This window comes from uncultured Thiohalocapsa sp. (genome assembly GCF_913062725.1).
GTDB lineage: Bacteria > Pseudomonadota > Gammaproteobacteria > Chromatiales > Chromatiaceae > Thiohalocapsa.
Genome location: NZ_CAJXWY010000007.1, coordinates 1 through 56,126, shown reverse-complemented (window position 1 = coordinate 56,126; position 56,126 = coordinate 1). Strand labels below are relative to the sequence as shown.

The following is a 56,126-nucleotide window of genomic DNA, read 5'->3' as shown; positions in this document are numbered from 1 at the left end:
CGCCGAGGTCATCGACCTGCGCAGCCTGCGCCCGCTGGACGACGCGACCCTCATGGCCTCCGTCGCCAAGACCCACCGCGCCGTCATCATCGACGAGGGCTGGCGCAGCGGCAGCCTGGCGGCGGAGGTGAGCGCACGCATCATGGAACAGGCCTTCTGGGAACTGGACGCGCCCGTCGGCCGGGTGTGCAGCGCCGAGGTGCCCATTCCCTATCCCAAGCACCTGGAGGATGCCGCCGTGCCCCAGGTGCCAGCCATCGTCGCCGCCGCCAAGGCCACGCTCGGGCAATGACCGAGCGCTTCCACATGCCCTCCCTCGGCGCCGATATGGAGGCCGGGACCCTCATCGAGTGGACCCGGCAGCCCGGCGAGCGACTCGCCAAGGGCGACACCATCGCCGTCATCGAGACGCAAAAGGGCGCCATCGAGGTGGAGGTCTTCCACGACGCGATCATGGGCCGGCCGCTCATTGCGATCGGCGACCGGGTGCCGGTGGGCGCGCCCATGGCCGAGCTGGAGCCGCTCGAGGGCGCTGCGTCGCCATCACCATCGGCGCCGCCGGCGGCCACGGGCGCGCAGTCCGCCGGCGGACGGGCCGCGCCCCGGGGCAGCGCGCATCGCCCCGAGCCGGCCGCCGCCGCGCCGCCGCGATCAGCAACGCCCGCGGCCGCGTCCGCGGCGGCACGCCCCCGTCACCGCGCCTCGCCGGCCGCCCGACGGCTGGCCCAACGGCGGGGCCTGGACCTGGCCGCGCTCACCGGCAGCGGGCCGGAGGGTGCCATCACCCTCGCCGACCTGGAAGCCGCCGAGGCACGCGCTGGCCAGCCGCAGCCCGCGCCGGCACGCCGGCCGAGCGGCGGCAAGGCGGACCTCGCCGCCATGCGCCAGGCCATCGCCGCGGCCATGAGCCGCTCCAAGCGCGAGATCCCCCACTACTACCTGGCCCACGACATCGATTTCACCGCCGCCGCCGCCTGGCTCGAGCGCCGCAACGGCGAGCGCTCGCCCGGCCAGCGCCTGCTGTCGGGGGTGCTCTTCATCAAGGCCGTTGCGCTGACGCTGCAAGCGTTTCCTGAGCTGAACGGCTTCCACCGCGCAGGCCGCTTCGAGCCGGCCGACGCCATCCATGTGGGCTGCGCCATCGCCATCCGCGGCGGCGGGCTGGTGGCGCCCGCCATCCATGACGCCGACCGGCAGGACCTGGATGCGCTCATGGCCCGGCTGCGGGATCTGGTGGCCCGGGTGCGCAGCGGCGGCCTCAAGGCCTCCGAGCTATCGGACCCCACCGTGACCGTCTCCAGTCTCGGCGAGCGCGGCGTCGACCGCCTCTATGGCATCATCTACCCGCCCCAGGTCGCCATCGTCGGCTTCGGCACGCCGCGAACCCGACCCTGGGTGGTGGGCGATGCCGTGCGGCCGCGCACCCTGGTCACGGCCACCCTCGCCGCTGACCACCGCCACAGCGACGGCCACCGCGGTGCGCTGTTTCTGGCCGGGCTGGCGGCACATCTGCAGGCGCCGGAGGCCCTATGACCACCCATCCCCTGTCCCGCGAAGCCATCCTGGCCATTGCCCTGGAGGCGCTCACCCGCGTCGCGCCGGATCTCGCCGACGAATCCATCGCCCCAGATGCCGACCTGCGCGAGGACTACGACCTCGACTCCATGGACTTCCTCAACTGGGTCGCCGCGCTGCACGAGCGCCTCGGCGTGGACATCCCGGAGCTGGACTACCCCAAGCTCGCCACCCTGGGCGCCGCCGCCGACTACCTGCTGCAAGCCCGCGCGCCCGAGTGACCCGGGCCGCGCCGGTGCGGCGGCCCGGGCCTCACCTGCCCGGCGCCAGGCATGGCGCCGGCGCTGCGGGCGGGCGGGCGCCGGGCAACTGTGTCGCCTCAGGCGATTTCCAAGCGCTTGCGTGCGGTCTTGGTCACCTTGGGCAGGGAGACCATGAGCATGCCGTCTTCGAACTTGGCGCTGGCCTTTTCGGTGTCGACGGCCGCCGGCAGCGCGACGGTGCGGGAGAACTCACCGCGACGGATCTCGCGGCGATAGAAGTTTTCCCGGGCTTCTTTCTCCTCGTGCTGGGTCTTGCCGGCGACGGTGAGTGTCGTGTCGGTGACGCTGAGCTCCACGTCCTCTTTGCGCACGCCCGCTATCTCCGCCTTGACCAGTACCTCGTCGTCCCGATCGATGACATCGACATGGGGCACCTGGGCTTGGATACCGACGAAGCGCTCACCCCAGTCGGGCACGCCCAAGCGCTGCATCCAGCGTGCGGGCACGAACTCGTCCATCAAACGCTCCATCTGCTCCCAAGGGCTCGCGATCTGCATCGCCGCGGACTTGGCTTCGGCCTTCTTCTCCAACGCTTTGTCTTTGCTCATGATCGACTCCTGTTCAAGCAACGCCTTGTGTGGCATCCACCTCGCGCTCGGCGGCGAGCCAATCCTCCAGCTCGTGGCCGGGCACGAACCCGCGAGCCTCGGCGCGCGCATAGGCCGCGGTGCGGATGGCGTCGTCACGCGCCGACATCGGCGGATCATCCGCGGCGGCGGATGCGGCTTGGGCGGCTTGCGTCACCGCCGCCGCTTGCTCGGCGGACCTGGCAGTCTTTGCTTTCATAGACGGGCGCTCCAGTGGGCGATGGGCGCGCACCCATCGCGGCTTTCGGGATGGCGAGCGGCATACTGCCGATCGCCGGCCGCATGGGGCATGCGCGTCTGCGCCGCGCCTGCCCCATCGACCCCAGAGCATAGGCAGCGGGCCTCGCTGACGACCATCGGCGCTTCCACCGCATTTGCGCCCGGAGCAAAGCCGCACATGTCATCGGCCACTCGCCCAGGCGGCCGTCCGTCTTGCGCCAAAAGGTCACGGGCGTTGGTCCGATGCCGCCTGCGCCGGGCCACGACCGTCGCGTCGCAGCACTCAGCCGGGCTCGTGCTCGTCGGGCCGAAACCCCATCAGCGCCAACAGCCCACCGGTGACCGCACCGCCCATGAGCCCCCCGAGCACGCCCGATGGCACTTGCGCCAGTACCCGCGCCACCGCATCCCTTGCCGCCGGATCCAATGCCGTGGCGGTGGTGCCCGCCACCATCCACATGCTCGCCCCCACCACAGCGGCCACCAATGCCGCCACCATGGGCGCCGCCAGCGTATCCGGCAGCCAGCCGTGCAGGCCCCTGACGATCCAGTGCTCGTTCAGCTGGAATAGCGAGCCGACCAGCGCGACGATCCCGGCGGCCAGGACGACGGCCCCCACGGGCTGGCTGTAGAGGGTCAGCACCGCCACCAGAATCAGGCCGGCGCCGAGGCCGGCGAGAAGCCCGGTGAGGGTCTCCGCGAGCGGACGTGAGCCGGGCGCCGACGTCCAGGCGAAAAAGGCGCCGCCGAGCAGCCCCAGGCCCGCCGCCACCAAGACGATGATCCCCAGCTCCAGTCGCGGGCCGCCGAGGATGAGGTAGCCGATGGACGCCAGCACGCCGGCCATGGCACCCATCAGCGCCACGGGCATGGCGCTGTAGAAGGCCGCGGTGGTCATCGCCGCCGCCAGCGCCGCCACCACCACCGCCTGCCGGGGCCCGAGGGTCAGTACCTGCAGGACTTCGTACAGGCCAATGAAGAGTCCGCCGAACAGGGCGCCGGCGAGGCCCCAAACGAACAGCGTCGTCATGACGGCGGTCAAGCGCGCTTTGGACAGCATTGCGATCGGGTCCCCCAAATCTCCTGCCATAATCCGGGCGGGCAGCATCGGTATGCCCGGGCTGGCGTTGTGCTACCGCCGGGTGGTGCTCGTCGTTTCCCCTAGTCTACCCAATTTGGTGCAAATGGCGACGATGCCGCACCGATAATGCCACTTCCGGGCCGCAAGACGGCCCGCAAGGTCAGGGCTGCAGACTGCCTCCACCCGCGCGCCTGGGTTACCATCAGCGCGTGCTCAAGGGCACGCACCCCACGACACCAAAACCATCCGAAGCGAGGACACCATGGCGAGAACAGCACTTGTCACCGGCGGCACCCGCGGCATTGGCGAAGCCATCTGCGTCGCATTGCAAGACGCCGGCTACAACGTGGCCGCCAACTACGGCGGTAACGATCAGGCGGCGCAGGCGTTCACGGCGCGCACCGGTATTGCGGCCTACAAGTTCGACGTCGCCGACTTCGACGCCGTCACCGCCGGTATACGCGCCATCGAGCAGGACCTGGGCCCGGTGCAGGTGCTCGTGAACAACGCCGGCATCACCCGCGACGGCACCCTGCACAAGATGACCCACGACAAGTGGCAGGCGGTCATCGACACCAACCTGGGCTCATGCTTCAACTGTTGCCGGGCCGTGATCGACGGCATGCGCGAGCGCGGCTTCGGGCGCATCGTCAATATCGGCTCCATCAACGGGCAGGCGGGACAATACGGACAGGTGAACTACGCCGCCGCCAAATCCGGCATCCACGGCTTCACCAAGGCCCTTGCGCAGGAGGGTGCCGGCAAGGGCATCACCGTCAATGCCGTTGCGCCCGGCTATGTGGATACCGAAATGGTGCGTGCCGTACCGCCGGAGGTGCTGGCGAAGATCATCAAGCGCATCCCCATGGGTCGTCTGGGCAAGCCCGAGGATATCGCCCGCACCGTGGTCTTTCTGGTGGCGGACGACGCCGACTTCATCACCGGCGCTACGGTATCGGTCAACGGCGGTCAGCACATGTATTGAGGTGAGGCGCCGGGGGCTGGGAACCCCGGGGGCTCGGGACTGGCGCACTGGAGACGTGCCGGCCTCCGGTTCCTCGCCGTTCTCAGCCCTTGGGGCCGAAGAGCAGCCACAGGATGAAGCCGAGCACCGGCAGTAACAGCAACAGCACCACCCAGATGACCTTGGCCAGGGTGCTGGCGTCGCTCTGCGCCGTCTTGATGATGGCATACACCACCAGGATCAGCAGTAGCAGGCCGAAAAAGCCGCCGACTTCAATCATGTGCTCTCAACCTCAGTCTGTAGTGGCCTGCGGCGGTTGTGCACGGCAGGCGGACGGCACTCAGGCGTCACTGTCTGGCGCCGCCGCGTGCGCACGGATGCTGAGCATGGCTTCGGCGCCGCGATCACGGCGGTTGCTCAGCCGCAGGCAGCCACCCAGCAGTTCCATGCGCGAGCGCAGGCTGTAGAGACCAAAGCCCCCCCTGGCCGTCTCGCCGTCATCAGCGCCAGGCGCCGCATCCGGGTCGGCGAGCCAGCCTGGCTCGAAGCCGCGACCGTCGTCACTGACGACGATCGTCAGGCGATCGCCGTCGTGGCTCAGCGTCAACACGGCCCGCGTCGCCTCGGCGTGCTTGGCGGCATTGATGAGGAGCTCCCGCGCGCCCTGGAACAGGACCAGTGCCTGCACCTCGGCCAGCACCGGCGGCGCGCCGCTTCGCTCACAGATCACCTCGAGACCCCATTGCTGACCCATCTCCGCCGCCAGCCATTCCAGCGCATCGAACAAGCCGCGGCGCTGGAGCATGGGCGGACTCAGCTCGAACACCAGCGAGCGCAGCTGGTCGATGGCAGTCGCCAGCAACCCGGTGAGCTGGTCGCGACGCTCCGACGTTGCGGGGCCACCTTCCACCAGAATGCGCGCCAGGACCAGTTCCTGGATGGTGGTGTCGTGCAGCTGCTGCGCGAGCTGGCGGCGCTGGCGCTCTTCGACGGTGGCCATTTCCATGTTCAGCGCGCGCAGCCGTCGGTTGGCCTGCTGCAGGCGCTCGGCGTGCTCGTCGAGGGCGCGATAGAGGCCGCGGGAGAGCTGCGACAGGGTGACATGGGTGTCCACCCGGGCCAGCAGCACCTCCGCCGCAAAGGGCTTCACGATGTAGTCCACGCCGCCGGCTTTCAGACCGCGCACGACTTCGTGCTCATCGCCCTTGGCGGTCAGGAAGATGACCGGAATGCGACGGGTGGCGTCGACACACTGCAGTTCCCGGCACAGGGCGAAGCCATCCGTGTCCGGCAGCATGACGTCCAGCAGGATCAGCGCCGGCTGCCGCGCACCTGCGGCCGTCAGCGCATCGGCGCCGCACGAGGCCGCGGCCACCTGGTAGCCCTGCTGGCGCAGTAATCCCGAGAGCAGCACACGCGTCGCCCAGTCGTCGTCGACGACCAGGATCTCGGCCTTGGGCACAGGGGTGGACATGATGGCTGGGTCGCTGACGCGCGGTGGCTCTCGGGGACGACTGGCAGGCGCAGAGCCAGCATGGCGCAAAAATCAATAGTCTACGCATAAGCTAGGGGATTTGCCTAGGCGGCCAATCCGGACAACCGTCTCCAAGGCCGCCAGCACCTGCACCAGGGCCGCCAGCAGCGCCGCCGCCGCGGGCCGCCAGTCAGCGCCGCTGTCCGGTACCGCCATGAGCGCAAGCGCGCGTTGCTCCAGCGCCACCGCACCAATGAGTCCGCCCGCGCCCTTCAGCGTATGGGCGATGCGCCGAACGTGGGCGGCATCGTCAGCGGCGAGCGCCGAGCGCAGGGTTGCTGGATCCGTGCGGTGCTCGCGATGGAAGGAGACCAATACCCGCTGGTAGAGCGCCGCATCGCCACCGGCGCGCTCGAGTCCGGCGGCGAAATCCACCACCGGACCCGACGCCGCATCGGTGCCCGAGGGCGCACCGACACCGGGTATCGGCCCGGCGCCGGTGTCGTGCGCCACCGCTGCGGGCCCCGCGTCGTCGGCCGGTGAGCCGGCCGGTGAGCCGGCCGGGACGTCGCCAACCCCATCGCCGAGCACCCGCCGCAGCGCCGCGTGCAACGCCTCCGGCGTCACCGGCTTCACCAGGTGCGCGGCCATGCCGGCGCTGCGACTGCGTTGGCGGTCCTGCGGATAGGCGTGCGCGGTGAAGGCGAGGATGGGCGGCGTCGCGTCACCCAGCGCGGCGCGGATCTCCTGCGCGGCGGCATAACCGTCGAGCAGCGGCATCTGGATGTCCATGAGGATGACATCGAAGGGCTCGTTCAGCGCCCGGCGCACGGCGGCGCGACCATTGACCACGCTGGCCACCTGGCAACCGGCGCGCTCGAGCAGTGCGCGCACGTATTCGCGGTTGCTCTCGTTGTCTTCGGCGAGCAGCATCCGGCGCCCGCGCAGCGCCGCAGCCCCGGCGGGCAGATCACCGGCACCGGCGTCGAAGGCGGGCTGCGCCGCCTCTGCACCACCCAGCGCCTGGCTCACGCAGGCGTGCAGTCGCGCCCGGGAGGCCGGCAACGATAAGGCCGGCGCCTCGCCCTCCGGCGCAAAGCACACCAGCGGGATGCCCCGGCGTGTCGCCTCCTGATACAGCGGCCGACACCGCACGTACGGCGTCTCAGGATTCGGCGACGCCAGCACCAGTGACCATGCGCCATCGCCACCCAGCCGTGACAGGGCCGCCTCGGCGCTGTCCACGGTGGCCACCTTCAGCCCGAACGAGCGCAGCAGCCGGGCGGTGGCGGCGCCGCGCCGGGCATGCCCGTCCCACAACAGCACGGCGGCGGCGTCGGTGGGTGACAGCTGCCACTTTGGCGCCGCAGCCGCCACCAGCCCCAGTTCCACGCTGAAGGCGAAGCGGCTGCCCCGACCCGGTGTGCTGGTGACTGCGATCTCGCCCCCCATCAGCTGCACCAGCTCGCGGCTGATGCTCAGCCCCAGACCCGAGCCCGGATACGGCCGCGTAGCCGCGGCATCCACCTGCCGAAACGGCTCGAACATGCGCGCTTGCGCCTCCGGTGCAACGCCAATGCCCGTATCCGTGACCGCAAGCAGCAGGCGAGTGTGCGAGCCATCGGCGCCGGGCCAGCCGTCGCGTTGGCGCACTTGCACGCAGATCTCGCCGCGCGGCGTAAACTTGACCGCGTTGGAGGTGAGGTTGAGCAGCACCTGCTCCAGGCGCAGGGCGTCGCCGATCACATGCACCGGCACCGAGGGGTCCACGTCGAACCAAAGCAGCAGCCCGGCCTCGCGCGCCTGCACCTCGGCCACCGCCTGCACCTTTTCCAGCACCTCATCGAGCACGAACGGGGCCCGCCTGAGCTCGATGCCCCCAGCCTCGATACGCGTGAGGTCCAGCACGTCGTTGACCAGTCCAAGCAACGACTCCGAAGCACTGTGCAGGCGCTCCAGCCAGCCGCGCTGGCGCTGGTCGAGCGGCGTGTCCAGGCACAGCCGCGCCATGCCCATGACGGCGTTCATGGGCGTGCGGATCTCGTGGCTCATGTTGGCCAGGAACTGGCTCTTGACCACCGCGGCCGTGTGCGCCTCGTCACGCGCCGCCACCAACGCCCGGTTCAAGCGCGTGAGCTCGCGCTGGCGATACAGCAAGAACAGACCCACCACACCCACCACTGCCAGCACCTGCCACAGCAAGGTCAGATCGAGCGCTTCTTGCAGGCTGAAGGCGGTGCGCTTCAGCTCGATGGCATCCCGCTCGGCCGGCGTCAGCGCCGCCAGCGCCTTGTCCATGATCAGCTGCAGCAGCGGCTCGTCACTGCGGGTGGCGATGGCAATCGGATAGGACTCGGGCAGCTGACCGACGATGTCATGCCGACCGGCGCCGGCATTGACGAGCACAGCGGCCTGCTCCAGCGTCGTCACCCCCGCCTCGACGGCGCCGGTGTCGATGGCATGGCGCAACGCCAGGGCTGAAGGCAGCTCAACGAAGCGCACCGACGGGTAGCGGATCGGCAGTTGCCGGGCGATGGGTGAGTCTTTCAGCACACCGACGCGCAGCCCCGGGCGCCCCTGTAGGGCCGATGCCCGCCAGGGTGTCCCCCGGGGCGCAATGACCACGTAGGTCAAACGGGCGTAAGGCTGGGTGAAGTCGAGGTAGCGTGCATCGCGCTCGGGGCGCACCATGCCCGAGAGCAGATCGCAGCGGCGCTCTTGCATGAGGGCCAGCGCCTGTTCCCAGCTCGCGCTCGGCACCGGCACCAGTGCCACGCCCAATTTCTTGGCCAGGCGATCCAGATAGTCGCGGAACAGGCCGCGGTGCTCGCCGTCTTCCTGATAATCGTAGGGCTTCCAGGCGGGGTTGAAGCAGTAGCGCAGTTGCCGGTCCTTGCCGACGAGGTAGCTGCGCTCATTGTAGGTGAGCAAGACCTGAGCACCGGCGAGCACATCGGTGGGCAGCGGATGACGCTCGGCGATGGCCTCCCGATGCGCGGGCGTCAGCGCCGCCAGTGCCTTGTTGAGGGCGCTCACCAGCAGCGGCCAGTCATGGCGCACCGAGAACGCCAGCGCCAGGGGTTGCGGCAACGTGTAGCCGACTTCGGTGATGCGCGGCTCGCCCTCCAGCGTCAGATAGTCCCCGGTCCCGGCCAGACCCATGAGCGCTTCCAGCTCGCCCGACAACAGCTTATTGATGCCTTCGGCTGGCTTCAGGAAGGGCACGGGCAGCGCGCCCTCGATGGCTTCGAGATAACGCTGCTGGCCGGTATTGCCGGCGATATAGCCAACCCGACGCCCACGCAAGTCCGGGGGACCGCGGATGCTGAGTGGATTGCCGAAGCGCACCAGCACCGCCCCCGTCTGCGTCGTGTAGGGCTCGGTGACGATGAGGCGGCCGCTGCGCTCGGGCTGGGGCAGCGAGGCGCTCAGGCCGTCGATCTCGTGGCGCAGCGCCCGCTCCACCTGCACCGCCCAGTCGCCGAGCTCGAGGCGGATGCGGGTACCGAGCAGCGCATTGACGGCATCGAGGGTGTCGCGATCGATGCCGACGACATTACCATCCGGGTCGCGGTAGCTCAACGGCAACCAGTCCGAGTCCGATCCAAAGGTGATGTCCGGATGGCTATCGAGGAAGGCCCGCTCCGCCGCCGTGAGTGCGATCGGCGCCACCGCCGGCACGATATCGCGCCGCTCGGCATCGGGCGCCTGTGGCGCCGGCGGCATCTGCCGCGGTGTCGCGGCGATGACCTTGTCCAGCACCGACGCCAGCAGCGGGTTGTTGTGGCCAACACCAAACAGGCGCACCGAGATGGGCGGCAACGCGAGACGCTCGCCCGCGGCGGAGAAGACGACCCCGTCGAGGCCGTCTTCGTCGATGAGCGCCAGGCCCCGGCGCAGGGGCAGCAGCGCGGCGTCGGCGTCGCCGGCGGCCACCTGCTGCAGCGCGGCGCGATCATCGCTGGCCGGCACCAGCACCGAGGGCAGTTCGATGTTGGGCCGGGCGGACGCCGCCAGGCCGTGCTCGCCGACCGCGAGCCGGCGCCCGGCGAGGTCCGCAGGGGCCTGCAGCTTGGGCCCATCGCGTGCCTGAAAGATGGCCAGCTCCACCGCAACGGATTGCTGACTGGTGCGCAGCGTGCCACGCGCCAAATCCTCGGCCACCGGATTGAGCAGCACGTCGGCCGCCCCCGTCTCGATGGCGCGCAGCGCCGCTGCGGGGGGCAGGCTGCTGATGCTCAGATCCAATTCCAGCGAGTGTGCGGCGGCGCGCAGCAGGTCGACGGTGTAGCCCCCGGCACGCCCGTAGGCTGTATTGGCCAGCGGCGCTCGCTCGCTGAAGACAGCCCGTAGCGTATCCTGCCGCGCCAGCCAATCCAGCTCGCTGGCGCTCAGCCCCAGGGTCACCGGTGCACGCAGGGCAGACACGGCATCGGCGTTGCCGAACCAACGCGCCCACAAGGCCTGTAATACCTCTGGCTCCAGCGCCGCATAGGCCTTGTCGAGCACGGTGACGAGCTCGGGCAGATCCCGGCGTACCGCGTAGAAGTGTCCCTTCAGCGACGCCATCCGCTCCGGCGCGATGGTGGCCACGATGTCGAGCTCGGTGAGGCGTTCCGTCTCCAGCAGATGCAGCGCCACCGGCCGCGGCAGCACCGCCGCATCGGCACGGCCGCTGGCGACGGCCCGCAGGGCTTCGGTCATCGAGTCCACCGGCAACCGCGGACTGCCGGCGCAGCACTGCTCCAGGAGGTCGTGCGAAGCATAGCCCGGATTATCGGCGACCCGCAGATGGCGCAGCCCATCGAGGCCGTCGATGGGCGCTCGGTCCCGCCGCGCGACGATGACCCCGGGAATGGCGAGGGAGCGCTCACTGAACGCCAGGAAGCTCCGCCGCGGCGTCGAGGCGACGTTGATGGTGAGATCCGCGGTGCCGGCGCGCAGGTGCTGATGCACCCGCTGCGGACTGGCGGCTTGCCAGCTCAGGGTCAGACCGGTCCGCTGCGCGGCACGCTCCAGCAACGCGACGGTGTAGCCGCTAGGCCGGCCATCCACCCAGTCGGCGAAGGGCGGTAAGGGCGAGAACAGCACCCGTAGACGCGGCTGCCGGGCAACGAATGCCGCCTCGGCGGGGGTCAGGTCGAGCTGCGACGCCGGTGGCTCGAACAGCAGCTCGTCCAGCTCCACCGCCCCCCCGGCCGGGCCCTCATCGGCGAGCATCTGCAGCACCGAGGTGAAGACCGCGGGCTCGATGGCGCCGATGGGGTGGACCTCGGGCAGGATGGCGCCGTGGATGTGGTGCGCCTCGTAGCGCAAATGCTCGACGCTCTTGTCTTGCGTGTTCCAGCGCGTGCGAATCAGGGCGATCAGCTCCTCCGGGTACTCCAGCGCATAGGCCCAACCGCGGTTGGTGGCGGCCGCCAGGGCCGCGGCGATCGTTGGATCGGCGTGCACCGTCGCGGCGGTGGCGAAGAGGTTCATGTCCGGCACCACGATGCCGTAATTGTTGGGATCGATGACGTTGAAGGCGATCCCCGCGCGCTGCAGCCGAAAGACTTCGTTACTGCGGTAGGCGACGATGGCATCCGCCTCGCCCCGGCCGAACGCCTCGAGCGCCGCGGACTCCGTGGGCACAGGCGCACTCGCAACGCTGATGCCGGCGCGCCGGAACATGGCGCGTAATGCCAGCCGATCGAGGCGACCGGAGAGGCTCATGACACGCTTGCCATCGAGCGCATCGAGCCGGGTGATGTCGGGCTGCGCGATGACCACCAGGGGCGAGCGCCGCAGCCAGCTCGCCAACACCTTCCAATTCGCACCCGTGGCCTGACTGCTCAGCAGCAGATCCGCGCCCGCGGTGCCGAATTCGGCCTCCCCCGTCAGCACCGCCGCCAGCGGATCCACAGCCGGACCGCCTTCGAGCAGGGTCACATCCAGACCGGCCTCCGCGTAGTAACCCTGCTCGAGTGCCGCGTAGAATCCGGCGAACTGCCACTGATGGCGCCACTGCAGTTGCACCCGCACCGGCACCGGTTCGTGGTTCCCAGCCCCAGCAGGCGCCCTGGCGGGCTGGGCTGACACCGCCGCCGCCAGCGCCAGCAACACCAGCCCGCACGCCAGCCGGCGCAACACACGCGTGAACCGGTGGCGGGGGGATGGCGGCGGGTGATGCACAGGCAATCTTGGCTTGGTGCGGCTTTCGTGGGCCCAACCTTGCGGTGGGCGAACGCGATATGCCAGGCGTCGCTCGCTCTTCGGGGCGGACGGAATGGCCTGGATCCATTGTGCCTCAAACCGAGCGCTGATCATGCCCGGCACGGGCATGTCGGCCCCCGCGCCCTAGTAATCGCCGGTGAGCGCCGGCGAGAGCCACATCAGCGCGGCGTTGGCGTCGCTCTGTGGTTGCCCGGCGGGCAGCACGATGATGCCCCCCGGCGCCCGCCAGCGCAGGGTGCTGCCGCCCGCCTCGACACTGGGCTGACCCAGACCATTGCTCAGGGATTGGGTGAGCAGTCCGTGGTAATGCCGGCGATAATCGAGCCGCAACGCCGTGAGCCGGCCAGCGCCGTAGTGCAGCAGTGCCCGGCGGGCCGGCAGGCCGTTGAAGGAGGCGATCTCCGCACCACACACCTCGTCGCCCAAGGCGCTGCGGTGCTCCACGCACTGGAAGTCGATCTTCGGAAACTGTGCCTCGATATCGGCATGGGTGACGGCGCCGCTGAGACGGTCGTAGCCTATATTGAAGCTGGGCTTGCCGAGGATTTGCAACAGAAATAAATCACTGCGCCGGCGGCCGTCCTCGGTGAACATGAGCCAGTACAGGGGGCCGGCGACGAGGGCCAAGGCCAGCAGCAGCTTGTAGGTACGGGGGAGCTTGAAGCGCATAACCCCGCTATTCTAGCCCGGATTCGGCCCGGATGCCGCCACACACCGGCGTCATCACACCCAGCACCCAGCACCCAGCACCCAGCACCTGCACATGCCCGACGCCGCCCCCCAAGACAACGCCTCCCCACAGCACAGCCAGCACACCCCCATGATGCGGCAATACCTGCGCATCAAGGCGGAGCACCCGGACATGCTGCTGTTTTACCGCATGGGGGACTTCTACGAGCTCTTCTTCGACGACGCCGAGCGTGCGGCGGCGCTCCTGGACATCACGCTCACCAAGCGCGGGCAGTCCGCCGGGCAGCCCATCCCCATGGCCGGCATCCCCTACCATGCCGTCGAGGGCTATCTCGCCAGGCTGGTGCGCGCGGGCGTGTCCGTGGCCATCTGCGAGCAGCTCGGCGATCCGGCCAGGAGCAAGGGACCGGTGGAGCGCAAGGTGGTGCGGGTGGTCACACCCGGCACCCTCACCGACGAGGCCCTGCTGGACGACCGCCGGGAGAATCTCTTGTGTGCCGTCGCCGAGGGCGCGCCGGCGCCGGGCCCGGCGGACACCGCGGATGCCGCCTTTGGCCTGGCCGTGCTGGAGCTCGCCGGCGGACGCTTCACGGTGCTGGAGCTCACCGGCCTCACGGCGCTGGCGGCGGAGCTGGAGCGCCTGCGGCCCGCCGAGCTGTTGCTCGCCGAGGGCAGCGACCTGCCGGAGCGGCTGGGCTTTACCGGCGGCGTCGCGCGCCGCCAGGCCTGGCTCTTCGACGCCGACAGCGCCGAGCGCCTGCTGTGTCGACAGTTCGGCACCCGTGATCTCACGGGCTTCGGCTGCGGCGAGCTGCGCCTTGCGGTCGGCGCCGCCGGCTGCCTGCTGCAGTACGTGCGCGACACCCAGCAGAGCGAGCTCGCACACCTGCGCGGCCTGAGCACCGAGCGCCGGGACGATGCGCTGATACTGGACGCCGCCACCCGCCGCAATCTGGAACTGTTGACACCCCTGCGCGCCGCGACGGACCGCGCCGATGCGGACCGCGCGGAGCAGCAGACCCTGGCCGCGGTCATGGACGCCACCCGCACCACCATGGGGGCGCGGCTGCTGCGGCGCTGGCTCGGCCGGCCGCTGCGCGATGCCGATGCGGTGCGCGACCGCCAAGATGCGGTCGAAGCCCTGCTCGACGAGGCCGCACGCGCCCCGCTGCGCGAGGAGCTGGCGGCCATCGCCGACATCGAGCGCATCGTCGCCCGCATCGCCATCGGCTCCGCGCGCCCGCGCGACCTCGCGGCGCTGCGCGATGCGCTGACCCGGCTGCCGGCACTGCATGCCTGCCTTCAGCATGCCAACCTCGGCGGCGCCAGGCCCACGCTGCTGGCGGCGTTGGACACGGATCTGGGCGAGCATCCCGACACCCACACCCGGCTGACGCGGGCCCTGGTGGAGACGCCGCCGGCGCTGATCCGCGACGGCGGCGTGCTGGCGCGCGGTCACTGCGCCGAGCTGGACGAGCTGCGCGACCTCGCCGAGCACGGCGACCAGTTCCTGCTGCAGCTGGAGGCCCGGGAGCGCGAGCGCACCGGCATCGCCGCCCTCAAGGTCAGCTACAACCGGGTGCACGGCTACTACATCGAGATCGGCCGCAGCCATGCGGACAAGGTGCCGGCGGACTATCAGCGCCGCCAGACCCTGAAGGCCGCCGAGCGCTACATCACCCCGGAGCTGAAGCGCTTCGAGGATCAGGTGCTCTCCGCCCGCGAGCGGGCACTGGCGCTGGAGAAGTCCCTGTACGAGGACCTGCTGGCGACCCTGGGCGCATGCATCGAGCCGCTGCAGCGTTTGGCCCGGGCCGTGGCCACCCTGGACGTGCTCGCGGGCCTCGCCGAGCGGGCGGCCAGCCTCAATTGGCGCCGGCCCGAGCTGGTGGAGGCGGTGATGGTGGAGATCGCCGACGGCCGCCATCCGGTGGTGGAGCGCATGCTGTCCCGGGGTAGCGGCGCCCCCTTCATCCCCAATCCGGTGCGCCTGGACGCGCACCGGCGCATGCTGGTGATCACCGGCCCGAACATGGGCGGCAAGTCCACCTTCATGCGCCAGACTGCGCTCATCGTGCTCATGGCCTATACCGGCAGCTTCGTGCCGGCGGCCGCCGCGCGCATCGGCCCGGTGGACCGGATTTTCTCGCGCATCGGCGCCGCCGACGACCTCGCCGGCGGGCGCTCCACCTTCATGGTGGAGATGGAGGAGACCGCCAACATCCTGCACAACGCCACCGAGCGCAGCCTGGTGCTCATGGACGAGGTGGGCCGCGGCACCAGCACCTTCGATGGTCTGTCGCTGGCCTGGGCCTGCGGGGTGGAACTGGCCAGCCGGGTGCGGGCGCTCACCCTGTTCGCCACCCATTACTTCGAGCTCACCGCCCTACCCCAGGAGCACACCGGCATCGCCAACCTGCATCTGGACGCGGTGGAGCACGGCGAGCGCATCGTCTTTTTGCACAGTGTGCGCGAGGGGCCGGCGAGCCAGAGCTACGGCCTGCAGGTGGCGACGCTGGCCGGCGTGCCGCGGGCGGTGATCGAGCGTGCCCGCGAGCGCCTGCGCAGCCTGGAGGAGGACACCGTCGAGCGCCGGCCCGCCGCCGCGGACACGCCGGCCCAGCTCAGCCTGTTCGCGCCGCCCGCACCGCATCCGGCGCTCACGGCCCTCGAGGCGCTCGATCTGGAGGCGCTCACGCCGCACGCCGCGCTGGCGGCGCTGCATCGGCTCAAGGGTATGCTCTGACCCTGTCTGGCAGGACTACTGTGGGGTCTGACGCCGGGGACTTGGGACTGGCGAGTCCGCCCCGCATCCGGTCGGCGGGCGTGCGGGCTCAGGTCAGGCGCCGGGGTGGTCCACCGCCCATCACCGATCCGCCAGCCCATCGACCCGCACCAGGGCCAGGGTGATGTTGTCGGCACCGCCCTGGGCGTTGGCGGCGCGCACCAGGGTATCGGCGGTGCTGTCGAGGCCGCCGGCGGTGTCGAGCACGGCGCAGAGCTCCCGGGGCGCCAGCATGCCGCTCAGGCCGTCGGTGCAAAAGAGATAACGGTCGCCGGCGGCGAGTTTGCTGATCGCCACGGCGGGCTCCACGCGGGGCGTGGCGCCGAGGGCGGTGGTGAGGATGTGCTCGTTGACGCCGGACCGCCGCGCCTCATCGAGGCTGGAGAACGACCCCTGGTCCACCATCTCCTGAATCAGCGAATGGTCCTTGGTGAGTTGCGTCAGCACGCCGGCGCGCAGCCGATAGAGCCGGGAATCGCCGACGTGGGCATACACGAGCCAGTCGGCGCCGAAGCAGCCCATGACCAGGGTCGTTCCCATGCCGGCGCAGCCCTGGCGCTGAGCGGCGAGCCTGATGATGGCGTCGTTGGCCTCATCGATGGCCGCCGTGGTGAGCCGTTGTGCGACATCGGGGGCGTCGACCGGCGGCGGCTGGCGCGCGAAGCGCTCACCGATGACGTGCACCGCAGTGTCACTCGCGACATCGCCGGCGGGAGCGCCGCCCATGCCGTCGGCCACCAGCACGACCCCGATGTCCGGCAGGCAGCTGACGGCGTCTTCATTGCGCCGCCGCACCAGCCCGTGGTGGCTGCGCCACGCAAGCGCCAGCGACGCCCGGGTCATGTCGAGCGGTGCTGCGGTGCCCGCGCCGGCCACAGGCGCACGGAGCGGCTCGGGACAGGGCGCAGATTCAACGTAGCGAAGCGCTCAGTTGGCCGCACTGGTCTGCTCCAGCAGCGCGGCAAGGCGCTTGGGCTCAACGTAGCCGGGGACCATGTCGCCGGAGTCGAGCACGATGGCCGGGGTGCCGCGAATGCCCATCAGCTCGCCGAGCTGGCGATGCTCCGCCACCGGATTGGCGCACTCGCGCTTGGGCATATCCTCGCCGGCCTTGGCGCGGGTCAGGGCCTCCCGGCGGTCATCGGCACACCACACGGAGACGGCCTTGTCATAGGCGGGTGAGTTGGCGCCGGCGCGCGGGTAGAACAGATACCGCACGCTAATGCCGGCATCGTTGTACGCCTGGATCTGCTCGTGCAGCTTACGGCAGTAGCCGCAGTCGATGTCGGTGAACACGGTGATGGTGTGCTGCGCAGATGGCGCTTCGAAGACCACCATGTTGTCCGCACCCACCTGCTCGATGGAGCGCAGCCGGGCGCGCGCCTGGGCCTGCTCGGTGATGTTCTCGCGGCTTTCCAGGTCGACGATGGCGCCGTCGATGAGGTAGCGGCCGTCGCCGGTGACGAACATCACCTGGGGGCCGATTTCGACTTCGAACAGGCCATCGACCGGCGTCGCCTTGACACTGGTGGGCTTGAAGTCGGGCAGCACCTTGGCCAGCGCGGCGCGGATGGTGGCGGCCTCGTCGGCGGCGATGGCGATGGCGCCGGACGCCATCAGCGCCAACGCGCCGAGGCCGGTCAGTGCAAAGCGTTTGATCATACGGATTACCTCAGTGTGGGTCATAGCTGGAGCGGTTGCCCGGGACGGTCTGCGGCGGCGCCCGCCGCCGTGGCTCAGTCCCGGAAATTGGTGAAATCGAGCGGCAGTTGCCAATCCTCGGCCTTGAGCAGTGCGATGGCCTGCTGGAGGTCATCGCGCTTTTTGCCGGTGACGCGCAGCTGATCACCCTGCACCTGCGCCTGCACCTTGAGCTTCGCGGCCTTGATGGCCTTGACCATGCGCTTGGCGGTGTCGGCGTCGATGCCCTGCTTGAGAGCGACGTCCTGACGCGCGGCATTCAGCGTGCTGACGGGCTCGCCGACGTCCAGCGCCGCGAGGTCCACCCGTCGCTTCACCAGCTTCTGGCGCAGGATGTCCAGCATCTGCTGGAGTTGGAACTCCTGTTCGGCCCGGAGTTGCACGGCGCCCTCGCCGAGCTCGAAAACGGCATCGACACCCTTGAAATCGAACCGGGTCTGAATCTCCCGATTGGCCTGGTCGACGGCGTTGCGGACCTCCTGCAGGTCACATTCGGCGGTGACATCGAAGGACGGCATGGGCAGCTCCGTTGCGGGAGGGCGGGCGATGGTTGCGGGCATGGTCGCCAATGAGCCCGAGACCATAGTTGAACGCGCGCCGCAGGTCCACCGCGGCAGCCGTGCGGATGGCCTCGTCCGTCCGTCGGTCGCCGGCGGTGTCCTCAGCCGCGGGGGTGGTGGCGCTGGTGCAGTTGCTGCAGGCGCTCGCGGGCGATATGGGTGTAGATCTGGGTGGTGGACAGGTCGCTGTGTCCAAGCAGTAACTGCACTACCCGCAGATCCGCACCGTGATTGAGCAGATGGGTGGCGAAGGCGTGACGGAGGGTGTGCGGCGACAGGGGCTTGACGATGCCGGCCACCAGCGCGTAGCGCTTGATGAGCTGCCAAAAGGCCTGGCGGGTCATGCAGGCGCTGCGCGCGGTGGGGAACAGGTACTCGCTGCGCCGCCCGCCGAGGATGGCCGCCCGGCTGCCGCGGGCGTACTCGGCGAGCCAGCGGGTCGCCTCCTCGCCGAGGGGCACCAGACGCTCCTTGTCGCCCTTGCCGCTGATGCGCACCACGCCCTGGTTCAGGTTCACGGCCTGCGGGCGCAGGGTCACCAGCTCGGTCACCCGCAGCCCGCTGGCATAGAGCACCTCCAGCATGGTGCGGTCGCGGTGGCCGCGTGGGTCCTGGGTATCCGGTGCGCCCAGCAGGCGCTCCACCTCCGCCTCCGTCAGGGTCTTGGGCAGGGGGCGGCCCAGCCGCGGGGCGTCCACGCGAGCCGACGGATCCTCGCCGACGCGGCCCACCCGCAGCAGATGGCCGTAGAACTGCCGCAGGCAGGACAACAGCCTGGCGGTGGATCGGGGCTTGCGGCCCTGCTGCGACAACAGCGCCAGGTAGTCCAGCAGGTCCAGGCGCTGCGCCTCGCAGGCGCCACGTCCGCGCTCGGCGGCGAGCCAGCGCAGAAAGGCGGTGAGGTCCGAGCGATAGGCCGCCAGGGTGTTGTCGCTCAGGCCCCGCTCCAGCCAGAGGGCATCGGTGAAGGCCTCCACCAGCGCCAGCTCGATGTCATCCGCGCGTGCCGGTGTCATGATGGCCGCCGGCCGGTGGTACCTTCGTGCGCCAGCAACGCGCGCTTGATGGCCAGCAGCCGCCCGCCGCGGTCACCGGCGAAGCCGCCGAGCCCCTGGCGTGCCACCACCCGGTGGCAGGGCACCACCAGCGGGCAGGGGTTGGCGCGGCAGGCGCCGCCGACGGCCCGCGCCGCAGACCCCAAATCCGCCGCCAGCTCGCCGTAAGTGCGCGTGCGACCGGGCGCAATGGCGGCGATGGCCCGCCAGACCCGGCGCTGGAAGGCCGTGCCGGGCAGGCGCGTGGGCAGGCCGATGGGCTGCAGGGCGTCTGCGAAGTAAGCCATGAACGGCGCAGCCAGCCATGCCGGCGCCGGCGGTGCGTCCAGATCGTCGGCGGCCAGCACCACGCGCACCAGCCCGGCGTCCTCCGCCGTGGCTTGCCAATGCAGCCCGATGCGACCGATGACGGTCTCCAGCGCCGAGACGGCCACCGTGGGTGCGGCGTCGCCTGGCGTCAGTCGCCGGCCGGCGTCGAGCGGCATGTGGCCCTCCGAGAACATCGCAGTCATGGCAGCGTCATACACGTCGCATTCGAGGATTGCCGGTTTGCGGGTGGACAGCGGGCGCAGGCGACGGCCGGGGAGACAGCCAATGGGGAGACAGCCAATGAGGTGCCGAGTCGGCCTCCCGACCGTCGACGCCCGCCGTGCGCCATTCAACCCGGCAAAGTTTGTAGCGGAAAGTTACGCTGCGACGACTATATACTCTCGGCCATCTCGAATCGACACGGCCCAGCGGTGCCCGGGAGCGCAGCCCGATGCCAAACGCCATGCCCGACGCGGTCCACCCTGCGGCCGACGACCCATGTGATGAGCCGCCGCCGGCCGCGTTCTGGGAGACGACGCGCCTCGAGGCCATGTCGGGGGCGCAATGGGAATCTTTGTGCGACGGCTGCGGTAAGTGCTGCCTGGAGAAGTACGAGGACGAGGATACCGGCGCCATCCATTACACCAATGTCGCCTGTCGGCTGCTGGACTGCGACACTTGCCATTGCACGGACTACGCCAACCGCAGCGTGCAGGTGCCCGATTGCATCACGCTGACCCCGGCGCACCTCGAAGACCCCACCTGGCTGCCCGAGACCTGCGCCTATCGGCGCGTTGCGGAGCGCCGCCCCCTGCCCCGCTGGCATCACCTGCGCTGCGGCGACGCCGACGCGGTGCACCGGGCCGGCGCCAGTGCCCGCGGCCGGGTGGTGTCGGAGCAAGCGGTGACGGACCCGCTGCTGCACCTGGTGGACTGGGTGCGCTGAGCGCCGGCAAGCCCCACTACCCAGGATACCCGGACGATGACGCACCGACGGCTGGTCCTCGCCTCCACATCGCCGTTCCGCCGCGAGCTCCTCGCCCGGCTTGGTCTGCCCTTCGAGGCCGTCGCCCCCGAGGTGGACGAGACCCCCGCCCCCGGCGAGAGCGCCGGGCGGCTGGTGGTGCGCCTGGCGGAGGCCAAGGCGCGGGCCGTGGCTGATCGATTCCCGGATGCGCTTATCATCGGCTCGGATCAGGTGGCGGCGCTCGACGGCGCCATCCTCGGCAAGCCCGGCGGCCGCGGGCGCGCCATCGAGCAGCTCAGCCGCGCCAGCGGGCGCACCGTGGTCTTTTGCACCGGCCTCTGCCTGCTGCGCACCGCCGACGGGCGCGCGCAGACCGCCTGCGAGGTGTTCAAGGTGCACTTCCGCCGCCTGAGCGCCGCGCAGATCGAGGCCTATGTGGACCGCGAGCAGCCCTTCGGCTGTGCCGGCAGCTTCAAGTCCGAAGGGCTCGGCATCGCCCTGTTCGAGCACTTGGAGGGCGCCGACCCCAACGCGCTCATCGGTCTGCCCCTGATCCGGCTGGTGGACATGCTGTCAGCAGCCGGCGTCGAGGTGCTGGCAGACCGGGGCGAGGTGGGCGGGTCCGGGGTCTAGCCCCGCCCCATCACCCCGGATCTCATCTCAGCGCCGGCAGCCCCTGCCAGGCACCGATCTCGGCCAGGCCGCGGCCGAGGGCGGTGCCGAAGCGCTCGGTCAGGCGCTCCAGCAGGTCGCGCTTGCTGGTGTACTCCACGATCTCTTCGGTGCCTACGATCTCGCGGGCGACGTAGCTGCTGGAGCCGATGCCGTCGCTCAGGCCCAGGTCCACGCTCTCCTGGCCGGTCCAGAAGAGCCCGCTGAAGAGTTCTTCGCCGCCCTTGAGCCGCTCGCCCCGGCCGGTCTTGACCGCATCGATGAACTGCGTGTGGATGTTGTCCAGCAGGCCTTGCAGGAAGGCCCGATCCTGCGCCGAAAGCGGCGAGAACGGATCCAAAATGGCCTTGCGATCCCCGGCGGTGAGCAGCCGGCGCTGAATGCCGAGCTCCTCCATGGCCTGCTGGAAGCCGAAGCTGTCCAGGCGCACCCCGATGGAGCCGATGAGCGTCGCCGCGTCGACGTAGATCTCGTCGGCGGCGGCGGCGATGTAGTAGGCCCCGGAGGCGCAGGCGTCGACGCCGACGGCATAGAGCTTTTTGTCCGGATACTTCTCGCGCAGCCGACGGATCTCGTCGAAGACATAGCCCGCCTGCACCGGACTGCCACCGGGGCTGTTGATGCGCAGGATGACGGCCTTGGCCTGCTCCGCCTCGAAGGCCTTGCGCAGACCCGTGATGATGTGATCGGCGCTCGCGCTCGCCTCGGGCGCGATGATGCCTTCCACGTCCACGAGCGCCGTATGCTCCGTGCCGGCGCTCAGGGACTCGCCGATGCCGTTGGCGTAATAGGCGGCCACCAGCAGCAACAGGTAGGCCAGGATGCCTATGCGGAAGACGACGCCCCAGCGCCGCGAGCGGCGCTGCTCGCGCAGGAATTCCGCCGCCATGCGATTGATGAGCGCCCGCTCCCAGTCCGAGTCGTCGGGGGACGGCATGCGCTCGGCCCGGCTCGGGTCGCGGCGTTGCCAGAACTTGAGGAAATCGAGCTTCATGGTGTGTCGTCTTCGCTTACGTGTTGGGCCGCGGCGGCGAGCCAGCCGGGCAGCGCCTCGATGGCCGACAGGCAGGCACGGGGCGCGAGCGCCAGCAGCCGTTCCGGCGCATGCGCGCCGTAACAGACGGCGAGCGCGTCGACGCCGGCGTTCTTTGCCGTCAGCAGATCGTATTCGGTATCGCCAATCATGAGTGCCCGCGAGGCATGGACGCCCAATTCGTCCAGCAGTTCCAGGAGCATTTGCGGATGCGGCTTCGAGAAGGTCTCGTCCGCCGAGCGCGTGGCATGGAAATGGGTATCGAGTCGGGTTTCCGCCAGCGCCCGGTCCAGTCCGACGCGACTTTTGCCCGTGGCCACCGCCAGCAGATAGCCCGCCTCCCGCAGCCGGGGCACCACCTCGGCGACGCCCGGAAACAGCGGCGTCGGCGTCTCATCCAGCTCCAGGTAGTGTGCCCGATAGCGCGTGACGATCTCGGACCGGGTGGCCGTGTCCTGAGCCGGCGCCAGCTCGGCGACGGCATGGGCAAGGCCGAGCCCGATGACGTTGCGGGCTGCACCCGGCGTCGGCGGCGGCAGGCCGAGCTCGGTGAATGCGGCCTGCATGCTGGCGACGATACGCGCGGCGGAATCCATCAGGGTGCCGTCCCAGTCGAACACCAAAAGCTCATAGCGCATGGGCGTGCTCCTCTGCGCGTCGAATGACCGCCGCCAGCGGCTCGGGCAGCGGGGCTGTCACGGTGATGGGCGCCGCATCGTCGCGCGGGCGAAACCGCAGCTCGGCGGCATGCAAAAAGAGCCGCGTCAGCCCCAGCGCCGCCGCACGGGACCGATGCTCGGGGCGGCCGTACTTGTCGTCGCCGGCGACGGGCGCACCGATGGCCGCCGCGTGCACCCGGATCTGGTGCGTACGCCCGGTGTGCAGTGCCACGTCCACCAGCGTCACGTCGCCGTAGGCGGCGACGCGCCGGAACACGGTCAGCGCCGGCTTGCCGGCGGCCGCATCCACGCGCACCATGCGCTCGCCGCTTTGGAGCTGGTTCTTGGCCAAGGGCAAGTCCACCCGCTGCACCGCAGCGGCCAGGGAGCCGCACAACAGTGCCTGATACTGTTTGTCCACCGCGCCGTCGCGCAGCTGCGCGTGCAGGAACCGAAGTGCACTGCGCCGCTTGGCGATGAGCAGACAACCGGAGGTGTCGCGGTCGAGCCGGTGCACGAGCTCCAGCTCCTGCCCGGGCCGCGCCGCCCGCAGCGCCTCGATGACGCCGTGGGCCACGCCGCTGCCGCCGTGGACCGCCACCCCCGCCGGCTTGTCGAGCACCAACAGGCGCTCATCCTCGTAGCGCACGCATCCGGCCAGGGCGGCGGTCAACCCCGCGGGCGGCGCGGCGCGGCTGGCTTCGGGCCCGGTGCGCACCGGCGGGATGCGCACGTCATCCCCGGCGTGCAGGCGTTGATGGGGCTTCACGCGGCCCTTGTTGACGCGCACCTCGCCGCGGCGCAGGAGTCTGTAGATCAGCGAGCGCGGCACGCCCTTGAGCTGCGTCAGGAGGAAGTTGTCCACGCGCTGACCCGCGGCGCCTTCGGCGACGCGCAGGTGACGCACACCTGGGATACGGCCTGCATGTGCAGAACGGGCGCGTCCGGTGCTGGGATCGGTCAATTGCTGCCCCTCGGAAACCTTGCTAACCTTAGGAACTTATGTGAGATCGTCCGGCGCGGCGACCGCAGGCTGATGGTACAGCGTCGCACGCCTCCGGCGTCGACGCCGCGACGGCAGGCTCTTGCGTGTAAAGCGGGGCACCGCCAGCACTTCCTGTGACGACCGCGCCAACTTCAGGCCACGCAAGAACGAAGCCCCAGCCATGGTACACCGGCACCATCCGACAGCCCACCACCGGGCCGGGGCGGCCATGGGCGCAAGCCTGGACCCGGCGCGCCCGCACCACCGGGCGGGCTGAGCTCGAAATCCGTTTCCCGGACGCCGCAGCCCGCGGCGTCCGCACCAGCGCCCTGGCCCCTCCCAGCCGGGGGCGCGACTTGAACACAGGCGCGTGCCCGCTGCTTGCCTGGCCGCCGCCGACCGACGCCGTGCGCGTCGCGGCGGCCGCGAACCTCGGGCCCGTCGGCATGGGGAGCCGACTGCGAGCGGGACTCCCGGAGCACGGCCCCACGGGCCGATCCGGGCAACGGTATCACGCCGCGCGCCACGGCCAGAGTGCGCAGACAACATGAAAAGAATGCTGATCAACGCAACGCAGCCCGAAGAGCTGCGAGTTGCGATCGTGGATGGGCAGAAGCTATTCAACCTGGACATCGAAAGCCCCGGACGGGAGCAAAAAAAGGCCAACATCTACAAGGGCGTCATCACCCGCGTCGAGCCGAGCCTGGAGGCGGCCTTCGTCGACTACGGCTCCGAGCGCCACGGCTTCCTGCCGCTGAAGGAAATCTCCCGCGCTTATTTCAGCCAGGAGGTCAAGCCCGGCAGCAAGGCGAGCATCAAGGAGCTCATCAAGGAGGGACGCGAGGTCGTCGTGCAGATCGACAAGGAGGAGCGCGGCAATAAGGGTGCGGCACTCACCACCTTCATCTCGCTGGCCGGGCGCTATCTGGTGCTCATGCCCAACAACCCGCGTGCCGGCGGCGTCTCCCGGCGCATCGACGGCGCCGACCGCTCCGAGCTGCGCGAGGCGCTGAGCCAGCTCGATATCCCCGCGGATATGGGGCTGATCGTGCGGACCGCGGGGGTGGGCAAGAACGCCGAGGAGCTGCAGTGGGATCTGGACTACCTGCTGCAGCTCTGGGACGCCATCAAAACCTCCGGCGAGAGCCGCAAGGCGCCCTTCCTGATCTACCAGGAAAGCGACATCATCATTCGCAGCATCCGCGACCACCTGCGCGCGGACATCGGCGAGATCGTGATCGACAGCGAGACGATGTACCGCCGTGCCGAGGAATTCATCCAGCAGGTGATGCCGCAGAACGAAAAGAAGCTCAGGCTCTATCAGGACGAGGTGCCGCTGTTCACCCGCTATCAGATCGAGAGCCAGATCGAATCCGCCTTCCAGCGCGAGGTGCGTCTGCCCTCCGGCGGCGCGCTGGTCATCGACCACACCGAGGCGCTCACCTCCATCGACATCAACTCCGCCCGCGCCACCAAGGGCGCGGATATCGAAGAGACGGCCCTCAACACCAACCTGGAGGCCGCCGACGAGATCGCCCGGCAGCTGCGCCTGCGCGACCTGGGCGGACTCTTCGTCATCGATTTCATCGACATGACGCCGGCGAAGCACCAGCGCGAGGTGGAAAACCGCCTGCGCGAGGCCCTGAAGCAGGACCGCGCCCGGGTGCAGGTGGCACGCATCTCCCGCTTTGGACTGCTGGAGATGTCGCGTCAGCGCCTGCGCCCGTCGCTGGGCGAGTCGAGCCAGCACGTCTGCCCCCGCTGCAAGGGCCAGGGCACCATTCGCGGCGTGGAGTCCCTGGCGCTGTCGGTGCTGCGCATCATCGAAGAAGAGGCGATGAAGGAAAGCACCGCGCGCATCCTCGCCCAACTGCCGGTGGACGTCGCCGCCTTCCTGCTGAACGAGAAGCGGCGCAAGATCCTCGAGATCGAGCAGCGCCATCAGGTGGGCGTGGTACTGATTCCGAACAAGCACCTGGAGACGCCCGACTACGCCATCGAGCGCATCCGCGTACAGGACACCGAGCGTCGCAGCGAGGACGAGCCGAGCTACACCCTGGCGAATGTGCCCGAGCAGGAATTGCCCGCCTTCGCCAACATGAGAGCCGACATCAAGCCCGAGGAGCCCGCCGTGAAAGGCGTCAAGCCCTCGGCGCCGGCACCGCAGCGCCCGCGGCCGGCCCAGCCGCCGGAAACCGAGACCAGCGCAGGCGACGCGGATCTGGAGCGCGCCCACCAAGAGAGCATGCTGAAAAAGCTCTGGGGCATGCTCTTCGCACCACCAAGTGACGGCACGGCGGACGCCCCAGACGACGCCGGCCGTATGCCGCCGGCCGCCATCCAGGCGCCCCCGCACGGGCCCGAGGGCGAGCGCTCGCAGGCCGCCACAGCCGCTCGCGGTCAGCCCCGGACCGCCGGCGCCGACGGCGACGATCAACAGCGCAAGGCGCGTGGACAACGCCGCGACGATGCCGGCCGGCAACGCCGGAGCAAGCCCAAGGCGGAGCTTGCTGCGGACGATACGACAACTCGCGAACAAGTCGGCGCACAAACCGAGGAGCCGGCCGCCCAGCGCCAGAGCCGCTCGCGCCGCGGCCAGGCCGGCAGCCAGCAGGACGATGGCGAGCGCCAACGCAGCTCGCGCCGCAGCGGCCGCGGCGGGCGCTCGCGGCGCAGCGGCGGGCAACGCGAAGCGACGGATGCCGGCGGCGGTGATGGCGCTGACGCGACCCCGGCCGATGCGCCCGGCAGCGACGGTACCGCCACGACGGATGCCGCGCAGCCACAGCGGCCGACACACGATCAGGGCCCGTCGAGCACCGACGCCGGGGGCGCCGGACAACGTCCCGGGCGGCAGCTGATGACGCGTCGCGATACCCTGCCAATGGCCACCGACGCTGAGCGCAAGGGGGCGCCCGTGGCAGCGGACGCCACCGCGGACGCAGACCCGAACACCCGCAGCGCAGCACCCGGCGGCGATGGCGCGGATGCCCCCGACGGCGCGGAGACGACGCCGGCGACCGACCCCGCCGGCGATGAGCAAACACCGACCCGCAGCCGCTCCAGCCGCCGCCGCCGTGGCGGACGGCGGCGGCGCAGCAACGCCACGCGCGACGGCGAGACGGCCGCCGCCGATACGGCCACGGATGGTGACGATCGACCGGATGCCAGCGCCGTCACCGCACAATCCGCCCCGGCCAAGGCCCCCACCGCAGAGACCAACGGCGCCGCAGCCGATGCCGACGGCGCCGCAGCCAGCCCGCAGCCGGCACCACGCATGCCCGGTGCGCCCGAGCCTGTGCCCAGCCCGCAGCAGGCTTCGGTCGACAACACCGGCGGCAAGCCCGCCCCGGAGGCCGCCGCCGCACCGGCGATATCCGATGGCGGCACCGGGGTCACCGCCGAGGCGCCGGCCCCGCAGCGGGCGCGCAAAGGCAATGGTGCAGCGCATGCCGATGGCGCAGACACGGGCCGCAGCACCGAATCGGGTGCCGTCGCGGTGAGCCATGGCGCCCCGGCGCCGGCGCAGCCACCCGGGGCCAGAGCCAGCGATGGGGCACATACCGACGCCGGCGGCGACGGGTCAGCAGCCACCGCGAGCGTCGCGGCGGCGCCGACGCCAGACGTGCCCGCCCCGGACGATGCCAGTTCCGGCGGCACGCGCACCGCCGACGGCGGTCAGCCGGGCTCCGGCTGAGCAGCGCCGCCGACACACCAGCCGCGCCCGGCGCCCCTGGACGTCGCCGCATTCAACCCGATGCAATTTCGGTTTGCGAAGCGGCTGCGGTACCATGGCCGGCCCATGTGCCGGCGTGCACCGCCGGCGTCTCTACGCCCGTCAAGCCCGTGTCACTGGCCTCCAAATGCTGCGTCTGTTCCTCACCAGCATCGCGCGCTTCGTCGGTATCGCCGCCGGCGCGCTGTTGCGGTCGCCGGATGGCGTGAGCCGCGCCCGCCCGCGTCGGGTGCTGGTCATGCTCGCCTTCCTGCCCATCTTCGCGCTGGCGCAGGGCATCCACTGGCTCGGCTTCCTGCTGGATGAGCTGCTGTTCCGGGACTATCGCCGGGTTCGCATCCGTGAGCCCTTGTTCGTGCTCGGCGTGCCCCGCAGCGGCACCACCAATCTGCATGCCGTGCTGGCGCGTGACCCGCAGTTCACCACCTTCACGACCTGGGAGTGTCTGTTCGCGCCGTCGGTATCACAGCGCCTGTTCTGGCGCACCCTGGGGCGGCTGGATGCCAAGCTGGGTGCCCCCTTGCGGCGGCTGCTGAGTATGGCAGAGCGGCGCTTCTTCGCGTCCCTGGACGACGTGCACGCCATGAGCCTGAGCTCCCCCGAGGAGGATTACTTCGCCCTCATGCCCGTGCTGAGCTGCTTCATCCTGGTGTTGGCGTTTCCGCAAGCGGCACATCTCTGGCGCATGGGCAGCTTCGACCGCGATATGCCCGCCGCCGAGCGGCGGCGGTTGCTGGACTTCTACGCCGACGCACTGCGCCGCCATCTCTACGTGCACGGACAGGACAAGCGCCTGCTCTCCAAGAATGCCGCCTTCGCCGCCATGGCCAACAGCCTCGCGGCACAATTCCCGGATGCCCGCTTCCTGGTCTGCCTGCGCGACCCGCTGCAGACGGTGCCCTCGCAGCTGAGCTCCATCCGCGCCGGCCTGAGGTTCTTCGGTGTGCCCGCCGACAGCGCACCGTTGCGCGAGCGCTTCATCGAGCAACTGGCGTTCTACTACCAAAACCTCCGCACCCTCGCCGAGACACAAGCGCCGGCGCGCACCGTCACCACGACCCTGCCACAGCTGAAGGCCGATCTCGCCGGCACCGTGCGCAGTGCCTACGGGCGTCTCGGCATCCCGCTGCGGCAGGACTTCACCGCAACCCTCAGCGCCGCCGCTGCACCGGCACGTGCCTATCGCAGCAGTCACCGCTACCAGCTCGCCGAGTTGGGTCTGGACGCGGCCACCATCGCCCGACGCTTCGCCGACGCCTATCCTGACCCGGCCAGCGCCCAAGTCGTGTTGGGGGCGCCGGAATCACCGCCACACCCGGCCGCCGGCACCCCCGCCGCCGCGGTCATGGATGCAACCGAGCAGACCGCGGGGCTGTCGCGGTGCTGAGCCCCACCGAAGACAACGCCAGCGTCGGGGCCGCGCCGGACAGCATCGCCGGCGCCCTCGACGGCACCGGTCTGCGCATCGCCATCGTCTCGGACGCCGCGCCGGAGCGCAACGGCGTCGGTGCCTACTACCGGGACCTGGCCGAGCACTTGACGGCCGTCGGCGGGCGCGTCGATCTCATCTCGCCGCGCTTTCGCGCCGGCCACTGGTATGGCGGGCTGCCGTTGCCGCTGCCGGGTGATCCCACGCAGCGCTTCGTCCTGCCCTCCCTGCCGCTGGTGATGCGGCGGATGGCGCGGCTGCGCCCGGACGTGGTCATCGTGCCTACCCCCGGGCCCTTCGGCATGCTCGGCATGGTGCTCGCCAAGCGCTGGCACGCGCGACTGGTGGTGGGCTTCCATACCCACTTCGAGCGGCTCGCAGCGCTCAACGACGACTGGGTGCTGATGGGCAAGGTGGCACAGGCCTATCTCAATACCTGCAACCGGGCCCTGTTCCGCGAGGGCGCCTTGGTGCTGGCCAATTCCGAAGAGATGCTCGACATCGCCAGGCGCATCGGCGCCCGGCGTGTCGGCCTCATGGGCACGCCTATCCCCAAGGCCTTTCTCGACACACCGCCGCAGCCCCTGCGTCAGGGCGTGCATCGCATCCTCTTCGCCGGCCGGCTCGCACCGGAGAAAAATCTCGGTGCCATCGTGGACGCCGCCGCCGCGCTGCCGGATCTGCAGTTCCAAGTGGCCGGCGATGGCCCACAGCGGCAATGGCTGCTGGAGCAGGGTGCGCAACTGCCCAACCTGCACTATGTCGGTTGGGTGAAGCGCCAGCAAATCCTGCCGCTCATCGACGGCGCCGACGTCCTCGTCCTGCCATCGACGGTGGAATCCTTCGGCACCATCGCGCTGGAGGCCATGGCCCGGGGCAGACTGGTGGTGGTATCCGCCGCATGCGGCATCCTCAGCTGGCGAAGCCTGGAGCAGGGGTTGTTCCAGATTCGCCCCGACGAGACCCTCGCCGACACCCTGGCGCGGTTGCGGGCGGTGGACCATGCCATGCTGGAGCGCAAGGCGGGCATCGCCCGCGCGGCCGCCCGCGAGCTGAACGATCGCAACCTACGCCATTGGCTGCGGGTGGTCCGGGATGAGAACGCCGCCGGCAGCGACGATGTCTGCATCTGAGACCCGGGCCATCGCCCCCCCGTCCGGGGATGAGCCCCTGGCGCTGGTGTCGGTGCACGACCTGATGCCGGCAACCATGCCGGCGGTGCGCCGGACCCTGGCCCTGCTGGAGCGCCACGACGTGCAGCCGGTGACGCTGCTGGTGGTGCCCGGCACGGGCTGGGATGCCCGCGGCATCGACGAGCTGCGGGCGCTGCAGCGTGCGGGCTACGTGCTCGCCGGCCATGGCTGGCGGCATCAGGTCGCGCGCATCCGTGGCCTCAAGCACCGCCTGCACAGCCTGTTCCTGTCCCGTCATGTCGCCGAGCACCTGGCGCTGAGCGCCGCCGGCATCCTTGCGCTCATGCGACGCTGTCAGCATTGGTTTCAGCAACAGGCGTTGGACCCGCCCACACTCTATGTGCCGCCGGCCTGGGCGCTCGGCGACATCGCACCACGAACCCTCGGCGAGGCCGGACTGTACCAACAGGTGGAGGTCTTCTCGGGTGTCATCGACACCGCCCGGGGCACGCTCACGCCCGCTCCGGTGCTGGGCTATGAGGCCGATGCGCCGCTGCGGGTGCCCGTGCTGCGGCTGTGGAACCGGCACGCACGGCGGCGGGCGGCGCGCACGGGTGTCCTGCGGGTGGGTATACATCCAGCCGACCTCGACCATCCACTGCGCGGCGATCTGGTCGAGGATCTGCGCCGTTACCGCCGCTTGGCCGACTATGCGACGCTGCTGGACGACCCGCCGCCGACCACCCGCGCGGGTGCGGCGCGGCACACAACCGGCCACAGCGCCTAAGCGCGTCGCGCGCTGCAGCCGCAGACGCCGTCACAAATGGCGGCGGCGGATCTCCTCCAGCAGCCCGACGGCGGCCTCCTCCACCATATCGAAGACGGCATCGAAGCCGCCGGCGGCGCCATAGTAGGGATCGGGCACCTCGCGCAGGCGTGCCTGCGGCGCATAATCCATCAGCAGCGCCAAACGCCGTTCCAGGTCGCGCCCGGGCGGACAGAGGGCGGACAGGACCTGGTAGTTGTCCTGATCCATGGCCAGCACATAGTCATACAGCTCGAAGTCCTCGGCCACCGCACGCCGGGCGCGCAGGTCGGCCAAGTCGATGCCCCGGCGCCGGGCCGTCTCCTGCGCACGGGGATCCGGCGGCTCGCCGAGGTGGTAGGCGTGGGTGCCTGCGGAGTCGGTCTCGATCTGCTCCGCGAGCCCGGCCTCTGCGACGAGCTTGTGGAACACCCCCTGCGCGGTGGGCGAGCGGCAGATATTGCCCATGCACACAAAGAGCACCCGCACGCGTTTCGTATCGTTCATAACGGTCTGTCCTGTCTGGTCGTAGTGTCTGCACCCGTCCCTGGCTTCGATGCCTCAGATCCTGAAAATTCTGCACTATCCCTCGCAGAACTGCCCCATGCGTGTCTTTTCGTCTGCCAGCCGCCAACACCGAAGGCGAGATCCTGACCCTCGGAGACCGCCCTGCGCGCTGAGCCCGCGGTGGTCAGCGGCACCTGGGCCGCCGTCTTCGCCGCGGCTGCCCGGAGGACTACCGGGGCGGACGCATGCGCCCGAAGGGCTGGCGGTACTGGCGCATGCGCAATTGCAGGCGTTGGCGCTCCAGGGCGCGGCCCGGATCCATGCCGCCGCTGCGCCGGGGCATCGCCGGCGGGGGTGTCACGGCTCCCGGTTGGTCGGGGCGCGCGGCGGGCGGTTCGAGCACACGCCGCCGCCGGCTCGCATCGCGCTCGATGCGCTGCTCCACGGCGCGCAGGTCGTTGCGCTGCACGCGCTCGACGGTGGAGAGCTCACGCGCTTCGCGCAGGTCCAGCGGCCCCGCGCGCTGTCGGTATGTGCGCTGATCGCGTTCCAACTGCAGCCAGCCCGCGGCCCTCGTCGGCTCGGCCGATTGACTGATACCGGGAACGCCCATCGCCACCAGACACAGCCCCAGGCACAGCAGCGCCCGGGCACCGCTGCCGGGGCGATGAGCCAAACCCGCCATGCCAGGCCAACACGCACCCATTCGGTGCAGAACCCGCCGTGCGCGGTAAAGATTCGACCATCCCGACGTGCCCGGCAGACGCGACAACGCCGGCGCACGTGCATCAGCAACGACTGATGCGCACAGCCGTACCAGACCTTCAAAGTTGGCATGCGCCATGCTTATTCTCCACCAGAGGCGGAAATTCCCTCTCTGCCATTTCCGTTCTCTGACCTCCTCAGTGGTGAATTGGCCCCGCGACCCCGCGGGGCTTTTTTTTGGGTGGCCCCGCTCACGCCTGACGCCGATGACAGGGTGCGAAAGACGACTCCGCGCCCTCACCTGCTGCGCACCACAACCAATCAGTCAGCACCATGCAAACCACCGAAGAGCTCCTGGCGCGGCTGCGCGCCCACCTCGGGCGCCGCTGCCAGCACGCGGGCCGCCACTGGCGCCTCGTGGAGGTATTGGCGGCGGACGGCCGCCTGGTGTTGGAGAGCCGGGACCCGAAGCCCCCCATCCAGACCGATCAATACGGCAACCCCGCCTTCCGCGCACCAGAGCACCTGGAACTGGCGCTGTTTACCGAAGCAGGCGAGCCCACGGCGGATCTGGCGCGACTCCTGCGGGCCTGGGACGATATCGGCGACCACGGCTGACACAACCCGCCAGACGCCCTAGCCGCCACTCCCCTGGAGCCAGCGTAGCACGGCCCGTACGTCATCGGCGGTATCCACGCCTGGGCCGGGTGTGACCTGCGCCCGCGCCACCTGCAGCCGTGCCCCGTGCCAGAGCACCCGCAACTGCTCCAGGGACTCGGCCCGTTCCAGCGGCGACGGCGGCCAGCCGACGAATGCTTGCAGAAATCCAGCGCGATAGGCGTACAGACCAATGTGGCGCCAAAAGTGCGTATGCTCCGGCAAATGGGCGCGCTCGCCCAGGAATTCGTCTCGATGCCAGGGAATCGGCGCCCGCGAGAAGTAGAGCGCGGTGCCGTCCGCCGCGGTGACCACCTTCACCACGTGCGGGTCGAACAGTTCGCCGGCGACGGTGATAGGGGTGGCCAGGGTTGCCATTTGCAGGTCGTCGTCCGCCGCCAGGGCGGCCGCCACCTGGTCGATATTCGCCGGTGGCATGCAGGGCTCATCCCCTTGAAGGTTCACCACCACACTCTCCGCCGGCCAGCCCCGGGCGGCCGCCACCGCCGCGATGCGCTCCGTGCCGCTTTGGTGATGTGCCGCGGTGAGCGCCACATCTGCGCCGATGGCCCGGGCGTGGGTGATGATCCGGTCATCGTCGGTGGCGATGACCACCTCGGCCGCGGCGCTGGCCCTGGCCTGCTCCCAGACGCGGGCGATCAGGGTCTTGCCGCCGATGTCCAGCAGTGGCTTGCCGGGCAGGCGGCTGGCGCCATAGCGGGCGGGGATGACGACGCGAAAGCTATTGTGCATGGCATTCTCACTCTGGCGCCGTTGCGGCCGAAGGTCGCCGGCTGCGGCGCGGGTGCGGCGCGGCATGGCATTCGAGGCCGGTCGCGCCACCCATCGCTAGACCCGACGTCGATCAATGATCGCAGCGCACAGGTATAGCATCGTTGTCATCGCACCGTGCAGACGCCGGGATGACGCTCCCGATCACGACGACCAGCGGCACCCAGCCATGCGGGCATGCGGCACGTGTCGTGTCATACGCACCGGTCAGGACCGGGCTCAAGGCCGGCCTCCGGCGCCGACGCGGCCGTGCGCCGGGACGCCCGCCATGACCCCCCGCTCGGCGAGCAGCCGCTCCAGGGCGTCCACGAAGGCCGACGCCGGGACCGCCGCCACGGGCACCGCCCAGAGCTCGGGCCACCGGGTCTGCGGCGGCGGGCGCAGGCGACGGCATTTCACGGCGTCTTTCTCGGTCATCAACACGGGCGCGCCGCCCCAGCCTGCCACGTCCGCGACCCGGAACCGATGGTGATCCGGATAGGCGCGGGCGTCCACCCGCAACCCCTGCGCTTCCAACATCCGAAAAAAGCGTGCCGGGTGGCCGATACCGGCCACCGCCGTCACCCGCTCGCCGGCGAAATCGGCCAGGGCGCGGGTGCGGCGCGGGTCCGCCAGGCTCACCGCCGCCGACGGCTGCAGTGCCAGCGCCGGCAGGCCGGGCTGGCCGCCGCCGGTGGCGATGACGAGATCCGCCCGCGCGGCGCGCCGCACCGGCTCGCGCAACGGCCCCGCCGGCAGGCAGCGGCCGTTGCCATGGCCACGGCTGCCGTCGATGACCAGAATCTCGCACCGCCGTCGCAGGCGATAATGCTGCAGGCCGTCGTCTGTGATGATGACGTCGCAGCCGCGGCCCGCCAGGGCGCGGGCGACGGCCACCCGGTCGCGACCCACGGCGACCGGCGTATGGGTATCCGCGGCCAACAGTGCCGGCTCGTCGCCGAACAGCGCCGGGTCGGCATCCGTGGGGACGAAGCGCACACCGTCGGCGCCGGCGCCGGCAGCAGTGCTGGCGGGCGCCCCATGGCCACGGGCGGCGATGCCGGGATGCAGCCCCCGGGCACGCAAGTGTGTCGCCAGCCAACGCACCAGCGGTGTCTTGCCGGTGCCGCCCACACTGAGATTACCGACCACCACCACCGGGACGCCGACATCGACGCTCGCGAGCCAGCCGCGCGCATAGGCCATCGCCCGCAGCGTTGCGAGCCCGCAATAGAGCCAGCCCAGGGGCGCCAGCAGCGCCGCCACCAGCCTTCCTGCGCGGCTGCCGCCGTACCAGATCACCGCGGGATCCAGACCCCGGCGCGCCGCTGCGGCCCGCTCACTGCGCCGGCGGGGCATCGGCGGACTCCGGCGCCGGCTGCGGCAACGGCGCCCGCAGCTGGGCACGCTGCAGGCGCGCGTAGTGCCCGTCGGCGGCGAGCAGCTCGCGGTGACTGCCCTGCTCCAGGATGCAACCCTGCTCCAGCACCACGACGCGATCCACATGCTCGATGGTGGACAGCCGATGGGCGATGACCAGTGTCGTGCGGTTTGCCATCAGCGCCGCCAGCGCCTCCTGGATATGGCGCTCGGCTTCGGTATCCAGCGCCGAGGTCGCCTCGTCCAGAATCAGGATGGGGGCATCCTTGAGCATGGCCCGGGCGATGGCGAGGCGCTGGCGCTGACCGCCCGAGAGCAGGATGCCACGGTCTCCGACGAGGGTCTCGAAGCCCTGCGGCAGTGCGCTGATGAACTCCAGCGCATGGGCCGCCGCCGCGGCGCGCTCCACGTCGGCCCGGCGGGCGTCGGCGTTGGCGCCATAGGCGATGTTGTCGGCGACGCTCGCGTTGAAGAGCACGATGTCTTGCGTCACCAGCGAGATCTGCGCGCGCAGGCTCGCCAGCGTCACCGTGCGATGGTCGATGCCGTCCACCAGAATCCGGCCGTCGGTGGGGTCGTAGAAGCGCGGCAAGAGGCTCACCAGCGTGGACTTGCCGCTGCCGGAGCGCCCCACCAGGGCCACGCTCTCACCGGCGCCGATGTGCAGATCGAGCCCGTGCAGCACCGGGCCCTTGCCGGCCTCGTAGACATGGGTGACGCCGCGGAAGTCGATCTCACCGCGCGCCCGCGCCAGCACCCGTTTGCCGGTATCGTGCTCGGTCTCACTGTCCAGGAGCTCGAACAGACTGTCGGCGGCGACGATGCCCCGCTGCAGTTGGGAGTTCACCGCGGTGAGCCGTTTCACCGGCGGCAGCATCAGCCCCATGGCCACCACGAAGGACATGAAGGTGCCGACGGTGATGTCTTCGCGCAGCCCCTGCAGGGTCGACAGATAGACGATGACACCGATGGCGACGGCGGAGAGCAGCTGCACCACGGGCACGCTGATGGACTCCACGGCGATGACCTTCATCTGCAGGGAGCGGGTCTTCTCGTTGATGGCAGAGAAGGTTTCGGACTCGCGGCGCTCGCCGCCGAAGGCCTTCACCACCCGGTGGCCGTCGATGACCTCCTGCGCCACGTGGGTGAGCGAGCCGACCCGGTCCTGAATGCGCGCGCCGTACTGACGAAAGCGCCGGGTGGCGTACTTCATGGAAAAGGCCATCACCGGCCCGATGAGCAGGAAAATGACCGAAAGCGCCGCATCCAGGTACAGCATATAGGCCAGCAGCGCCAGGGCGGTGAAGCCATCGCGCACCAGCGTGGTGATGGCCGAGGTCGCCGCGGTGGCCACGTTCTCGACGTTATAGGTGAGCTTGGCCAGCAGCTGACCGGCACCGTGGGCGTCGTAATAGCGCGTCGGCGCCCGCAGCAAGTGATCGAACATCTGCTGGCGCAGGTCGGCCACCACGCGCCGGCCCACCCATTTGAGGCAGTAGTTGTTGACGAAGCCGGCGATGCCGCGCACCACGAAGACCGCCACCAGCAGGATCGGCATGAGCCGCACCACATCGGGGTCGCGCTCCACGAAGCTGCCGTCCAGCAGCGGCTTGATCATGGCCGCGAACACGGGCTCGGTGGCTGCGAACACCAGCATACCGACGATGGAGAGCGCGAACATGCGCCAGTACGGTTTCACATGGCCGAGCAGGCGCCGATAGATGGCGCGCCCGCAGCCACTGCCGTCCGCAAGGCCGGTGGCGGCACTCACGGCGTCTGATCCGTGCGGCTGGCGGCGAAGGCCACCCGCTGCAGGCCGAGCTGCGCCAGGGCATCCAGGGCCGTCATCACCGCCTGATGCGGGGTCTCGGCATCGGCCCTGATCAGCACGGTCGGCTCGGCCGCCTCGGCATCCGCCAGCGCCGCCTCCAGCGCCCGGCGCAGTGCGCCGGGATCGGTGCCGGACACATCGCGGCCGTTCACGGCGAAGCGTCCGGACCGATCCACCACCAGCGCCAGCAGATCCAGCTCGCCGGCCTGCGCGGGCTCGCCCTGCGCCTGCGGCAGGGTCAGGCGCAGGCGGGCGTCGTCATTGAAGGTGGTGGATACCATGAAGAAGATGAGCAGCAGGAAGACGACATCGATCAGCGGCGTCAGGTTGATATCCGCCGATGCCCGCCGCCGGGGCCTGAGATTCATGGCTGTCCCCCATCGTCACCGGCCTCGCGGTCACCCTGCATCACCTCGATGAGGCGCAGCGCCTGCTCCTCCATGGCGACGGCGAGCTTGTCCACCCGGTTGTCGAAATAGCGATGGAACATGAGCGCCGGGATGGCCACGGACAGCCCGGCGGCGGTGGTGATGAGCGCCTGCGAGATGCCGCCGGCGAGCACGCCGGGGTTGCCGACGCCCGCCTCCATGATGACGCCGAACACCTCGATCATGCCCAGCACGGTGCCGAGCAGCCCCAGCAGCGGCGTCACCGCCGCAATGGTGCCCAGGGTGTTGAGGTAACGCTCCAGGTCCGCCACCACCTGCCGGCCGCTGTCCTGGATGGCCTCTTTCATGATCTCGCGCGCATGGAAGCGGTTGACCAGACCCGCCGCGAGCATCCGCCCCAGGGCCGAGCCGTCGCGAATCTCGGCGATGCGCTCGTCGCTCAGGCGCGCCTGGCGGTGCAGCTGCCAGATGCGGCTGACCAGATCCTGCGGCATGATCGCCCGGCGCCGCAGCACCCAGGAGCGCTCGATGACGATGGCCAGCGCGATGACGGAACAGAGCAGAATCGGCCACATCAGCCAACCGCCCGCCTGCAGCAAGTCGAACACCCGGTCAGTCACTCCCGCGTTGCCCTTCCGGCTTCACGCCGGACCCAAAACTCCGAAATCTTAACAGTTCCCGGGCGTGCTTCCGATGGCAGCGCGGCCCGACTGGTGACCGACCCGGCCATGGGCGGCGCCGGGCTACCGGGGGCGACGGCCCGGCTCGGTCCGCCGCCGGCACGGCAGTCGGTTGTCGTGGGCAGGCGACGCGGCGGCGGCAACGCCATCGGCGAGCACGACGGCATGCTCAGGGTGGCGGCCGGCGCATGGCCGCCTCGGGGCGCAGCCGGTGACGCCAGAGTCGCTGTCGGACCTCGCGGGTGCGCACCGGCACCAGCCGGCCCGGCTCCGCCGGCAGTCGCAGGGTCACGGCGCCCGCCGTCGCCGTGTTCATACTCGCCGCGCCCAGCGTCCGCACCCGGGCGACCACCGCATCGCTCGGGAAGCCGTAGCGGTTGGCGTAGCCGGCGGAGAACCAGACCCAGTCCGGGTCCACCGCACGCAGGAAGCGCGCACTGCTCGAGGTGTCGCTGCCATGGTGGGCGGCGAACAGCACATCGGAGCGCAACGCCCGGCCGTAAGCGTCCACCAGGGCGGCCTCGATCTTCACGTCCACATCGCCGGTGAGCAGCACGCTGGCGCCGGCGGTGGCCACCCGCAGCACACAGGAGGCGTCGTTACCTTCCGCATCGCGACCGGTCGGGTGCAGGATGCGAAAATCGACGCCGTCCCAGCGCCAATGTGCGCCCGCCCGACAGCGCTCGACACGCATGCCCGCCGGCGCCTCCAGCTCTCCCGGCTCGCCGCTCAGTAAACGCCGCAGCGGCAAATCCGCCGCGAGGCCGGGGAGTCCGCCCGCGTGGTCCTGGTCGGCGTGGCTCACCATGGCGATATCCACGGCCCGGACGCCGCGGTGACGGAGATAAGGCGCCACGACCACGGCGCCCGTATTGAACCCGCTCGGCCAGCCGACGCCCATGTCGTAGACGAGGGTATGCCCGGCCGTGCGCACCACCACCGCAAGCCCTTGCCCAACGTCCAACATGGTGAGCTGCGCCGTGCCCGGCGGCGGCGTCGGCGGGCGGGCCGCCGCCAGCGGCAGCAACAGCACCAGACCGAGCCAACGCGCCGGCACCCCCCGCGGCGCGAGCAGCAACAGCGCGCCCGCCGCCGCCACCAGCCAGACCCAGGGCGCGCGCGCGCCCAGGGTGACACCCGCCAGATCCCAGGCGGCGATGTCGGCGAGCAGGGCATAACCCGCCTCCAGCAACAGGGCCACCGGCCACAGGGCCCAAGCCCAGTCGCCGGCGAGGGCCAGCGCGGCGGACAGCACCACCACCGGCAGCACCAGCCCGAACAGTGGCACCAAGAACAGATTCACCGCCGGCGCCACCAGCGATGCACGCCCGAAGAACAACAGCAACAACGGCAGCAGTCCCACGGCCACCGCCCACTGCGCCCGCCCCCAGCGCACCACGGCGAAGGGCGGTGCCAGCCGCTGGCCGAGGGCGTAGAGCAGCACCGCCACCGCACCGAAAGACAGCCAGAAGCCATAGGAGAGCACGCTCGCCGGGTCCAGCAGCAGCACCGCCAGCAGCGCCAGCGCGAGCCCCGACAAGGGCCGCAGGGTGCGCCCGAGCATGGTCGCCACCAGCACCACCGCCAGCATGGCGAGCGCCCGCTGCGTGGAGATGGAAAAACCGGCGAGGGCCGCATAACCGGCGGCGGCCAGCAGGGCCGCAGCCGCGGCCGCGCGCGGTGCGGCGACCCGGCGCGTCAGGCGCGGGAACCGCGACCAGATCCAGCGCAGGGCGAGCAGCACGACCCCCGCGATCAGGCCCACATGCAGGCCCGAGATGGCAATGAGATGACTGGTGCCCGTGCGCGAGAACACCTCCCACTGCTCCGGGGTCAAGCCGCCGCGATCACCCAGTATGAGCGCAGGCACGAGCGCCGCGGCGGGCCCGGGCGGCAGCAGGGCCGTGAGACGGTCACGCAGGCCCTGGCGCCAACGATCCAACACGTAGGCCCCGGCACCGGCATGCAGGCGCACGGCGGTCTCCGGGTCGCGCACGTAACCGGTGGCGGCGATGCCGCGCTGAAACAGCCAGCCCTCGTAGTCGAAGCCGCCGGGATTCACGAACCCATGCGGCGGCTTCAGGCGCACCGACAGCCGCCATCGCTCGCCGGCGCGCAGCGGCGGGCGCTCCCGATACCAGGACAAGCGCACCAGGCCGCGAAAGGCGAGCCGCTCGCCGTCCATGCGCAGCCCCTCGATGCGGAACAAAAAGCGCTCGGCATAGCCCTTGTCTTCGGGCAGCGCGGCGATCCGCCCCTCGGCCACCAGGGTTTGACGCACCAGGTCTTCGGGGAAGGGGCTGCACTGGACGCGGCAGGCATCCAGGTACGCCCACAGCGCGCCGAGCGCCGCCAGCAAGATCACCAGCGCCGGCATGAACAGCGTTGGCAGCCGCCGGCGCCAGCCGACTGCCATCGCCAGCACCATCGCCGCCCCACCCACCAGCAGCCAGGGCACCCAGGGCGCCGGCATGCGCGGCAACGCCATGAATCCCCCGCAGCCGAGTGCGAAGGCCAGCGCCAGCGGTGTCGGTGAGGGCCGGCTCCGTGTGGCCACGGCTGCGGCGGTGGCGCGCTGTGCTGAAACGCCAGCCATGGGCGGTACCGGGTGTCAGCCCCGACGCGATCGGCCTTGGGCGCTCGGCCGCAGCCCGGTGCGCCCGCACCCGGGCCCGCGCCGGCGGGCGCGGCGACGGCCGCGGATGGGCCCGATGACGCCGCCCGGCACTGGCGTATACTCGCCCCGGCGCCGCCCACTCATAGGCCCGAACCCGATACCGTGAGACGCTGGCTCAAGGGCATACTGCCCGATCCGCGCGTGATCCTGGAAAGCCGCTGGATCCGCGTGTTCGGCAGCCTGTTGCAGGACCCGAATCTTTGGCATCTGAACCGACGCTCGGCATCCGGCGCCGTCGCCGTCGGCCTCTTCATGATGTACATGCCGCCCTTCGGACAGGTGTTCATGGCGGCGGCGGCGGCCATCAAGCTGCGGGTCAATCTGCCCATCGCCGCGTCGCTGATCTGGCTCAGCAACCCGCTGACCATACCGCCGATGTTCTATCTGGCCTATGTGATCGGCGCCTTTCTGACCGGACAGCCCATCCGCACCTTCGAGCCCGACTTCTGGCTCGACTGGCACAACTGGCTCGGCGTGCTCGGGCCGCTGGTGCTGGGCTGCCTCATCTGCGCCTGCACCGCCGCCGCCGCCGGCTATTTCACGGTGCAATGGCTCTGGCGCCGAAGCCTGCGGCGGGAGATCCGCCGCCGGCGCGCGCGCTATGCCGGCGCCCGGGACAGCACCCCATCATCCAGGCGCCACATGTGATCCGCGCGCGCCGCGAGGTCCAGGTCATGGGTGACGATGACGAAACTGGTGCCCTGCTCGGCGTTGAGCTCCAGCATCAGCGCATAGACCTCCGCCGCGGTGTGCCGGTCCAGATTGCCGGTGGGCTCGTCCGCCAGCACACAATCGGGACGCGTCACCAGGGCGCGCGCGATGGCCGCCCGCTGGCGCTCGCCGCCGGAGAGCTCGGAGGGCTTGTGTGCCAGCCGATGGTCGAGGCCCACCCGCGCCAGCAAGGCCGCCGCCCGCGCGCGCGCCTGTGCCGGCGAAAGCTTGCCGATCAACAGCGGCATGGCGACGTTCTCCAGTGCGCTGAACTCCGGCAACAGATGGTGGAACTGATAGACGAAGCCAAGCCGGCGATTGCGCAGCAAGCCGCGCGCACGCTCCGACAGGCGCATGGGGTCCTGCCCCGCCCACAGCACCTGTCCCGAGGACGGCCGCTCCAGGCCGCCCAGGCAATGCAGCAGCGTGCTCTTGCCGGAGCCCGAGGCGCCGACGATGGCGATGCGCTCCCCCCGCTGCACGACGAGATCCACGTCCCGCAGCACCACCACCGCCTGCGGGCCCTGGCGGAAGGTCTTGCCGATGCCGCGGGACTCCAGCACGGGGGCAGCCGTGTCCGCCGGCGCCGCCGCGGCGCGTGCGGCGAGATCATTCATAGCGCAGGGCCTCCGCCGGGTCCGTGCGCGCCGCGCGCCAGGCCGGATACAGCGTGGCGAGCACCGACATGAGGAAGGCGCCGCCACCCACCCGCAGCACATCCTCCATGCGCACGTCCGACGGCAGCGCGCTGATGTAGTAGATGCTCGGGTCCAAAAAGTGCACGCCGAAGGCGCGCTCGATGCCGGCGACGATGGGCTCCACGTTCCAGCCGAGGAGCACACCGCCGACGACGCCGAGCAGGGTGCCGGCGACGCCGATGGCCGTGCCCTGCACCATGAAAATGGCCATCACCCGCCCCGGCGACGCGCCGAGGGTGCGCAGCACGGCGATGTCGGCGCGCTTGTCGGTCACCACCATCACCAGGGTCGAGACGATATTGAACGCCGCCACGGCGACGATGAGGAACAGGATGATGGTCATCATGCGCTTTTCGGTGCGCAGCGCCGCGAAGAAGTTGCGGTGTACCTGGGTCCAGTCCGTGACCCGATAAGCGACGCCGACGCCCGCATCGAGCCCAGGGGATTGTGCCGACTCAGCGCGTGCGGCCTGCGCCTGAGCGTTCAGCGCATAGGCAAGCTCCCGGGACACCAGGGGCGCATCGAACATGTCCGCGAGCTTGAGACGAATACCCTCGGCGGCCTCACCCAGGCGCATGAGCAGGGCCGCATCGGCCATGTGCATGAAGCCGGCGCCGCGGTCGTAGTCCGACATGCCGACTTCGAACAGCCCCACCACCTCGAAGGCCTTGAGCCGCGGCATGACGCCCACGGGCGTTGCGTTGAGCTGCGGTGTCACCACGGTGACCTTATCGCCGACGCCGACGCCGAGCACGGCCGCGAGCTCCACACCGAGGACGATGTTGAAGCTTTCCGGCGTCAGTTCGTCCACACTGCCCGCGACCATATCCTGGCGCAGGTCGGACACCGCGTCCTCGCGCGCCGGCACGATCCCGCGCAGCAGTGCCGCATGGGTGCGCCCGGCGTGCATCAGCATCGACTCAAGCTCCACATAGGGGGCGGCGCCCACCACATCCGGATACTGCTGCACACGCGCCACCAGCGCCGGCCAATCGGCAATGCCCGTCTCCGGCACGCTCAGGGTGGCGTGGGAGGCCATGCCGAGGATGCGTTCCTGAATCTCTTTGTGGAAGCCGTTCATCACCGACAGCACCACGATGAGGGCGATGATCCCCAGCATGATGCCGAGCATGGAGATCAGCGAGATAAAGGAGATGAAGTGATTGCGACGCCGTGCCCGCGTGTAGCGCAAGCCGACGAACAGGGATAGGGGCTGGAACATGGGCGGGGATGCGAGCGTGCTTTGCGCACGCGAAAAAGGGGTGACGTCGCACGTCGGCCACGATGGACGGAGCACGCGACACCAAGGCAGTCCGGGACGGCGGCGGGGTCGAGACCATCCGCAGCCCGCCTCGGGCTGCTGCCCGGTGGCCGGCGCATCCACGCCGGCCACCGGGCATCGCACGTGCCGTTATTGACCAGCCCGGGGCGGCATCATCGGTGCCGGCGCATAACCTGGGTACATGGGCATCGGCGGCCTCGCCATGGGCAGCGGTGGGCGGGGTGCATTGTAGTACTGCTGCCAACGCTTCTGTGCCTCTTCCATGGCCTGCTGTCGCATGGCCTCGTACTGTTTCATCATCTCCGCCTGGCGTTCGCGAGCCGCTTGCGCGGCGGCTGCGGCCGACGGCGGCGCCACGGGCGGCGGCGGCGGTGCCATGAGGTAGCCGCCAGCGCCGCCGGGCGCAGGTGCTTCGGCCACCGCAGGGGTAGGCTCCGGTGCCCTCGGCGAGGCTACGGGTGCCGGCATCGGGGCGGCTGGCATCGGGGTAGCTGGCGTCTGGGTAGCTGGCGTCTGGGCGGCCGGCACTGGGGCGGCCGGCACTGGGGCGGCCGTGGACGTCAGCGCCGGCTCGGGCTCGGGCGTCGGCTCGGGCGTGGTTGCCGGTTCCGCCGCGGGCGCCGGCTCGGCAGGGCCGCCGGCATTCGCCGACTCGGCGGATTCCTCACGCATGACAGCTTGAGCAAAGGCCTCGGCCTCGGCCTGGCTCACCTCTTGCTGGGGCTCCATGCTCGGGGGCTCCATCTCGGGGAGCGCCAGGACTGGGACATCCATCGCCGGGACATCCATCACCGGCGCTGGCCCCGGCTCGCCGCCGGCGGTCCCCATGTCTTCGGGCATGGATTCGGGCGCCGCCGGTTGATCGCGGGCGGCTGCGACTGCGTCCTCAGGGGCCTCGGCGGCGGACTCTGCGAACGCCGGCGCTTCCACCGCGGGGGCGTCAGCGGGGGCGGCCACAGGGACGTCGGCGGGCGTGACCGTCTCGGGCTTGGGCTGCGGCGTGGGCGACTCGGCGACCATCGCCGCCGGCGCTGGTGTGGTCTCGACCGCGGGCTCGGCTGGCGGCCCTGCAGAGGGTTGGGCAGGGGGTTGGGCAGGGGGTTGGGCAGAGGGTTGGGCGATGGCCGGCGCGGATGGCTGTTCCTCACGCTGCACCGGGGCCTCGGCGCTCGGCTGCACCGGTGGGGCGCCGGCATCCGCGCTGGTACCGGCGGCCGACATCACCGTTTCGGGAGCCATCGCTTCCGAGACCATCGATTCCGGGGTCGTGGGCGCCGGCGGCGTCTGGGCCATCGGCGTCTGGTCCATCTGCTCGCTGCGCTCCACGGCACCGAGGTACAGATAGCCGAACAGCAACACCAATCCCCAGAGCAGGAGCTTCGGTAGGAAGGTGAGCCGGCTGTTGGAAGCTTGTTCGCCTGATGCGGCCATGGTGTTTACCTCGTGCTTCAAAATTCGGACGTGCATGATACCCCTTGCGGGACTGGGACGCCCGACCGGGGCACCGGTGCGGTGCCTGCGGTGCGGCGCCCGCGCCGGCTATCCGGGCGGTGCATTTCACCGCCATCCGAGCGCCGTTGCCCGGCGACGTCGCGCGGGTACCGACGTCCACGGATCAGGACCCGGCGACAACCGCCAGCAACAGCGGGCGCACGGCATCGGCGCAGCGTGCCAGGTTGGCCTCGATCTCGGCCATGGTCACCTCACCGTCGGCCTTGCCAGCGGCCCAATTGACCACGAACGCCAGCAACGCGTAGTGGAGCCCGCGCTCGCGCGCGAGCGCCGCTTCCGGCAGCGCAGTCATGCCCACCAGATCGCAGCCGTCGCGCTCCAGGCGTCGGATTTCAGCCGCCGTTTCCAATCGTGGTCCCTGGGTGACGCCATAGGTGCCGCCGGCGCGCACGTCCATGCCGAGGCCGGCCGCGGCGGCGAGCAAGCGCCCGCGGAGCATCGGCGCCAGGGGCGCGGTGAAATCGACGTGCACCACATCGCCATCGGCGCCGTCATGGAAGGTGCCCAGGCGCCCCCAGGTATAGTCGATGAGCTGATCGGGCACGCACAGGCGTGTCGGCGCACAATCGGCGGCGATACCACCGACGGCGCCGAGTGCGATGACATCGGTGACACCGAGGTCCGCCAGGGCTTGCACATTGGCCCGGTAGTTGATGGCGTGCGGCGGGATGCTGTGACCGGCGCCATGGCGTGGCAGGAAGTAGAACTGACGCCCGGCGTAGCGCAGCGTCAACAGCTCTGCCGAAGGCACGCCATAGGCGGTGTCCACCCATTGTCGGTGGACCGTTTCCACGCCCGGCAGGGCTGCAAAACCGGACCCGCCGATGATGCCGAGATGTCCCATGCAGATGCTCCGTTGCCGACCCGCGACTGCTTGCGACACCCCGCAGCCCTGGGCCGGAGACGACAAAACCGCCGGCAGTCTACGCTGCGACAGCGGCGGCGGCAAACCGGTATGACCGTCGCATCGGGGTCTTTGGTGGTCGCCAAGGGGCTCAGCTCGCGGTCCGGTGAGTCGGGCCGATTCTCGATCAGCAGGCAGTCGCTTTCGGTGAGGGTGTTTACGTACCGTCGCGCGGCGCGCATCAGACATCTTCGTCCGCCGCGGCGTAGATACCCGGCAGATTGCGGAAATAGCGCTTGTAGTCCAGCCCGTAGCCCATGACGTAGCGGTTGGGCAGATGTAGGCCGATGACATCGGGCCGATAATCGGTTTCGGCGGCGCCCTGCTTCGCGGTCAATACCGCGGTGGTCACACTGGCTGCCCCGTCATCGGCACAGGCCGTGGCAATGGCCTCCATGGTGTGCCCCTGATCAAAGATATCGTCCACGATGAGCACGTGCTCACCGCGCACGGCCTCCGCCGGGCGATGCTGCCAATGCACTTCGGCGCCGCTCAGTGCACCGCGATAACGGGTGGCATGCGCATAGTCCAGGCGCAGCGGAAACTGCAGGCGCGGCAGCAGCAGCCCGGCGACGACGATGCCGCCGGTGACCACCGACAGCACCAAGGGGTCCTTATCATCCAGGCGCGCGGCGATGTCGGCGGCCATGGCGTCCAGCGCCGCCTCCACCGTCGCCTGATCAGCCAGGCACTCGGCACGGGCCAGCACTCCGCTGTAATGATCCGCTGGCATCTTTTGCATGGGACGGCTCCTGTGGCGGGTCAGTGGGACGGGAGTAAGGTTGGAGTGACCGACGATGGGTGCTGCGTCATCGGTCACGGGCAATGCGCACATCCAGGTGGTCGCGCAGCCGATCGCCGAGCAGGTTGACCGCCAATACCACCAGCATCAGCGCAAGACCCGGCGCTGCCACCAAGTGCGGCGCGACGAGCATGTGCGCGACACCATCGCGGATCATGCTGCCCCAGGACGCCGACGGCGGCTGCACGCCCAACCCCAGAAAGGATAACCCAGCCTCGGCGACCACCGCACCGGCGACGCCGAAGGTGGCCTCCACGATCAGCGGGGCGACGGCGAGGGGCAGCAAGTGCCGACGCAGAATGCGCGACGGCCCGGCGCCGAGCGCCCGCGCGGCCAGCACATGATCGCGACGGCGCAGGGACAGCACCTGCGCGCGCACCAGCCGGGCATAGCCCACCCAGCCGACGGCCGCCAGCGCAATGACGACATTGCCGAGGCCGGGGCCCAGGATGCCCGCCAGGGCGATGGCCAGCAGGATGCCGGGAAAGGCCAGGAAGACATCGATCACGCGCACCACAATCAGGTCCGACCAGCCCCCGGCGAAGCCCGCAACTCCTCCAACCAGGGTACCAACGACCGCCGACAGCAGGACGACACCGAAGCCCACCGCCAGGGACGTGCGCGCCCCGGCGACGAGGCGCGCGAGCACCGGGCGTCCAAGATCGTCGGCGCCCAGCGGGAGAGCCGCCGAGGGCGGCGCCAGAATGCGCGGCAGGTCCACCCGGTTGGCCGCGGCCGAGACGAACGCGCCCGCCAGCGCCGCCGCCAGCCACGCCAGCAGCACCAGCCATGGTAACGCCCGCAGCAGGCGCCGCAGCGGGGCCGCCGCGGCGCCCCATCGCCCGGCGCTGTGCGGGCGCTCAACCGGCGCTGATGCGCGGGTCAGCCCAGGCATAGGCGAGATCCGTCAGCGTATTGACGAGCACATAGGAGAGGCTGATCAGCAAGACACAGCCCTGCACCACAGGGAAGTCCCGCGCTTTGATGGACTCCACCAGCAGGCTGCCGATGCCGGGCCATGCGAACACCGTCTCCGTGATCACGGCGCCCGCCAGCAGCCCGCCGAGCTGCAGGCCGACCACCGTCAGGATCGGCAGCCAGGCATTGCGCAGCGCATGTCGCCACAGCACCGCCGTCTCACCCAGGCCCTTGGCGCGTGCTGTGCGCACGTAGTCTTCGTTGAGCACTTCCAGCATGCTGGCGCGCACCATCCGCGCAAGGATGGCGGCGAGGGCAGTACCGAGGGTCATCGCCGGCAGCACCAGGCCGAGCGGTGTCTCATCACCGCTCACCGGCGTCCAGCCGAGCATGAGTGAGAAGACGAGGATCAGCAGCGGCCCGAGCCAGAAGTTCGGGATGGACATCCCCAGCAGTGACAGCGTCATGGCCGCCGAATCCACCGCGCCGCCCCGAAACCGCGCCGCCAGCACACCCAGCGGCAGGGCGACGACCAGGGCGATGCCGAGCGCCGCCGCGGCGAGCCACAGCGTCGCCGGCAGGCGTTCGGCGAGGATCGCCGTCACCGGACGCTGATCCAGAAAGGAGGTCCCGAGATGCAGCCGCAGCAAGCCGGCAAGATAGTGCGAATATTGTTCCCACAGCGGCCGGTCCAGGCCCAGGGACGCACGCAGTGCGGCTCGGTCCGCCGCCTGGGCACGTTCGCCGAGCATGGCCTCCACGGGGTCGCCCGGCACCAGATGAATCAGCGCGAACACCAGGGTACAGACGCCGAGCATCACCACCAGGGTGCTGGCGAGACGCGTCAGGATGATCGCAGGCACGTTGCGCGGCAATGGCTGGTGGTCACCGGCGTCAGCGGATGTCGACGATGCTGCCCACCGGCACGGCATCGAACAGCGCCAAGAGATCGGCATCGCGCATCCGGATGCAGCCGTGGGAGCGTGGCACGCCCATGGGCTCGGTGGGCGGACAGCCGTGGATGTAGATAAAGCGCCGCAGGGTGTCGACGTCACCACCGCGGTTGCGGCCGGGCTCGGTGCCCGTGAGCCAGAGGATGCGGGTCAGGATCCAATCCCGCGCCGGCTGCGCGGCGCCGAGCTCGCGGCCATAGATCTCCCCGGTCCAACGGCGGGCGCGAAACACGGCGCCCGCGGGACAGCCGGCGCCGATCTTGAGACGCACCCGATGCCGCCCGCGCGGCGTGCAACCGCTGCCCTGTCGCTCACCCGGGCCGTTGGCGCCCGTAGAGACCGGATAGACACGGGCCGCTGCGACCGCGCGTAATGTCAGCGTCTGCTGCGACAGATCGATGTGGATCACCGGCACCGGCGTCCCCGGTCTTCGCGTAACTGTTGGCAGCGGGCGCGGGCCAGCACCCTCAGGCGGACTCCCGGCACTGCTTGCAGACACCATAGATGATCAGCGAATGGTCTTCGATCTCGAAGTCGTGCTCAGCGGCGATGGCGCGCTGGCGCTCTTCGATGATCTCGGATACGAACTCCACCACTTTGCCGCACTTGACGCAGACGAGATGGTCGTGATGGCCGCCGCGGTTCAGCTCGAACACCGATTGCCCGCCTTCGAAGTGATGACGGCAGACGAGTCCGGCGCCCTCGAACTGGGTCAGCACCCGGTAGATGGTGGCGAGACCGATCTCTTCGCCGGCGGCGAGCAGCTCTTTGTAGACGTCTTCCGCGCTCAGATGCCGGAGCGCGCTCGTCTCCAGCACATTGAGAATCTTGACGCGGGGCAATGTCACCTTGAGCCCCGCCTGCTTGATCTGCTGGTTCTCCATCATCGCTTCATACTCATCAAGCCGCGTACCGGGAAGCCCGCTGCACCGGCGCGTGCTGCATGTGCGTCTGCTGCGTTAGACTTGACCGGTCGATCCGCTGCTTGTGGCCGACGCCGCCTTGCGGTGCAACCGCGTCTGCCCCGGATGCGGCGTCGCCGCAGAGCAGCACCCAGAACGCTTCAACGGAGTCAGCCGGCCCGATGCGAAAGACTGTCATCCTCCTCGTGATCCTTGCTATTGGCGCACAATTTGGATGTGCACGCAATAAAAAGACCGACATTTACAAGGATTCATCCGTGCTCTCTGAGCTTCCTTTCGTGTACAAAATGCCGGTCCAGCAGGGTAACATCGTCACCAAGGACATGCTCGACGAGCTACGCATTGGCATGTCCAGGGCGCAAGTCCGCTATCTCCTCGGCACGCCGCTGTTGACCGATATATTCCACAGCGATCGCTGGGACTACACCTACACCATGAAGCGCGGTCACGCGCCCATGGAAAAGAAGCCCTTGACGCTCTTTTTCGACGACGACGCCTTGGTGCGCATCCAGGGCTTCGTGCCGCCGGACCCGGACCAGGGCATCCCGGGCGAGGACCAACCGGAGATCGTCGTGAAGGTGCCCGATTACGAAGAGCGCCGCGGCATCCTGCGGCGCACCCTCGGCGCCGTGGGACTCGAGCGCGAAGACTGAGGCCCGGAGGTGGTCTGACCTGCGCGTCGGATCGCGCATCGACGCGCGTCCTCCATGTCGGTGCCAGAACCTGGCCCGTCGCACCGGCCTGATCGACGGGTCGCAACGCTATCGGCGCGTGCCGGTCAGGCCTGCGTCTTCTGCTTCTGAGCACCGCCGGCGCTGGCGTCGGCTTTCTTCGCGCCCGCCGTCGCAGCCCGGGACTTGCGCGCTTGCTTTGGGTCTGCGATCAGCGGTGGATAAATTTCCACCCGGTCACCGTCCGCCAATGCGGTGTCGAGCTTCGCCACTTTCCCGAACACACCGACCTTGTTCGCAGTCAAGTCGATCTCCGGAAAGCGCTGGACGATGCCCGAACGCTCGATGGCCTCGGCGATCGTCAGTCCCTGTGGACCCCGCACCGGCAACAGCGCCTGCTGCGCCTCGCGGGCGTAGGCCACCTCCACGCCAATCGTCTCGTCAGTCACCGTACACCTCATCTGCCCGTTTGCAGAAGGCATCCACCAACGAGTTCGCAATGGTCCCGAACACGCCGCCGAAGGCCTTGTCGATGAGCCTGCCGGAAAACTCGAAATCCATCTCCAGTTCCACCTTGCAGGCATCCTCGCGCAGCGGCCTGAAGGTCCAGAGCCCGGTGAGCTTGCGGAATGGGCCGTCCATGAGATCGATATACATGCGCTCCGGCGGCTCGATGCGATTGCAGGTGGCGAAGGTTTGCCGCACACCCATGCGAGCAACTTCGATGCGCCCGCAGATCTCGTCCTCGGTGGCCGACAGCAGCTGTGCCGCATGGCACCAGGGCAGAAATTGCGGATAACCCTCCACATCGGCGACGAGCTTGAACATTTCCTCCGCCGAGTGGCGCACCAATGCGCTTTTCTTGATGACCGGCACGTCAGAACAACCCAATGGCGCGCAAGAAGACGACGATGACGCCGGCGGGCGCGACGAAGCGCACGAGCAGCCACCAGGCCCCGAACGCAAAGCCGTCGCTGCGCAGGCGCAGTTCGTGCTCGCTGGATGCCCGACGCATGATCCAGCCGGCGAAAATGGCGATGAGGACACCGCCGAGCGGCAGTAGCACATTGGCGGTGACATAGTCGAAGAGGTCCAGGAAGCCCTTGCCGAAAATCTTGACTTCCGACCAGACGTTGAGCGACAGCAGGCAGGCGATGCCCAGCAGCCAGACGACGCTGCCGCCCAGCGCCGCCGCGCGGGGACGGCTGAAGCCGCGGTTCTCCACCAGCCAGGCGACCATCGGCTCCAGCAACGAGATGGCCGAGGTCCAGGCGGCGAACACCAGCAGCACGAAGAAGGCCGCCCCGAACAGCACACCGCCGGGCATCTGGCCAAACGCGATGGGCAAGGTCTGGAAGATCAGCCCCGGTCCGCTGCCGGGCTCGAGCCCATTGGCCAACACGATGGGGAAGATCGCCATGCCCGCCAGCAGCGCCACCAACGTATCCATCGCGGCGATGATGACGGCGTTCTGGCCGATGGATGCCCGGCTGTTGAGATAGGAGCCGTAGATCATGATCGCCCCCATGCCGAGGCTCAAAGAAAAGAAGGCCTGGCCCATGGCGCTGAGCAGCGCCGCACCGGGCTGCGCGCCGAGCTCGGCGAAGTCGGGGTAGAACATGTACTCCAGGCCGGCGGCGAAATCACCGGCCTGCGCAGCGTATATCACCATCACCACCAACAGCACGAACAGCGCCGGCATCAGCCAGCGCACGGCCCGCTCCAGACCGCTGGCAACACCGCGTGCCACCACCAGCACGGTCATCACCATGAAGATGGTGTGCCAGGCGAGCAGGCGCTCCGGGTCCGCCACCAGCGCATTGAACATGGCCTCCGCCGCGCCCGCATCGACACCGGCGAACTGGCCACTGCCGGCCCGGAACACGTAGCCCAGCGTCCATCCGGCGATGACGCTGTAGAACGACAGAATCAGGAACCCCGCAAGAATACCCATCCAGCCCAGGAGCTGCCAAATGGGACTCACACCCTCGTCCCGGGCCAGCGCCCGCATGGTATTGATGGGGCTCTGGCGCCCACGACGCCCGAGCATGATTTCCGCCATCATGATCGGCAGGCCAATGGCGGCGACGCACAGCAGATACATCAGCACGAAGGCGCCGCCGCCGTATTCGCCGGCGGTGTAAGGAAACCGCCAGATATTTCCGAGCCCCACCGCAGAGCCCGTCGCGGCGAGAATGAACGCGAGCCGCGAGGACCACATGCCATGGATGGAGGTCGTCGAAGACACGAAATGCTCCTGTTGGGAAGTCACATGCCCGTGGCGACGGGATTGTGCGAACGGCGAACGACTTGACCGCGGGACGGGCCGCACCGGTCGCAACAGACGCGGCGCCGGCGCCGGTCCGCGTCAGGCACCGATTTCGGCCCGAACCGTCTCGGCGAGCTGCTCGGCGAGCCCCTGAACCTGCTGCGGCTCCGTCCCCTCTACCATGACGCGCACCACGGGCTCGGTGCCGGAGGGGCGCAGTAGCACCCGTCCGTGACCGGCGAGATCGGCTTCGACGCGCCCGATGGCGGCCTGGACCGCCGGCAGTGTCGTCGGGTCCATGCGCCGCTGCAGGCGTACGTTCACCAGTGCCTGCGGATATCGCTGTATCTCGGCCGCCGCATCCGAGAGTGCACAATCCTGTGCCGCCAGCGCCGCCAGCACCTGCAGCGCGGCGATGATGCCGTCGCCGGTGGAGGTGCGGTCGCGGCAGATGATGTGTCCCGACGGCTCGCCGCCGAGCGTGCCGCCGGTGCGCTTCAGGTGCTCCATGATGTAGCGATCGCCAACCTGGGTCCGCTCGAAAGCCACATCGAGGCGGCGCAGCGCCAGTTCCAGGCCAAGATTGCTCATCAGTGTGCCGACGACGGGCCCGGCGAGGGCGCCGGCCGCCAGGCGGGACTTGGCGATGATGTAGATGAGCGCGTCCCCGTCCACCACCGCACCGGCGGCGTCCACCATCATCAGCCGGTCGCCGTCGCCATCGAACGCGATACCCAGATCCGCCTGCTCTGCCAACACCCGGTGCGCCAGCGCCTCGGGCTTGGTGGAGCCCACGTCGCGGTTGATGTTGAGCCCGTCCGGCGCGGCGCCGATGGTGACGACGCGAGCGCCGAGCTCTTCGAACACGAAGGGCGCGATGTTATAGGTGGCGCCATGGGCGCAGTCGATGACGATCGTGAGGCCCTTCAGGGAGAGCGACTGCGGAAAACTGCCCTTGCAGAACTCGATGTAGCGCCCGGCGGCATCGTCGACGCGTTTGACCTTGCCCAGCTCGGCCGTTGGCACCGTCACCAGCGGACGATCGATTTCGGCCTCGATCGCCAGCTCGATGTCATCCGCCAGCTTGTCACCGGCGCCGGAGAAGAACTTGATGCCGTTGTCGTCGGAGGGATTGTGCGAGGCGGTGATGACGATGCCCGCAACACCGCGGAAGGTGCGGGTGAGATAGGCCACCCCCGGCGTCGGCATCGGCCCCAGCAAGCGGATGTCCACCCCCGCCGCCACCAGTCCGGCCTCCAGTGCCGACTCGAACATGTAGCCCGAGATGCGCGTGTCCTTGCCGATGAGCACAGTACCGGCGGCGGCGCCGCCCAGCACCCGTCCGGCGGCCCAACCGAGCTTGACCACGAAATCCGGGCTGATGGTGGGCTCACCGACCCGCCCCCGAATACCGTCGGTGCCAAAGTATTTACGCTTCACGCGGACTCCTCTTGCGCAGCGGGATCTTGTTGTGCTGCTGCGGCCACCGCCGCAACCACTTTGAGCGCATCCACGGTGGCCGCGACATCGTGCACCCGCAGCAGGCGCGCGCCGCCGCGGGCCGCGATGACGGCAGCGGCGAGGCTGGCGGGCAGTCGCGCCTCTACCGGCCGGCCGGTGAGCGCCCCGAGCATGGACTTGCGCGAAATGCCCACGAGCATCGGCGGACCGAGTTGGGCCAATGCCGGAAGCCGCGCCAAAAGGGCAAGATTATGCGCCAAGCGCTTACCAAAGCCAAAACCCGGATCGATCAGCAAACGCTCCCGCCCCATCCCGACGGCGAGGCAGGCGGCGATGCGCTCGGCGAGAAACGCTCGAACCTCGGCGACGACGTCGCCGTAGGCGGGGTCCGCCTGCATGGTGCGAGGCTCTCCCTGCATGTGCATCAGGCAGACGGGCAGATCCAGGGCGGCGGCCGCCTCCAGCGCACCCGGTGCGCGCAGGGCGCGCACGTCATTGATGAGCGTTGCCCCCGCGGCCGCCGCGGCCCGCATCACCTCGGGCTTCGAGGTGTCGACGGATATCGGCACCGGTAGTCGAACAGCCAACGCCTCGATGATGGGTGCCACACGACGGCACTCGTCCGCAGCGGCCACCGCCGCCGCCCCGGGTCGAGTGGATTCGCCGCCGACATCGATCACGTCGGCGCCCTCGGCGACCATCTGTTCGGCCCGGCGCAGTGCCGCCTCTGGCACAAAAAAATCACCCCCGTCCGAAAAGGAATCGGGGGTGACGTTGAGCACACCCATCACCTTGGGTGTGCTCAGGTCGAGACGGTGGTCACCACAGACGAGGACGGGTCCGTTGCCGCGATGGGTGGGTGATGTCTGCAGCGCGGCCGTCTCGCGATCGCTCAATGCTCGCCCGCTGGTCCGCCGATGGTACCACCGGAGGGCCGCGGCCCCTTTTCCGGCTGCGCCTGCGCCGGAGCATCCGCGCTGCCGCTCGGAGGCTCAGAGGCATCATCGCTCCACTGCTTGGGGGCGCGCGGCTCGCGGCCTTCCATGATATCGCTGATCTGCAGGGCGTCGATGGTTTCGTACTTGATCAGCGCCTCGGCCATGCTATGGAGCTTTTCCATATTGTCTTCGAGCAGGGTCTTGGCGCGCTCGTAGTTGCGATCGATGACGCTGCGGATCTCCTTGTCGATGAGGTGCGAGGTCTCGTCGGAGATATTCTTGTGCTGCGTCACCGAATGCCCGAGGAACACCTCCTGCTCGTCCTCTCCGTACGCAAGGGGCCCGAGCTTATCCGACAGGCCCCATTTGGTCACCATGTTGCGCGCCAGTTCGGTGGCGCGCTGAATGTCGTTGGAGGCACCCGTCGTGACCATGTCCGCGCCAAAGATCAGTTCCTCGGCCAGGCGCCCGCCGAACAGCGACGAGATCTGACTCTCGAGGCGCTGCTTGCTGTAGCTGAAGCGATCATCCTCCGGCAGGAACAGGGTCACACCGAGCGCCCGACCACGCGGGATGATGCTCACTTTGTGCACGGGGTCATGTTCCGGCACCAGCCGGCCGACGATGGCGTGGCCGGACTCGTGGTAGGCGGTGAGCTTCTTCTCGTCATCGGACATGACCATGGAGCGCCGCTCGGTGCCCATCATGATCTTGTCCTTGGCTTTTTCCATGTCCGCCATGTCCACCAGACGCTTGTTGGCGCGCGCCGCAAACAGTGCCGCCTCGTTGACCAGGTTGGCGAGGTCGGCGCCGGAGAACCCGGGCGTGCCACGGGCGATGACGGAGGCCACCACGTCGTCGGCGCCCGGCACCTTGCGCATGTGCACCTTCAGGATCTGCTCGCGCCCGCGCACGTCAGGCAACGGCACCACCACCTGGCGGTCGAAGCGGCCCGGACGCAGCAGCGCCGGGTCGAGGACGTCCGGACGGTTGGTGGCGGCGATGACGATGACACCTTCGTTGCCCTCGAAGCCGTCCATTTCCACCAGCAGCTGGTTGAGCGTCTGCTCGCGCTCGTCATGACCGCCGCCGAGACCGGCGCCACGGTGGCGGCCGACGGCGTCGATCTCGTCGATGAAGATGATGCAGGGCGCGTGCTTCTTGGCCTGCTCGAACATGTCGCGCACGCGTGAGGCACCGACACCGACGAACATCTCGACGAAGTCCGAGCCGGAGATGGTGAAGAAGGGAACCTTGGCCTCGCCGGCGATGGCGCGGGCGAGCAGCGTCTTACCCGTGCCCGGCGGGCCGACCATGAGCACGCCCTTTGGGATCTTGCCGCCGAGCTTCTGGAATTTGGACGGGTCTTTCAGGAAGTCGACCACCTCGACGACTTCTTCTTTGGCCTCTTCGGCGCCCGCCATATCGGCGAAGGTGACCTTCACCTGGTCCTCGCTCAGCATGCGCGCCTTGCTCTTGGCAAAAGACATGGCGCCGCGGCCGCCAGCCCCGCCCTGCATCTGCCGCATGAAGAAGATCCACAGGCCGATCAGGATGAACAGCGGGAACCAGTTGATCAGGATCTGCAT

53 protein-coding genes (1 of these 53 running past the window's edge) are annotated in these 56,126 nt (G+C 69.7%); 14 read left to right on the top strand and 39 right to left on the bottom strand.

Annotated features, from left to right (window positions below):
- The 3 genes in view from QZ588_RS03195 to QZ588_RS03185 are tightly spaced (each overlapping or abutting the next) and all read left to right on the top strand, a layout consistent with a single transcriptional unit that may run on beyond the window.
- Nucleotides 1-292 carry the final stretch of a pyruvate dehydrogenase complex E1 component subunit beta gene (locus QZ588_RS03195; RefSeq protein ID WP_295539822.1) on the top strand. 698 nt of this gene lie to the left of the window's left edge, so only the last 292 of its 990 coding nucleotides appear in the window; its start codon lies off the left edge, out of view; its stop codon occupies nucleotides 290-292.
- Nucleotides 289-1,533 (top strand): dihydrolipoamide acetyltransferase family protein, encoded by a 1,245-nt coding sequence (locus tag QZ588_RS03190; protein WP_295539819.1) that lies wholly within the window; start codon nucleotides 289-291, stop codon nucleotides 1,531-1,533. The genes QZ588_RS03195 and QZ588_RS03190 overlap by 4 nt, the downstream gene beginning before the upstream one ends.
- On the top strand, nucleotides 1,530-1,796 hold the full coding sequence (locus QZ588_RS03185) for an acyl carrier protein (RefSeq protein WP_295539816.1): 267 nt from the start codon (nucleotides 1,530-1,532) through the stop codon (nucleotides 1,794-1,796). Before QZ588_RS03190 ends, QZ588_RS03185 begins: the two co-directional genes overlap by 4 nt.
- A gap of 98 nt (nucleotides 1,797-1,894) precedes the next feature.
- Here QZ588_RS03185 and QZ588_RS03180 read toward each other — a convergent pair whose 3' ends face one another.
- The 3 genes from QZ588_RS03180 to QZ588_RS03170 form a co-directional block, all read right to left on the bottom strand.
- Nucleotides 1,895-2,386 carry an Hsp20/alpha crystallin family protein gene (locus tag QZ588_RS03180; protein WP_295539813.1) on the bottom strand — a complete coding sequence of 164 codons (492 nt, stop codon included), beginning with the start codon at nucleotides 2,384-2,386 and terminating at the stop codon, nucleotides 1,895-1,897.
- A gap of 13 nt (nucleotides 2,387-2,399) precedes the next feature.
- On the bottom strand, nucleotides 2,400-2,624 hold the full coding sequence (locus QZ588_RS03175; protein ID WP_295539810.1) for a DUF2934 domain-containing protein: 225 nt from the start codon (nucleotides 2,622-2,624) through the stop codon (nucleotides 2,400-2,402).
- A gap of 303 nt (nucleotides 2,625-2,927) precedes the next feature.
- Nucleotides 2,928-3,674, bottom strand: a complete 747-nt coding sequence (locus tag QZ588_RS03170) for a spermidine synthase (RefSeq protein ID WP_295539808.1) — start codon at nucleotides 3,672-3,674, stop codon at nucleotides 2,928-2,930.
- A gap of 313 nt (nucleotides 3,675-3,987) precedes the next feature.
- Here QZ588_RS03170 and phbB point away from each other — a divergent pair, with 313 nt between their 5' ends.
- The gene (gene phbB / locus QZ588_RS03165; protein WP_295539806.1) at nucleotides 3,988-4,710 is read left to right on the top strand and encodes an acetoacetyl-CoA reductase; all 723 of its coding nucleotides are present in this window, start codon (nucleotides 3,988-3,990) and stop codon (nucleotides 4,708-4,710) included.
- Nucleotides 4,711-4,792: 82 nt separating this feature from the next.
- On the opposite strand, the gene QZ588_RS03160 is transcribed toward phbB, so the two are convergent.
- From QZ588_RS03160 to QZ588_RS03145, 4 genes are all read right to left on the bottom strand, one after another.
- Nucleotides 4,793-4,969 carry a PLDc N-terminal domain-containing protein gene (locus QZ588_RS03160; protein ID WP_295539803.1) on the bottom strand — a complete coding sequence of 59 codons (177 nt, stop codon included), beginning with the start codon at nucleotides 4,967-4,969 and terminating at the stop codon, nucleotides 4,793-4,795.
- Between the two features lie 60 nt (nucleotides 4,970-5,029).
- Nucleotides 5,030-6,163, bottom strand: coding sequence for a response regulator (locus QZ588_RS03155; protein ID WP_295539801.1), 1,134 nt, complete (start codon nucleotides 6,161-6,163; stop codon nucleotides 5,030-5,032).
- 72 nt (nucleotides 6,164-6,235) lie between these two features.
- Entirely contained in the window at nucleotides 6,236-12,187 is a 5,952-nt protein-coding gene (locus tag QZ588_RS03150; RefSeq protein WP_295539799.1) for a transporter substrate-binding domain-containing protein, read from the bottom strand.
- 315 nt (nucleotides 12,188-12,502) lie between these two features.
- Nucleotides 12,503-13,048 (bottom strand): hypothetical protein, encoded by a 546-nt coding sequence (locus tag QZ588_RS03145; protein ID WP_295539796.1) that lies wholly within the window; start codon nucleotides 13,046-13,048, stop codon nucleotides 12,503-12,505.
- A gap of 94 nt (nucleotides 13,049-13,142) precedes the next feature.
- Between QZ588_RS03145 and mutS the strand changes: the two genes are divergently transcribed.
- Nucleotides 13,143-15,815 carry a DNA mismatch repair protein MutS gene (mutS, locus tag QZ588_RS03140; protein WP_295539793.1) on the top strand — a complete coding sequence of 891 codons (2,673 nt, stop codon included), beginning with the start codon at nucleotides 13,143-13,145 and terminating at the stop codon, nucleotides 15,813-15,815.
- A gap of 120 nt (nucleotides 15,816-15,935) precedes the next feature.
- On the opposite strand, the gene QZ588_RS03135 is transcribed toward mutS, so the two are convergent.
- The 5 genes from QZ588_RS03135 to QZ588_RS03115 all read right to left on the bottom strand — a co-directional run bounded on the left by QZ588_RS03135 (nucleotide 15,936) and on the right by QZ588_RS03115 (nucleotide 19,682).
- On the bottom strand, nucleotides 15,936-16,697 hold the full coding sequence (locus QZ588_RS03135; protein WP_295539791.1) for a protein phosphatase 2C domain-containing protein: 762 nt from the start codon (nucleotides 16,695-16,697) through the stop codon (nucleotides 15,936-15,938).
- Nucleotides 16,698-16,781: 84 nt separating this feature from the next.
- Entirely contained in the window at nucleotides 16,782-17,516 is a 735-nt protein-coding gene (locus QZ588_RS03130; protein ID WP_295539788.1) for a DsbC family protein, read from the bottom strand.
- A 74-nt stretch (nucleotides 17,517-17,590) separates the two neighbouring features.
- Nucleotides 17,591-18,073, bottom strand: a complete 483-nt coding sequence (locus QZ588_RS03125) for a YajQ family cyclic di-GMP-binding protein (protein ID WP_295539785.1) — start codon at nucleotides 18,071-18,073, stop codon at nucleotides 17,591-17,593.
- A gap of 143 nt (nucleotides 18,074-18,216) precedes the next feature.
- Complete coding sequence (gene xerD / locus QZ588_RS03120) at nucleotides 18,217-19,131, bottom strand: site-specific tyrosine recombinase XerD (protein WP_295539783.1); 915 nt, start codon at nucleotides 19,129-19,131, stop codon at nucleotides 18,217-18,219.
- Complete coding sequence (locus QZ588_RS03115) at nucleotides 19,128-19,682, bottom strand: methylated-DNA--[protein]-cysteine S-methyltransferase (RefSeq protein ID WP_295539781.1); 555 nt, start codon at nucleotides 19,680-19,682, stop codon at nucleotides 19,128-19,130. Before QZ588_RS03115 ends, xerD begins: the two co-directional genes overlap by 4 nt.
- 260 nt (nucleotides 19,683-19,942) lie before the next feature.
- Here QZ588_RS03115 and QZ588_RS03110 point away from each other — a divergent pair, with 260 nt between their 5' ends.
- Both QZ588_RS03110 and QZ588_RS03105 read left to right on the top strand, forming a co-directional pair.
- Nucleotides 19,943-20,425: a YcgN family cysteine cluster protein gene (locus QZ588_RS03110; protein ID WP_295539779.1), complete on the top strand. Its 483-nt coding sequence runs from the start codon at nucleotides 19,943-19,945 to the stop codon at nucleotides 20,423-20,425.
- Nucleotides 20,426-20,461: 36 nt separating this feature from the next.
- Complete coding sequence (locus tag QZ588_RS03105; RefSeq protein ID WP_295539777.1) at nucleotides 20,462-21,079, top strand: nucleoside triphosphate pyrophosphatase; 618 nt, start codon at nucleotides 20,462-20,464, stop codon at nucleotides 21,077-21,079.
- Nucleotides 21,080-21,101: 22 nt separating this feature from the next.
- Here the strand turns inward: QZ588_RS03105 and QZ588_RS03100 are convergent, their stop codons facing one another.
- The 3 genes from QZ588_RS03100 to QZ588_RS03090 are packed head-to-tail and all read right to left on the bottom strand — an operon-like array spanning nucleotide 21,102 to nucleotide 23,774.
- Complete coding sequence (locus tag QZ588_RS03100) at nucleotides 21,102-22,112, bottom strand: S49 family peptidase (RefSeq protein WP_295539775.1); 1,011 nt, start codon at nucleotides 22,110-22,112, stop codon at nucleotides 21,102-21,104.
- On the bottom strand, nucleotides 22,109-22,789 hold the full coding sequence (locus QZ588_RS03095) for an HAD-IA family hydrolase (protein ID WP_295539773.1): 681 nt from the start codon (nucleotides 22,787-22,789) through the stop codon (nucleotides 22,109-22,111). Before QZ588_RS03095 ends, QZ588_RS03100 begins: the two co-directional genes overlap by 4 nt.
- Nucleotides 22,779-23,774, bottom strand: a complete 996-nt coding sequence (locus QZ588_RS03090; RefSeq protein WP_295539770.1) for an RluA family pseudouridine synthase — start codon at nucleotides 23,772-23,774, stop codon at nucleotides 22,779-22,781. The genes QZ588_RS03095 and QZ588_RS03090 overlap by 11 nt, the downstream gene beginning before the upstream one ends.
- A 568-nt stretch (nucleotides 23,775-24,342) precedes the next feature.
- On the opposite strand from QZ588_RS03090, the gene rne reads away from it, so the two are divergent.
- From rne to QZ588_RS03070, 4 genes are all read left to right on the top strand, one after another.
- Complete coding sequence (gene rne / locus QZ588_RS03085) at nucleotides 24,343-27,492, top strand: ribonuclease E (RefSeq protein WP_295539768.1); 3,150 nt, start codon at nucleotides 24,343-24,345, stop codon at nucleotides 27,490-27,492.
- Between the two features lie 94 nt (nucleotides 27,493-27,586).
- Complete coding sequence (locus QZ588_RS03080; RefSeq protein WP_295539766.1) at nucleotides 27,587-28,918, top strand: sulfotransferase; 1,332 nt, start codon at nucleotides 27,587-27,589, stop codon at nucleotides 28,916-28,918.
- On the top strand, nucleotides 28,912-30,093 hold the full coding sequence (locus tag QZ588_RS03075; protein WP_366929528.1) for a glycosyltransferase: 1,182 nt from the start codon (nucleotides 28,912-28,914) through the stop codon (nucleotides 30,091-30,093). The genes QZ588_RS03080 and QZ588_RS03075 overlap by 7 nt, the downstream gene beginning before the upstream one ends.
- Complete coding sequence (locus QZ588_RS03070) at nucleotides 30,080-30,880, top strand: polysaccharide deacetylase family protein (protein ID WP_295539764.1); 801 nt, start codon at nucleotides 30,080-30,082, stop codon at nucleotides 30,878-30,880. Before QZ588_RS03075 ends, QZ588_RS03070 begins: the two co-directional genes overlap by 14 nt.
- A 30-nt stretch (nucleotides 30,881-30,910) precedes the next feature.
- On the opposite strand, the gene QZ588_RS03065 is transcribed toward QZ588_RS03070, so the two are convergent.
- Together QZ588_RS03065 and QZ588_RS03060 are read right to left on the bottom strand one after the other, a co-directional pair.
- Nucleotides 30,911-31,405: a low molecular weight protein-tyrosine-phosphatase gene (locus QZ588_RS03065; RefSeq protein ID WP_295539763.1), complete on the bottom strand. Its 495-nt coding sequence runs from the start codon at nucleotides 31,403-31,405 to the stop codon at nucleotides 30,911-30,913.
- 229 nt (nucleotides 31,406-31,634) lie between these two features.
- Complete coding sequence (locus QZ588_RS03060; RefSeq protein WP_295539761.1) at nucleotides 31,635-32,081, bottom strand: hypothetical protein; 447 nt, start codon at nucleotides 32,079-32,081, stop codon at nucleotides 31,635-31,637.
- A gap of 362 nt (nucleotides 32,082-32,443) precedes the next feature.
- On the opposite strand from QZ588_RS03060, the gene QZ588_RS03055 reads away from it, so the two are divergent.
- Nucleotides 32,444-32,728 (top strand): hypothetical protein, encoded by a 285-nt coding sequence (locus tag QZ588_RS03055; protein WP_295539759.1) that lies wholly within the window; start codon nucleotides 32,444-32,446, stop codon nucleotides 32,726-32,728.
- 18 nt (nucleotides 32,729-32,746) lie between these two features.
- Here the strand turns inward: QZ588_RS03055 and kdsB are convergent, their stop codons facing one another.
- The 6 genes from kdsB to QZ588_RS03025 form a co-directional block, all read right to left on the bottom strand.
- On the bottom strand, nucleotides 32,747-33,520 hold the full coding sequence (gene kdsB, locus QZ588_RS03050; RefSeq protein ID WP_295539757.1) for a 3-deoxy-manno-octulosonate cytidylyltransferase: 774 nt from the start codon (nucleotides 33,518-33,520) through the stop codon (nucleotides 32,747-32,749).
- A 258-nt stretch (nucleotides 33,521-33,778) separates the two neighbouring features.
- Nucleotides 33,779-34,897, bottom strand: a complete 1,119-nt coding sequence (gene lpxK, locus QZ588_RS03045; RefSeq protein WP_295539755.1) for a tetraacyldisaccharide 4'-kinase — start codon at nucleotides 34,895-34,897, stop codon at nucleotides 33,779-33,781.
- The gene (gene msbA / locus QZ588_RS03040) at nucleotides 34,878-36,689 is read right to left on the bottom strand and encodes a lipid A export permease/ATP-binding protein MsbA (RefSeq protein WP_295539752.1); all 1,812 of its coding nucleotides are present in this window, start codon (nucleotides 36,687-36,689) and stop codon (nucleotides 34,878-34,880) included. The genes lpxK and msbA overlap by 20 nt, the downstream gene beginning before the upstream one ends.
- Complete coding sequence (locus QZ588_RS03035) at nucleotides 36,686-37,117, bottom strand: biopolymer transporter ExbD (RefSeq protein ID WP_295539750.1); 432 nt, start codon at nucleotides 37,115-37,117, stop codon at nucleotides 36,686-36,688. The genes msbA and QZ588_RS03035 overlap by 4 nt, the downstream gene beginning before the upstream one ends.
- Complete coding sequence (locus QZ588_RS03030; protein WP_295539747.1) at nucleotides 37,114-37,746, bottom strand: MotA/TolQ/ExbB proton channel family protein; 633 nt, start codon at nucleotides 37,744-37,746, stop codon at nucleotides 37,114-37,116. The genes QZ588_RS03035 and QZ588_RS03030 overlap by 4 nt, the downstream gene beginning before the upstream one ends.
- Before the next feature lie 241 nt (nucleotides 37,747-37,987).
- A complete protein-coding gene (locus QZ588_RS03025; RefSeq protein ID WP_295539745.1) occupies nucleotides 37,988-40,414 on the bottom strand; it encodes a DNA internalization-related competence protein ComEC/Rec2 in 2,427 nt (808 codons plus the stop codon).
- Nucleotides 40,415-40,597: 183 nt separating this feature from the next.
- On the opposite strand from QZ588_RS03025, the gene QZ588_RS03020 reads away from it, so the two are divergent.
- Nucleotides 40,598-41,143, top strand: coding sequence for a DUF2062 domain-containing protein (locus QZ588_RS03020; RefSeq protein ID WP_295539742.1), 546 nt, complete (start codon nucleotides 40,598-40,600; stop codon nucleotides 41,141-41,143).
- Here QZ588_RS03020 and lolD read toward each other — a convergent pair.
- The 10 genes from lolD to QZ588_RS02970 all read right to left on the bottom strand — a co-directional run bounded on the left by lolD (nucleotide 41,095) and on the right by QZ588_RS02970 (nucleotide 49,376).
- Nucleotides 41,095-41,823, bottom strand: a complete 729-nt coding sequence (gene lolD / locus QZ588_RS03015) for a lipoprotein-releasing ABC transporter ATP-binding protein LolD (protein WP_295539740.1) — start codon at nucleotides 41,821-41,823, stop codon at nucleotides 41,095-41,097. The two genes, QZ588_RS03020 and lolD, sit on opposite strands and share 49 nt — an antisense overlap.
- Entirely contained in the window at nucleotides 41,816-43,126 is a 1,311-nt protein-coding gene (locus QZ588_RS03010; RefSeq protein WP_295539737.1) for a lipoprotein-releasing ABC transporter permease subunit, read from the bottom strand. The genes lolD and QZ588_RS03010 overlap by 8 nt, the downstream gene beginning before the upstream one ends.
- A 189-nt stretch (nucleotides 43,127-43,315) precedes the next feature.
- Nucleotides 43,316-44,617 (bottom strand): hypothetical protein, encoded by a 1,302-nt coding sequence (locus QZ588_RS03005; RefSeq protein WP_295539735.1) that lies wholly within the window; start codon nucleotides 44,615-44,617, stop codon nucleotides 43,316-43,318.
- Nucleotides 44,618-44,801: 184 nt separating this feature from the next.
- Entirely contained in the window at nucleotides 44,802-45,542 is a 741-nt protein-coding gene (locus tag QZ588_RS03000) for an S-methyl-5'-thioinosine phosphorylase (RefSeq protein WP_295539733.1), read from the bottom strand.
- A 241-nt stretch (nucleotides 45,543-45,783) separates the two neighbouring features.
- Nucleotides 45,784-46,344: a hypoxanthine-guanine phosphoribosyltransferase gene (locus QZ588_RS02995; RefSeq protein WP_295539730.1), complete on the bottom strand. Its 561-nt coding sequence runs from the start codon at nucleotides 46,342-46,344 to the stop codon at nucleotides 45,784-45,786.
- A 67-nt stretch (nucleotides 46,345-46,411) separates the two neighbouring features.
- Entirely contained in the window at nucleotides 46,412-47,299 is an 888-nt protein-coding gene (locus QZ588_RS02990; RefSeq protein ID WP_295539727.1) for an ABC transporter permease, read from the bottom strand.
- Nucleotides 47,265-48,185 (bottom strand): nickel ABC transporter permease, encoded by a 921-nt coding sequence (nikB, locus tag QZ588_RS02985; RefSeq protein ID WP_295539724.1) that lies wholly within the window; start codon nucleotides 48,183-48,185, stop codon nucleotides 47,265-47,267. Before nikB ends, QZ588_RS02990 begins: the two co-directional genes overlap by 35 nt.
- A gap of 31 nt (nucleotides 48,186-48,216) precedes the next feature.
- On the bottom strand, nucleotides 48,217-48,684 hold the full coding sequence (locus tag QZ588_RS02980; RefSeq protein WP_295539721.1) for a L,D-transpeptidase: 468 nt from the start codon (nucleotides 48,682-48,684) through the stop codon (nucleotides 48,217-48,219).
- A 58-nt stretch (nucleotides 48,685-48,742) separates the two neighbouring features.
- Nucleotides 48,743-49,159: a ferric iron uptake transcriptional regulator gene (gene fur, locus QZ588_RS02975; protein WP_295539897.1), complete on the bottom strand. Its 417-nt coding sequence runs from the start codon at nucleotides 49,157-49,159 to the stop codon at nucleotides 48,743-48,745.
- Between the two features lie 16 nt (nucleotides 49,160-49,175).
- Nucleotides 49,176-49,376, bottom strand: a complete 201-nt coding sequence (locus tag QZ588_RS02970; RefSeq protein WP_295539719.1) for a hypothetical protein — start codon at nucleotides 49,374-49,376, stop codon at nucleotides 49,176-49,178.
- Nucleotides 49,377-49,455: 79 nt separating this feature from the next.
- Here QZ588_RS02970 and QZ588_RS02965 point away from each other — a divergent pair, with 79 nt between their 5' ends.
- Nucleotides 49,456-49,851, top strand: a complete 396-nt coding sequence (locus tag QZ588_RS02965; RefSeq protein ID WP_295539717.1) for an outer membrane protein assembly factor BamE — start codon at nucleotides 49,456-49,458, stop codon at nucleotides 49,849-49,851.
- A gap of 125 nt (nucleotides 49,852-49,976) precedes the next feature.
- On the opposite strand, the gene QZ588_RS02960 is transcribed toward QZ588_RS02965, so the two are convergent.
- From QZ588_RS02960 to ftsH, 6 genes are all read right to left on the bottom strand, one after another.
- On the bottom strand, nucleotides 49,977-50,318 hold the full coding sequence (locus QZ588_RS02960) for an RnfH family protein (RefSeq protein WP_295539715.1): 342 nt from the start codon (nucleotides 50,316-50,318) through the stop codon (nucleotides 49,977-49,979).
- Complete coding sequence (locus QZ588_RS02955) at nucleotides 50,311-50,745, bottom strand: type II toxin-antitoxin system RatA family toxin (protein WP_295539712.1); 435 nt, start codon at nucleotides 50,743-50,745, stop codon at nucleotides 50,311-50,313. Before QZ588_RS02955 ends, QZ588_RS02960 begins: the two co-directional genes overlap by 8 nt.
- Nucleotide 50,746: 1 nt before the next feature.
- Nucleotides 50,747-52,117: a sodium-dependent transporter gene (locus QZ588_RS02950; RefSeq protein ID WP_295539710.1), complete on the bottom strand. Its 1,371-nt coding sequence runs from the start codon at nucleotides 52,115-52,117 to the stop codon at nucleotides 50,747-50,749.
- Between the two features lie 120 nt (nucleotides 52,118-52,237).
- Nucleotides 52,238-53,578, bottom strand: a complete 1,341-nt coding sequence (gene glmM / locus QZ588_RS02945) for a phosphoglucosamine mutase (protein WP_295539707.1) — start codon at nucleotides 53,576-53,578, stop codon at nucleotides 52,238-52,240.
- On the bottom strand, nucleotides 53,575-54,387 hold the full coding sequence (folP, locus tag QZ588_RS02940) for a dihydropteroate synthase (RefSeq protein ID WP_295539894.1): 813 nt from the start codon (nucleotides 54,385-54,387) through the stop codon (nucleotides 53,575-53,577). Before folP ends, glmM begins: the two co-directional genes overlap by 4 nt.
- 104 nt (nucleotides 54,388-54,491) lie before the next feature.
- Nucleotides 54,492-56,126 (bottom strand): ATP-dependent zinc metalloprotease FtsH (gene ftsH / locus QZ588_RS02935; RefSeq protein WP_295539704.1); only part of this gene is annotated, 1,635 nt, incomplete at its 5' end.

What these genes read in the sequence shown, in the direction of transcription:
- phbB (WP_295539806.1), top strand. Translation starts at nt 3,988, where the DNA reads ATGGCGAGAACAGCACTTGTCACCGGCGGCACCCGCGGCATTGGCGAA.
- lolD (WP_295539740.1), bottom strand. Translation starts at nt 41,823, where the DNA reads ATGAATGATCTCGCCGCACGCGCCGCGGCGGCGCCGGCGGACACGGCT.
- QZ588_RS03070 (WP_295539764.1), top strand. Translation starts at nt 30,080, where the DNA reads ATGTCTGCATCTGAGACCCGGGCCATCGCCCCCCCGTCCGGGGATGAG.
- QZ588_RS03095 (WP_295539773.1), bottom strand. Translation starts at nt 22,789, where the DNA reads ATGCGCTATGAGCTTTTGGTGTTCGACTGGGACGGCACCCTGATGGAT.
- QZ588_RS03185 (WP_295539816.1), top strand. Translation starts at nt 1,530, where the DNA reads ATGACCACCCATCCCCTGTCCCGCGAAGCCATCCTGGCCATTGCCCTG.
- QZ588_RS03125 (WP_295539785.1), bottom strand. Translation starts at nt 18,073, where the DNA reads ATGCCGTCCTTCGATGTCACCGCCGAATGTGACCTGCAGGAGGTCCGC.
- QZ588_RS03135 (WP_295539791.1), bottom strand. Translation starts at nt 16,697, where the DNA reads ATGACCCGGGCGTCGCTGGCGCTTGCGTGGCGCAGCCACCACGGGCTG.
- QZ588_RS03180 (WP_295539813.1), bottom strand. Translation starts at nt 2,386, where the DNA reads ATGAGCAAAGACAAAGCGTTGGAGAAGAAGGCCGAAGCCAAGTCCGCG.
- QZ588_RS03005 (WP_295539735.1), bottom strand. Translation starts at nt 44,617, where the DNA reads ATGGCCGCATCAGGCGAACAAGCTTCCAACAGCCGGCTCACCTTCCTA.
- QZ588_RS03115 (WP_295539781.1), bottom strand. Translation starts at nt 19,682, where the DNA reads ATGACTGCGATGTTCTCGGAGGGCCACATGCCGCTCGACGCCGGCCGG.
- QZ588_RS03160 (WP_295539803.1), bottom strand. Translation starts at nt 4,969, where the DNA reads ATGATTGAAGTCGGCGGCTTTTTCGGCCTGCTACTGCTGATCCTGGTG.
- lpxK (WP_295539755.1), bottom strand. Translation starts at nt 34,897, where the DNA reads ATGCCCCGCCGGCGCAGTGAGCGGGCCGCAGCGGCGCGCCGGGGTCTG.
- QZ588_RS03010 (WP_295539737.1), bottom strand. Translation starts at nt 43,126, where the DNA reads ATGTTCCAGCCCCTATCCCTGTTCGTCGGCTTGCGCTACACGCGGGCA.
- rne (WP_295539768.1), top strand. Translation starts at nt 24,343, where the DNA reads ATGAAAAGAATGCTGATCAACGCAACGCAGCCCGAAGAGCTGCGAGTT.
- QZ588_RS03000 (WP_295539733.1), bottom strand. Translation starts at nt 45,542, where the DNA reads ATGGGACATCTCGGCATCATCGGCGGGTCCGGTTTTGCAGCCCTGCCG.
- QZ588_RS03055 (WP_295539759.1), top strand. Translation starts at nt 32,444, where the DNA reads ATGCAAACCACCGAAGAGCTCCTGGCGCGGCTGCGCGCCCACCTCGGG.
- QZ588_RS03130 (WP_295539788.1), bottom strand. Translation starts at nt 17,516, where the DNA reads ATGATCAAACGCTTTGCACTGACCGGCCTCGGCGCGTTGGCGCTGATG.
- QZ588_RS03110 (WP_295539779.1), top strand. Translation starts at nt 19,943, where the DNA reads ATGCCCGACGCGGTCCACCCTGCGGCCGACGACCCATGTGATGAGCCG.
- QZ588_RS03100 (WP_295539775.1), bottom strand. Translation starts at nt 22,112, where the DNA reads ATGAAGCTCGATTTCCTCAAGTTCTGGCAACGCCGCGACCCGAGCCGG.
- QZ588_RS02990 (WP_295539727.1), bottom strand. Translation starts at nt 47,299, where the DNA reads ATGCCTGGGCTGACCCGCGCATCAGCGCCGGTTGAGCGCCCGCACAGC.
- folP (WP_295539894.1), bottom strand. Translation starts at nt 54,387, where the DNA reads ATGGGTGTGCTCAACGTCACCCCCGATTCCTTTTCGGACGGGGGTGAT.
- QZ588_RS03175 (WP_295539810.1), bottom strand. Translation starts at nt 2,624, where the DNA reads ATGAAAGCAAAGACTGCCAGGTCCGCCGAGCAAGCGGCGGCGGTGACG.
- kdsB (WP_295539757.1), bottom strand. Translation starts at nt 33,520, where the DNA reads ATGCACAATAGCTTTCGCGTCGTCATCCCCGCCCGCTATGGCGCCAGC.
- QZ588_RS03025 (WP_295539745.1), bottom strand. Translation starts at nt 40,414, where the DNA reads ATGGCTGGCGTTTCAGCACAGCGCGCCACCGCCGCAGCCGTGGCCACA.
- QZ588_RS03105 (WP_295539777.1), top strand. Translation starts at nt 20,462, where the DNA reads ATGACGCACCGACGGCTGGTCCTCGCCTCCACATCGCCGTTCCGCCGC.
- fur (WP_295539897.1), bottom strand. Translation starts at nt 49,159, where the DNA reads ATGGAGAACCAGCAGATCAAGCAGGCGGGGCTCAAGGTGACATTGCCC.
- xerD (WP_295539783.1), bottom strand. Translation starts at nt 19,131, where the DNA reads ATGACACCGGCACGCGCGGATGACATCGAGCTGGCGCTGGTGGAGGCC.
- QZ588_RS02970 (WP_295539719.1), bottom strand. Translation starts at nt 49,376, where the DNA reads ATGACAGTCTTTCGCATCGGGCCGGCTGACTCCGTTGAAGCGTTCTGG.
- QZ588_RS03170 (WP_295539808.1), bottom strand. Translation starts at nt 3,674, where the DNA reads ATGACGACGCTGTTCGTTTGGGGCCTCGCCGGCGCCCTGTTCGGCGGA.
- QZ588_RS03145 (WP_295539796.1), bottom strand. Translation starts at nt 13,048, where the DNA reads ATGCGCTTCAAGCTCCCCCGTACCTACAAGCTGCTGCTGGCCTTGGCC.
- mutS (WP_295539793.1), top strand. Translation starts at nt 13,143, where the DNA reads ATGCCCGACGCCGCCCCCCAAGACAACGCCTCCCCACAGCACAGCCAG.
- QZ588_RS03065 (WP_295539763.1), bottom strand. Translation starts at nt 31,405, where the DNA reads ATGAACGATACGAAACGCGTGCGGGTGCTCTTTGTGTGCATGGGCAAT.
- QZ588_RS03035 (WP_295539750.1), bottom strand. Translation starts at nt 37,117, where the DNA reads ATGAATCTCAGGCCCCGGCGGCGGGCATCGGCGGATATCAACCTGACG.
- QZ588_RS03080 (WP_295539766.1), top strand. Translation starts at nt 27,587, where the DNA reads ATGGCCGGCCCATGTGCCGGCGTGCACCGCCGGCGTCTCTACGCCCGT.
- QZ588_RS03190 (WP_295539819.1), top strand. Translation starts at nt 289, where the DNA reads ATGACCGAGCGCTTCCACATGCCCTCCCTCGGCGCCGATATGGAGGCC.
- QZ588_RS02995 (WP_295539730.1), bottom strand. Translation starts at nt 46,344, where the DNA reads ATGCAAAAGATGCCAGCGGATCATTACAGCGGAGTGCTGGCCCGTGCC.
- QZ588_RS03155 (WP_295539801.1), bottom strand. Translation starts at nt 6,163, where the DNA reads ATGTCCACCCCTGTGCCCAAGGCCGAGATCCTGGTCGTCGACGACGAC.